45 protein-coding genes are annotated in these 50,104 nt (G+C 50.0%); 1 reads left to right on the forward strand and 44 read right to left on the reverse strand.

The features are described 5' to 3' along the window. Window positions 1-256 precede the first annotated feature (256 nt). Window positions 257-619, forward strand: a complete 363-nt coding sequence (locus PUQ60_RS06345) for a helix-turn-helix domain-containing protein (protein ID WP_273400926.1) — start codon at window positions 257-259, stop codon at window positions 617-619. Window positions 620-880: 261 nt separating this feature from the next. Here the strand turns inward: PUQ60_RS06345 and PUQ60_RS06350 are convergent, their stop codons facing one another. From PUQ60_RS06350 to alaS, 44 genes are all read right to left on the reverse strand, one after another. Beyond that, window positions 881-1,936, reverse strand: a complete 1,056-nt coding sequence (locus PUQ60_RS06350; protein WP_022358642.1) for a tyrosine-type recombinase/integrase — start codon at window positions 1,934-1,936, stop codon at window positions 881-883. 1 nt (window position 1,937) lies between these two features. Next, window positions 1,938-2,777: a tRNA 2-thiocytidine biosynthesis TtcA family protein gene (locus tag PUQ60_RS06355; RefSeq protein ID WP_022358643.1), complete on the reverse strand. Its 840-nt coding sequence runs from the start codon at window positions 2,775-2,777 to the stop codon at window positions 1,938-1,940. Between the two features lie 333 nt (window positions 2,778-3,110). Then, the gene (locus PUQ60_RS06360; protein ID WP_273381319.1) at window positions 3,111-4,967 is read right to left on the reverse strand and encodes an NlpC/P60 family protein; all 1,857 of its coding nucleotides are present in this window, start codon (window positions 4,965-4,967) and stop codon (window positions 3,111-3,113) included. A 144-nt stretch (window positions 4,968-5,111) separates the two neighbouring features. Beyond that, window positions 5,112-5,759 (reverse strand): cytidylate kinase-like family protein, encoded by a 648-nt coding sequence (locus PUQ60_RS06365; RefSeq protein ID WP_118672833.1) that lies wholly within the window; start codon window positions 5,757-5,759, stop codon window positions 5,112-5,114. A gap of 161 nt (window positions 5,760-5,920) precedes the next feature. Continuing rightward, a complete protein-coding gene (locus tag PUQ60_RS06370) occupies window positions 5,921-6,844 on the reverse strand; it encodes an RluA family pseudouridine synthase (RefSeq protein ID WP_273381323.1) in 924 nt (307 codons plus the stop codon). Further along, on the reverse strand, window positions 6,841-7,365 hold the full coding sequence (gene lspA / locus PUQ60_RS06375; protein ID WP_273381325.1) for a signal peptidase II: 525 nt from the start codon (window positions 7,363-7,365) through the stop codon (window positions 6,841-6,843). The genes PUQ60_RS06370 and lspA overlap by 4 nt, the downstream gene beginning before the upstream one ends. Window positions 7,366-7,387: 22 nt before the next feature. Further along, entirely contained in the window at window positions 7,388-8,497 is a 1,110-nt protein-coding gene (gene aroB, locus PUQ60_RS06380) for a 3-dehydroquinate synthase (RefSeq protein WP_273381327.1), read from the reverse strand. 21 nt (window positions 8,498-8,518) lie between these two features. After that, on the reverse strand, window positions 8,519-9,277 hold the full coding sequence (locus PUQ60_RS06385; protein ID WP_273381329.1) for a YlmH/Sll1252 family protein: 759 nt from the start codon (window positions 9,275-9,277) through the stop codon (window positions 8,519-8,521). Between the two features lie 148 nt (window positions 9,278-9,425). Beyond that, window positions 9,426-9,935 (reverse strand): cell division protein SepF, encoded by a 510-nt coding sequence (locus PUQ60_RS06390; protein ID WP_022358650.1) that lies wholly within the window; start codon window positions 9,933-9,935, stop codon window positions 9,426-9,428. 4 nt (window positions 9,936-9,939) lie between these two features. After that, window positions 9,940-10,638, reverse strand: a complete 699-nt coding sequence (locus PUQ60_RS06395; RefSeq protein WP_273380016.1) for a YggS family pyridoxal phosphate-dependent enzyme — start codon at window positions 10,636-10,638, stop codon at window positions 9,940-9,942. A 41-nt stretch (window positions 10,639-10,679) separates the two neighbouring features. Continuing rightward, complete coding sequence (locus PUQ60_RS06400) at window positions 10,680-12,083, reverse strand: HlyD family efflux transporter periplasmic adaptor subunit (RefSeq protein WP_273380014.1); 1,404 nt, start codon at window positions 12,081-12,083, stop codon at window positions 10,680-10,682. A gap of 417 nt (window positions 12,084-12,500) precedes the next feature. Beyond that, the gene (locus PUQ60_RS06410; RefSeq protein ID WP_118684360.1) at window positions 12,501-13,682 is read right to left on the reverse strand and encodes a MalY/PatB family protein; all 1,182 of its coding nucleotides are present in this window, start codon (window positions 13,680-13,682) and stop codon (window positions 12,501-12,503) included. A 426-nt stretch (window positions 13,683-14,108) separates the two neighbouring features. Then, window positions 14,109-14,528, reverse strand: a complete 420-nt coding sequence (locus PUQ60_RS06415; protein ID WP_022359521.1) for a hypothetical protein — start codon at window positions 14,526-14,528, stop codon at window positions 14,109-14,111. An 87-nt stretch (window positions 14,529-14,615) separates the two neighbouring features. Next, window positions 14,616-15,593 (reverse strand): serine hydrolase, encoded by a 978-nt coding sequence (locus tag PUQ60_RS06420; RefSeq protein ID WP_181986192.1) that lies wholly within the window; start codon window positions 15,591-15,593, stop codon window positions 14,616-14,618. Then, the gene (locus PUQ60_RS06425) at window positions 15,590-15,985 is read right to left on the reverse strand and encodes a methylglyoxal synthase (RefSeq protein ID WP_022359519.1); all 396 of its coding nucleotides are present in this window, start codon (window positions 15,983-15,985) and stop codon (window positions 15,590-15,592) included. Before PUQ60_RS06425 ends, PUQ60_RS06420 begins: the two co-directional genes overlap by 4 nt. 82 nt (window positions 15,986-16,067) lie before the next feature. Next, a complete protein-coding gene (locus PUQ60_RS06430) occupies window positions 16,068-17,144 on the reverse strand; it encodes an FtsW/RodA/SpoVE family cell cycle protein (protein ID WP_337803801.1) in 1,077 nt (358 codons plus the stop codon). 28 nt (window positions 17,145-17,172) lie between these two features. Further along, complete coding sequence (locus PUQ60_RS06435) at window positions 17,173-17,472, reverse strand: cell division topological specificity factor MinE (RefSeq protein WP_022359516.1); 300 nt, start codon at window positions 17,470-17,472, stop codon at window positions 17,173-17,175. Between the two features lie 11 nt (window positions 17,473-17,483). Next, entirely contained in the window at window positions 17,484-18,275 is a 792-nt protein-coding gene (gene minD, locus PUQ60_RS06440; RefSeq protein ID WP_022359515.1) for a septum site-determining protein MinD, read from the reverse strand. A gap of 84 nt (window positions 18,276-18,359) precedes the next feature. Next, entirely contained in the window at window positions 18,360-19,025 is a 666-nt protein-coding gene (locus PUQ60_RS06445; RefSeq protein ID WP_117795354.1) for a septum site-determining protein MinC, read from the reverse strand. Window positions 19,026-19,039: 14 nt separating this feature from the next. Then, window positions 19,040-21,940, reverse strand: a complete 2,901-nt coding sequence (locus PUQ60_RS06450; RefSeq protein ID WP_273417067.1) for a penicillin-binding transpeptidase domain-containing protein — start codon at window positions 21,938-21,940, stop codon at window positions 19,040-19,042. After that, window positions 21,933-22,451: a rod shape-determining protein MreD gene (gene mreD / locus PUQ60_RS06455; RefSeq protein ID WP_022359512.1), complete on the reverse strand. Its 519-nt coding sequence runs from the start codon at window positions 22,449-22,451 to the stop codon at window positions 21,933-21,935. The genes PUQ60_RS06450 and mreD overlap by 8 nt, the downstream gene beginning before the upstream one ends. Beyond that, window positions 22,432-23,286 (reverse strand): rod shape-determining protein MreC, encoded by an 855-nt coding sequence (gene mreC, locus PUQ60_RS06460; RefSeq protein ID WP_273380005.1) that lies wholly within the window; start codon window positions 23,284-23,286, stop codon window positions 22,432-22,434. The genes mreD and mreC overlap by 20 nt, the downstream gene beginning before the upstream one ends. Continuing rightward, window positions 23,283-24,029, reverse strand: coding sequence for a DNA repair protein RadC (gene radC / locus PUQ60_RS06465; RefSeq protein ID WP_118522582.1), 747 nt, complete (start codon window positions 24,027-24,029; stop codon window positions 23,283-23,285). The genes mreC and radC overlap by 4 nt, the downstream gene beginning before the upstream one ends. Before the next feature lie 67 nt (window positions 24,030-24,096). Continuing rightward, the gene (locus PUQ60_RS06470; protein ID WP_106999848.1) at window positions 24,097-24,351 is read right to left on the reverse strand and encodes a DUF4321 domain-containing protein; all 255 of its coding nucleotides are present in this window, start codon (window positions 24,349-24,351) and stop codon (window positions 24,097-24,099) included. 129 nt (window positions 24,352-24,480) lie between these two features. Then, window positions 24,481-25,785 (reverse strand): methionine gamma-lyase family protein, encoded by a 1,305-nt coding sequence (locus tag PUQ60_RS06475; protein WP_273380002.1) that lies wholly within the window; start codon window positions 25,783-25,785, stop codon window positions 24,481-24,483. Window positions 25,786-25,875: 90 nt separating this feature from the next. Then, on the reverse strand, window positions 25,876-26,859 hold the full coding sequence (gene miaA / locus PUQ60_RS06480) for a tRNA (adenosine(37)-N6)-dimethylallyltransferase MiaA (protein ID WP_118472322.1): 984 nt from the start codon (window positions 26,857-26,859) through the stop codon (window positions 25,876-25,878). Window positions 26,860-26,883: 24 nt separating this feature from the next. Beyond that, entirely contained in the window at window positions 26,884-28,980 is a 2,097-nt protein-coding gene (gene mutL / locus PUQ60_RS06485) for a DNA mismatch repair endonuclease MutL (protein WP_273379999.1), read from the reverse strand. A 31-nt stretch (window positions 28,981-29,011) separates the two neighbouring features. Then, complete coding sequence (gene mutS / locus PUQ60_RS06490; protein ID WP_106999844.1) at window positions 29,012-31,654, reverse strand: DNA mismatch repair protein MutS; 2,643 nt, start codon at window positions 31,652-31,654, stop codon at window positions 29,012-29,014. A 102-nt stretch (window positions 31,655-31,756) separates the two neighbouring features. Continuing rightward, window positions 31,757-33,034, reverse strand: coding sequence for a L,D-transpeptidase family protein (locus tag PUQ60_RS06495; protein ID WP_273379997.1), 1,278 nt, complete (start codon window positions 33,032-33,034; stop codon window positions 31,757-31,759). Between the two features lie 13 nt (window positions 33,035-33,047). Then, a complete protein-coding gene (gene miaB / locus PUQ60_RS06500) occupies window positions 33,048-34,415 on the reverse strand; it encodes a tRNA (N6-isopentenyl adenosine(37)-C2)-methylthiotransferase MiaB (RefSeq protein WP_294337058.1) in 1,368 nt (455 codons plus the stop codon). A gap of 412 nt (window positions 34,416-34,827) precedes the next feature. Then, window positions 34,828-35,406: a 5-formyltetrahydrofolate cyclo-ligase gene (locus PUQ60_RS06505; RefSeq protein ID WP_273379994.1), complete on the reverse strand. Its 579-nt coding sequence runs from the start codon at window positions 35,404-35,406 to the stop codon at window positions 34,828-34,830. Between the two features lie 16 nt (window positions 35,407-35,422). After that, window positions 35,423-35,650, reverse strand: coding sequence for a DUF896 domain-containing protein (locus PUQ60_RS06510; protein ID WP_022359502.1), 228 nt, complete (start codon window positions 35,648-35,650; stop codon window positions 35,423-35,425). Further along, complete coding sequence (locus tag PUQ60_RS06515; protein WP_273379992.1) at window positions 35,631-37,313, reverse strand: FAD-dependent protein; 1,683 nt, start codon at window positions 37,311-37,313, stop codon at window positions 35,631-35,633. Before PUQ60_RS06515 ends, PUQ60_RS06510 begins: the two co-directional genes overlap by 20 nt. After that, entirely contained in the window at window positions 37,310-38,554 is a 1,245-nt protein-coding gene (locus PUQ60_RS06520; RefSeq protein ID WP_273379990.1) for an NAD(P)/FAD-dependent oxidoreductase, read from the reverse strand. The genes PUQ60_RS06515 and PUQ60_RS06520 overlap by 4 nt, the downstream gene beginning before the upstream one ends. Before the next feature lie 84 nt (window positions 38,555-38,638). Further along, entirely contained in the window at window positions 38,639-39,016 is a 378-nt protein-coding gene (locus tag PUQ60_RS06525; RefSeq protein ID WP_106999838.1) for a hypothetical protein, read from the reverse strand. Window positions 39,017-39,091: 75 nt separating this feature from the next. Then, on the reverse strand, window positions 39,092-40,903 hold the full coding sequence (locus tag PUQ60_RS06530) for a polysaccharide biosynthesis protein (RefSeq protein WP_273400990.1): 1,812 nt from the start codon (window positions 40,901-40,903) through the stop codon (window positions 39,092-39,094). After that, window positions 40,884-42,008 (reverse strand): DUF3048 domain-containing protein, encoded by a 1,125-nt coding sequence (locus PUQ60_RS06535; RefSeq protein ID WP_273379985.1) that lies wholly within the window; start codon window positions 42,006-42,008, stop codon window positions 40,884-40,886. Before PUQ60_RS06535 ends, PUQ60_RS06530 begins: the two co-directional genes overlap by 20 nt. 82 nt (window positions 42,009-42,090) lie before the next feature. Further along, window positions 42,091-42,588: an rRNA maturation RNase YbeY gene (gene ybeY, locus PUQ60_RS06540; protein WP_022359625.1), complete on the reverse strand. Its 498-nt coding sequence runs from the start codon at window positions 42,586-42,588 to the stop codon at window positions 42,091-42,093. Further along, window positions 42,585-43,619: a PhoH family protein gene (locus PUQ60_RS06545; RefSeq protein ID WP_273393642.1), complete on the reverse strand. Its 1,035-nt coding sequence runs from the start codon at window positions 43,617-43,619 to the stop codon at window positions 42,585-42,587. The genes ybeY and PUQ60_RS06545 overlap by 4 nt, the downstream gene beginning before the upstream one ends. Beyond that, window positions 43,594-44,883: a sporulation protein YqfD gene (locus PUQ60_RS06550; protein WP_273380729.1), complete on the reverse strand. Its 1,290-nt coding sequence runs from the start codon at window positions 44,881-44,883 to the stop codon at window positions 43,594-43,596. Before PUQ60_RS06550 ends, PUQ60_RS06545 begins: the two co-directional genes overlap by 26 nt. A gap of 9 nt (window positions 44,884-44,892) precedes the next feature. Continuing rightward, window positions 44,893-45,165 carry a YabP/YqfC family sporulation protein gene (locus PUQ60_RS06555; RefSeq protein WP_118293687.1) on the reverse strand — a complete coding sequence of 91 codons (273 nt, stop codon included), beginning with the start codon at window positions 45,163-45,165 and terminating at the stop codon, window positions 44,893-44,895. Window positions 45,166-45,227: 62 nt separating this feature from the next. After that, entirely contained in the window at window positions 45,228-47,105 is a 1,878-nt protein-coding gene (locus PUQ60_RS06560; protein ID WP_273380731.1) for a DUF6020 family protein, read from the reverse strand. Between the two features lie 97 nt (window positions 47,106-47,202). After that, window positions 47,203-47,379 (reverse strand): 30S ribosomal protein S21, encoded by a 177-nt coding sequence (gene rpsU, locus PUQ60_RS06565; protein ID WP_003504099.1) that lies wholly within the window; start codon window positions 47,377-47,379, stop codon window positions 47,203-47,205. 137 nt (window positions 47,380-47,516) lie between these two features. Further along, window positions 47,517-50,104, reverse strand: a 2,588-nt coding sequence (alaS, locus tag PUQ60_RS06570) for an alanine--tRNA ligase (RefSeq protein WP_273482881.1), incomplete at its 5' end; no start/stop codon positions are given.

Below are 50,104 nucleotides of genomic sequence, written 5' to 3' on the forward strand. Positions count from 1 at the left end.
AAGATGGCGGTATGGAGATTACAGGTGAATACTGGAGGAGCGAACGTTGCGGATTATTGCTTGCAAAACCATGTTGCAGCACTTTGGGCTGGCAAGGTACTTGCTATGGAGCGTTTACGAAATGAGAGATAGAGCGTATGGAAATAATCTATACGTTGTCAACGCACCATAGCGTTTACTATACGTTCTATTTTTTGCCTTTTTAAGAAAAGTGATTAAAAAACTATTGACAATTTGTTACTGGGAGAGATAGAGAGTGCGTTTTGATGAACTTTTTGAAATGAGAAAACTGACAGGAATAAAATTAAAGGACTACATCAGTGGCAATGGATTCTCTAAGGTATCGTTCTGCAAAAAGGCAGAAATTTCTCGACCTACTTTAGATAAAATTTTAAATGGCGAGATAGATAGTAAAAGCTCATTCGATAAGCATTTGAATAAAATTTTTACCAGTTTGGGCATTGGCTCGGATACTTTAATGGAATTTTCAACGAAAACGCAAAGCGTAGATGCGATGTACTCGCAAAAGGCTCTGATAAATTATCAAATGAATGATAAGGCAAAGATGGAGTATGATCTGTTGCAGGATATTTTAAACCTTTGCAGTGTTTATTATTAGAGGCAGAAGGCTATGAGTGAACAAACTACAGCAGCCAACTTAGACGAAGTTATTGAGACACAGATGAAGCAGAGTGAGAGTGCTTGAACTAGGAAAACCGATGGCATAGACTATAAGCAGTCGAGGTCATCGGTTTTCTTGGCAAATATGAATTTTGAACTTTATTTTAGCAAAATACTATTTTCACTTTACACGGAAATAAAGTACGAAATTAGCCTTTTTTACCTAAAAATTTTTTTTACTTTTTGCCTTTTTTGCCCTTTACTCTTTTTCTCTCAGCTGCACCTTATTCCTTGCGCTTCGCCGCCGTTCATCCTCCAGCGCCGCATAATGCTTCTTCGTCGTATTGACATCACTGTGTCCCAAAACATCTGCGACGAGGTAAATATCGCCGGTTTCACGGTACAGATTCGTGCCGTAGGTGCTGCGGAGTTTATGTGGCGTGATCTTTTTAAGCGGTGTGACGAGCTGTGCGTATTTTTTGACCATTTTTTCCACGCTGCGTACGTTAATGCGCTTACGCTGCATGGAGAGGAAGAGTGCTTCTTCGCTGCCTTCCTCTGGGACAATATGTTCACGCTCGCTGAGATAGTCCTGAAGCGCATATTCTACCTCGGCACCAAAATATACGATGACTTCCTTTCCGCCTTTTCGATGAATCCTAAGACCACCGTTTCGGAAATCAACATCGTTGATATTCAGTCCGACACATTCTGATACACGAAGCCCCGTACCAAGCAGAAGCGTCATCATCGCCAGATCTCGCAGCTTGGTCTTTGCATGGTAGGCTTTCTGTTTTTCAGTCAGACATTCTCCATCCTCAACCTCATCCAGGAAACGCGCCACCTCGTCAACATCGAGGCGTATAATTTCTTTTTCATGAATCTTGGGAAGCTGCAGAAGAGAAGCGGGGTTATTCTGAATCCGCTCGGTCCGGTAAAAGTAGTTGTAAAAGCTCTTAACCGTCGAGACTTTCCGCATGATACCCCGCTCTGTATTCATCAGATCCTCTCGTTTTTCGGTCGAATAACATTTCAGATACTCCATATATTCTTCCAGATCCATCAATTTGATTTCATCCAGAAGAGAGAGCGGCAAATCGCGCAGCTTCTTTGATTTGAGCTCTGGATTTGCTTGTTTCAGAAAATCAAAAAATGTCTTTAAATCATAGGCATACGCAAGCCGGGTGCGCGCTGATGTACGAGGTTCAATGCCGCGGAAGAAATCGGTACAGAACGGTGGCAGTTCTTTCAGAATGCCTCGGATTCGTTTTGTGTTTTCGATGTCTTCCTGTTCGTGGTAGGAGAGTGCAGCCATATCACAATTCCTCCTTTGGTGATGATGAAAGGTCCGAATGTATCAAATTTTTCAGGTGTCGATCGGTCCGTTCCGGCCATCCGGGATTGTTTCCATCAATAATCGCATGGAAAAAGCGATCCTTTACCCCCGGTGAATCATGGTTGAGTTTCCTTGTTAATTGTTTCACATACTCGCGTTTTGTTTTTCCATCTACGGGACATGGATTTTTACAGACAGGAAGATGATATTTGTTTTTAAATCCGATCACATCGGCTTCCTGGACATACATCAGCGGACGGATCAGCGTCAATCCCGTTTTGTCCAAATGGGTTTTCGGCGAGAAGGAATAGAAACGCCCCTCATAAATCAAGGATAAAAGCATGGTTTCGATCAGATCGTCACGGTGATGTGCATAGGCGATTTTATTACAGCCAAGTTTCAGAGCCGCTTCATTTAAAGCGCCTTTTCGCATCTTGGCACAGAGCGCACATGGATTGGATTCCTGACGGGTTTCAAAGAGAATCTTGCCGATTTCCGTCGGAACGACCGTGTAGGGCACGTTTAATTCATCACAAAGCTCCTGAACCGGTTTTAAATCAAATGCAGCCGCATCCGATGAAAGCGTCGGCGACAACCGGTTCGAAACCTCCGGAGAAAGTGCCTGAAAGCCCAGATCAACTGTAATAGCACAAAGTTCAAATGGTTCCGGGTAAAACCGACGAAGCCCCTGTAAAGCATATAAAAGTGTCAGGCTGTCTTTACCGCCAGAAATACCGATAGCTATTTTATCGCCGGATTGAATCAGACGATAGTCATCAACCGCCTGGCGGGTTAAACTTAGAAGACGTTGAAGTTTCATGAGAACATCCTTTCAAATATAACGAATGAATAGTTTAGCAAATAGATTGAGTGCATACACATATTTACATTTCAAACTATTCGATAAAGTAGGCTTTCACGAATAGTTTTGTCCATTACCCTATCATACCATGTTTCCCTTTATTTGTAAATAAATCATTTTACGAATTATTCAATATCGCATTTCAGCATAAAAACAAACCTAAACACAAAATGGATGGATGCCGCCTTTGCCATTTACCAGCAAACACTCCAGCAAAAAACAAAGGCAACATCCATCCAGCTCAAAATCCCTTATGACTAATTCATATTCATTTTATTCTTTATTCACTTCTTAATCCAAAAACGCCCGGTAATACGGCCAGACCGTATGGACCTTTCCGACCGTTACATTGCTTGCACTGCCGGATTCATGTACGCCCAGTATGGTTCCGTCTGCGTTCCAGCCTAAAAACATTACAACGTGCGAATTACCGCCAAGCTGGACAAGCAAGTCGCCCGGCTGAAGCTCTGCGCTGTTGAGCGCCCGTCCTGTCCGCACAATCTCGTAGGTGCTGGCGGCACCCATTCTATTGCCAAGCGCGGTCCAGTATACCCAGTTGACCCATCCAGAACAGTCAAGCCCTGACAAAATCCGTCCCTTGTAATCCGGGCTTGTCACGCTGGCAAAATGATTGCCGGAAAGTCCTGCTGTACTCGGTTTTCCTCCATAATAATATGGAATCTTGCCAACGGAATTGAGCGCGCATGTGATGACGGCACGCCGCTCCGGTGATAAATCCTCTGGAAGTAAATCCAGGTAAGACGCAATTTCTGCCGGTGTCAGCGGATTCCCGAGTGCAAACTCTGAACTGACAAGCCCGTACATTTCCTGCCAATCCTGAGCAGCGAGTGTCTGGGCGGCTGTCTGTTTTTCTTCCGTCCAACCCTGCCAGTTCCCGACAGCCTGATTTCCCGTTCCATCGAGTGCAAACAGATTATGCTTCTCTTTCAGACCAGTTGTCTTAACGGTAACGGTCAGATCAACATGTCCCGGGCAATATTTTCCGTTTTCATTTAATGTAACTGCCGCAGCGCTCTCCGCACTGAGTGTCGCCTCTGACGGGGACGCAGCCGCTTTTGATTCGGCTGCCTGCTCCTGTGTGGAAGCCCCCGGTCCCTGTGCCGGTTTGACATAATTATTTGCTGTGGATGCCGCCTCGCTCTCCGTTAACGGCTCTTCTGCCGCTGTCTGACTGTCTCCTGCGCCCTGGGCATCTAAAGCCTCCGAGGATGCCTCTCCTGCTGCACTGCCGCTCTCCACATCGTCATCTGCTGTTCCCTCTGTCGCCGGCTCGTCCGGCAGTTCTGTACAGCCCTCACAGTAATACACATTGCTAATGCTCACGTGGTACTGGTGGGAACTGGTCCAGAGCTGATTGATATAGGTATTGAACAGGTCTGTATTTTTCCAGTCCAGGCTGTATGTATATACATTTGCCATGGACAAAATATCGGTCGCATTGGATGCCAGGGACGTCGGCTTTCCGTCTCCGTCGCATATCTGGAAACGGATATTTTTCCAAGTTGGAACTACCCAGCTCGCCGGGTCCTGCGCGTTATGCTCTGGATTGGAGGGATCATAGCTGCCGAGTACCTGCGCAGCTGGCAGCCCCATTTTCTGGGAAGCTGTAAGCGGTGTCGTCTGGATCCACCCGTAGATCTCCGATATCCACTGTGCATCCCGCGTTCCAAGCGCTTCGTACATTTTCGCGCCCCAGGTATCTTCTGTCCCCATACTCCGGAATCGTTTTGCAAGTTTATACCATGGAAGAGACTCAAATGCCGCCAATGGATCAGACAGATCAACAGCGCTCTCTTCCGTCCGGAGCGCCATCAGGTTATACTCCGTTTCCGACGGAACATATTCTTCCGAGTCTGCCCCCAGACCATTTAAAAACCGGGATGCCATGTGAATTGGGTGTACCATTTTCTTCATCAGACGGTCGCAGAAGGATTCGTCTGTATCATTTTGTGTCTCCTGGTCTAAAATCCCATCTGCAATCACAACTTTATCAGCAGGCACACCGACTGATAAATCCACCTCCGGGCGCACTGCTTCGGCAATCCCGCACAACAAAATACCCGATGCCGCCATGAGCGCCGTTCGGATTATATAAGAATGTCTTTCTTTCATCATCATTTTCTTCATATATCTACATTCAAAATCTCAAGTAACTATTTTGTTTTTATACCCCAACGCAATCTTATCTTCAAAGCATCCAGGCGCAAAAAACCGGTGCGTCCTTTCTGATTCTTCACCAGAAATTCAAACACACCGGTTTTAATTATACTTTTATGCGTTCTCGTTTACCTTAAGAAATTCTTGTTTCTTTTTGGCGAATTCCTTAATAATTTCTACGGCACCGTCGATGCCTACGACACTGCTGTTGATGCAGAGGTTATAGCTCTTGGAACTGCCCCAGCGTTTGCTGGAATAATAGTTATAATAACCAGAACGCTGCTTATCGGTCTTGATCATCACATCTTTTGCCTTATCGCGGGTAATATTGTGACGTTTCATCAATTCCTGAATCTTCACTTCCTCATCTGCACAGATGAAAACAGACACTACGTTCGGATAATCTGCCAGCGCATAGTCCGCACACCGTCCTACAATGACACAGGATTCTTCATCTGCCAGTTTCTTGATCGTGTCAAACTGTGCCAGGAAAATCTTGTGGTTGATCGGCATATCCATATAAGCCGATGTATTATAACCCATCGAATAGGTGTCCATTACCAGTGAATATAAGAAGCTGTTGGTTGGTTTCTCATCATGCGTCTTAAAAAGCTCTTCACAGAGACCGCTGTTCTTCGCTGCCAGTGCAAGAAGCTCTTTATCATAGCACTTGATTCCCAATGATTCCGCCAGTTTTCGTCCAATCGCTCTTCCGGAGCTGCCGCATTCGCGACCGATTGTAATTACTAAATTTTTTTTCATGTCTCCCTCAACTCCTTTCAAGTTCTGCCTTTATTATAACACAAGCTATCTGAAAAGTCATCATTTATTCGGAATAAAAGGTATTTCTTAGCGATACAGAAATAAACTATCTGAAAAGAATGTGTATACGAATCAGAACGATCTTACTATTCACGTTACTTTTACTTTCCAGCTTTTTTTCGCAGCTTCTCCAGCAGTTCTTCAAAATACGCTGGCAGCGGCGCAGAAAACTCCACATACTCCCCGGTCCGCGGATGGATAAAGCCTAAGACTCCCGCATGCAGGGTCTGCCCTTCCAGTGAAAATGGCTGCCGCGCCGGACCGTACACCTCATCGCCCAGAAGCGGATGACCGATGCTTGCCATATGGACGCGGATCTGGTGTGTGCGTCCCGTCTCCAGGCGGCACTCGATAAATGTATACGCCCCGAAGCGTTCCAGTACGCAGTAATGCGTGATCGCATCGCGCCCCTGTTTGGAGTGGATGCTCATTTTCTTGCGATCCGTCGGATGACGCCCGATCGGTGCATGAACAGTGCCCTCATCCTCGCGCAGATTGCCAAATACAATGGCATAATACACGCGGGTGATCGAATGCACCTTGAGCTGTTCTGCAAGTGAATTGTGGGCGAAATCATTCTTGCACACCACCAGCACACCGGTCGTGTTCATATCGATCCGGTGGACGATCCCAGGGCGCATGACTCCGTTGATGCCGGAGAGCTGATCCTTGCAATGGTACATCAGCGCATTGACCAGAGTCCCCGTATAATGCCCTGCCGCCGGATGGACAACCATCCCCTTCGGCTTATTGACTAAAATTATATCCGAATCTTCATACAAAATGTCCAACGGGATATTTTCCGCCTCGATCGCCGCCTCCTGCGGTTTTGGAACTTCAAAGGCGATAGTTTCCCCACCATTTACCTTGAAACTGCTTTTAACCGCTTTTCCGTCTGCTGTCACGCTGCTCTCTTTCAGAAGTTTCTGCAAAAAGGAACGGGACAGATCCGGGCAGGCGTCCGCCAGAAATTTATCGATGCGGGTTCCAGCCGCCTCTTCTGGAACCAGATATTCCTGCATCATCGCCCCGACTCCTTTTTCGCACCTTTAAAAGAAAGAAATTCCAGTTCCTCATCCGAATAGAAGAAGAAAAACAGAAGGATCAGCGAGAAAGTCGCGATCACCACATAGCAGTCTGCCACATTAAAAATCGGGAAATCAATCAGCTTAAAATACAGGAAATCCACCACATATTTCTGTGTCAGACGGTCGATCATATTGCCAACTGCGCCTGATACGAGCAGAAACAAGCTGCACATCAGCGGCAGATACCGTTTCCCTGCCGGCATCCGGTAAACCGCCCACAACACTGCCAGAATGACTGCCGCTGCAATCAGGAAGAAGAATCCCTGCCGTCCCTGCAGCATTCCAAAAGCAGCGCCGCGGTTTTCAGAATAATAAAATTCAAACACACCCTTAATGATCACAAATGGCTTCTGCCCTTTCAGATGGACAACTGCCAGATGTTTTGTAAACTGATCCAGTCCGATGCTGACTCCCAGCCCGATAAAAAAGATAAAGAACTGTCGTAATTTCGTGTTCATGCACCTGATTCCTTTCCTGCTATTATACCAGCACCTGATCGAGTGCCTGTTTCATCTCGTCCTCGGTTACCGTGCGATCCACGTAGGCGTCGCCAATGGAATGAATAAGAATAAATTTGATGATGCCGGAATCCATCTTCTTGTCGTTCTTGGACGCTGCCACAATCGCATCTTTCTCAAGCCCGGATACCTGCGTACCGATATGGAATTCTCCCAGTGCTTCTTTGAAGCGGTTTGTTTCCTCCGGTTTGATCATGCCGCGGTTTTCCGACAGCTTCATCGCTGCCAGCGCGCCGAGTGCCACGCATTCACCGTGCAGAAGTTCAAAGTTTTTCAGCTTCTCGATCGCGTGTCCCAGCGTATGACCAAAGTTTAAGAGCATACGGTCGCCTTTTTCGGTCGGATCCTTCTCTACCACAGCACGCTTGATCTCATTGCTCCAGGTCACTGTTTTGCGGAGTGCATCCGGCTTTCGCGCCCAGATATCTGCCGCATTTTCAAGCAGCCACTCATAATATGCCGCATCCTTGATCAGACCATGTTTGATAACCTCGCCCATACCGGCGGAAAACTGGTTGTCCGGAAGCGTCTGAAGCGTATTGATATTGGTAAATACCAGCTTCGGCATATGAAACGCTCCAACCATATTTTTGTACGCGTCAAAATCAACGCCCGTCTTGCCGCCAATGCTGCTGTCCACCTGGGAAAGAAGCGTCGTCGGAATCTGCATGAAGGCAACGCCGCGCAGATAGGTCGCCGCCGCGAATCCGCAGAGATCGCCCACAACTCCGCCGCCGAGTGCTGCCAGCATATCGTTGCGGTCAAAATGGTTCAAAATCAGCGTCTCATATAAATCCCGGACGGTGTCGAGGTTTTTGTGCTCCTCGCCCGCCGGAAATACGAACGAAATTACCGTCTTGCAGCACGGCGCCAGAAGTTCTTTTACCTCATTCAGATATAATTTTTCTACGTTCGAATCCGTCACGATGCAGAGACGGCGGTTTGAAATGGAGAGTTTTTCGATTTCACCCGGAAGTGCCGAAAAATCTTCGGTCATCACAATATCATAGATCGGCTTCTCGTCCAGGTGAACGGTTACGCGATTCATTTTCTCATTCTTTACTTCTGTCATTTGTTTTCAGTCCTTTCTTTTTTACACATATTTATCCGCATAAACATACAGACGTCCCTTTTTCGACAATCCCCCGCTCCCGGCAAAGCGGAATTTTCCCATGCCGCGCACAGATACAATCTCGCCCTCTTTAAGCTGCACCGCCGGGGAAGTCACCTGTTTCCCGTCAATAAACACCTTTTCGCCCTCAATGAGCGGCAGTATCTTCGTGCGGGAGGATGAAAATACCATCGCGATCACACTGTCAAGACGCGGTGATGCAACGCTTCCACTCACGCGCTCCATCTTCGGTGTGATCGGCTCCGTCGCATCCGCCCTGCGGCAGATCACGGAGGTGTGGCGCACCATTGTGAGTTCCTGGCAAAGATAATCCGCCATCTTTTCCTGGCAGAAGACGCAGCAGCCATTTTCCTTCATCAGAATATCCCCGATGCAGCTGCGCTCAATCCCCAGGTTCATGAGCGCCCCGAGATAATCCCGGTGCGTCAGCGCCTCACTGTAACGCAGGTTTGCCGGAATGACCTCCAACACGGCAATCGGAAGTCCAAACTCCTCCTCATCATACGAAGCCAGAAAACAAAGAAGTTTGCGCTCTGCGCCCTCAAAGCCACCCGTCAGGCAAGTCCGCACCGGCGGCAGCGTCTTCTCGATCGAGTGAAAGATCGTCTGTTCATTTAACGACAAAAAGCCGGTACTTGTCTGTATATCGCGCTGATAACAGAGTCCGGCCAGTTCTATCATTCTCTTTTTTAAAAGCTGTTCTTCTTTTTCCTGCAGCATCGCGTGTTTCTACTCCTGTTCGAAAGTGCTTATATAAAGTGTGCTCCTACCGGAGAGCCTGTATACAATCAGAAATCACACAAATTTCCGATTGTATAATAAATACTCCCAGGTTCAGATATATAGCGAACCTGGGAGTATATCAGTATCAGAAGTGGAGATTCATCCCGGAAACATTCATGGAACCGTCTGCTAAGAGTTCGGGAAAGTCGCCGGACAGCTCAACCGATGACGGTGTCGCAATAAAGATGTAATTGGAAATCTTCTGGAGATTTCCATCCATCGAATAGGTTGCGCCACAGGTAAAATCAATGATACGCTGTGCAACCTCCATGTGGATTCCTTCCATATTTAAAACAACAGCTTTTCCAGCCAGCAGGTAATCGCAAATCTCTCTCGTATCCTCCATGGAAGTAGGTTTGATCAGAGATACTTCCATGCTGCGGCGCATCTGCACTACCTTGTTGTTAGAGGAACGTGGCAGAAAACGCGGCTTAGATTCCTCCTCGTGGCGGTAATCATCCATCTCTTCGTCCCTCTTGCCGAAAGAACGCTTCTTAATCACCGGTTTTTCTTCTTCGTAATCTTCCTCATCGAAGTAATCGTCATCATTCTCTGTGAGACGCATTGTATCCATTAATTTGTTCAGAATACTCATAACCCTATTTCTCTCCTATCTTTGCCCTGGTTCCAAAAATGCCCGTACCGACTCTTACCATAGTTGCACCTTCTTCAATCGCTGTCTGATAGTCTCCGGTCATTCCCATCGAAAGGACATTCATAGTAACATTATCAATGTTTTTCCGTTTCATGTCAACATATAATTCATATAATTTTTTAAAAACACCACGATTTTCTTCCGAATTCTCCACAAATGGTGCAATCGTCATAAGTCCCTGTATGTGGACATGCGGGTACTTTGCAATTTCGCGTGCCGCTTCCTCGACTTCTTCCGGGGCAAAACCAAATTTGGACTCTTCTCCGGCGACATTGACCTCCAGAAGAATAGAAACGTCCAGATCACGTTTGACCGCTTCTTTTTCGATCTGCTCTGCCAGCCCCACCGTATCGACGGAGTGAATCAGAACTGCCTTGTCAATTACCTGACGGACTTTATTTTTCTGTAAATGTCCAATCATATGCCAACGGATATCAGACGGCAGCTGCGGTTCCTTCTCCAGCATCTCCTGCACCTTGTTTTCGCCGAAATCTCTGGCGCCGGCATCATATGCCTCTTGAAGCATCGGCACCGGTTTTGTCTTACTGACCGCGATCAGCGTAACATCCTCCACCTTCCGTCCGCTCCGCTCGCAGGCGTTCCGTATATTCTGACGTACTTCTTCTAACTGTTCCTGAACCATATGTGATACACCTTCCTTATCTCTATATTTTGGAAATATCATTACTGATATACGATCTGACCATCCGATACGGTACTGGCATCCAACACGATATGGTCATAAACCGATAATCCATATTTGGTTCCTTTTTCTACAATGTAATATTCACCGCTATTTGCAAGTTCTTTCACCTGCTTGAACACCGCGTATCCCTTATTAATATTGTAAGCACCTGTCAGCTTTGCCGTCGGTCCTACCTGGAAGCGCTCGTTTGAATCCGGCTTCACCAGATAATCGCCGCTCTTTAACAGCCCATCGTCGCTCTTCTCGACATAATAATACTCATCGGTCGAGCTGTAAATCTCCGGCGTGACAAATTCAATCGACGCCTTTCCGCCTTCGCCGTAAACTTCTTTATTGAAGCCAGCCTCATCTTCAGTAGCGTTGCCGCCCGTTGTCATATAATCAACTGGAATGGTATAAAATTCCTTCTCCATCACCGATGATACCGGAATTTTAAGTCCCTGCGTTTCCTCGCTGGAGATCTCAAAGGTCATAAAACGCTCGGATTCAAACTGGATCATGTAACGGTCCAGATCCAGGCGTCCATACAGATTGCCATCGGAACCGGTAAACATCGAATAATTTCCCCGGAATTTCATATCACTTCCCAACGGCTCGATCGTCAGTGTATCTTGATCGGCAAACTGCTCTTTATCCTTGTCATCCATCTGAAACACGATACTCCAGTTCTCCGATGTGATGATCTTGTACACCGGCGTGCCCGCCTCGATCAGCTCCCCGGCTCGTCCCACCTGCCGCGTATATTGACTCCGGTCAAACGAATCCGCCGTCACCTCCTCCGGCGCGACTCCCTCAAAAGAATCGGTCACATAGGAAATAATACCCGGCTGGGGCGTCGATATCTGTTTGTAATTGATACCCTGTGCCTGAAGCTGTGCATCCATATCGCCCAGCGCATTGAAATTCATATACTCTGCAACCGAAGCCTGCAAAGAATATTTGGCGTCGTAGACGCTTTCAAAGCGTTGATCGTTGTAGGATAAACAGAACGAACTGAGTTGTTTCTTCAAATCAGCCAGATTTTCTGCTGACAGGGACACCCCAGAGGACTGATTTTCTTCCAAAAATTTCCCCAGCTCGCCGGTCTCATCTAGCGAATAGACGCGCGATCCAGCGCCTGCCCGCTTTCCCTCGCGCACATAATAGTTGACGTACCCGGTCTGCGGTGCATTTTCCACTGTCTCATCCCGAAACAGGATTCCGTTGTATTCTTTATTATTTACAATACTTCCCTCGACGACCTCATAAAACTGGACGTGATCCCGCCTGAGATATGTATAGACACTGAAAGAAAGATAGACGAAAATCATGGCAAAAATGATCATGCCTACATTGATATTCAATGGCTTTCTGTAGCGTACAATTTTCTTGTTTTTGGCCATGCAGCTCTATCCTCCCTTTTCCCGATGTACTTCTCTGGCAGCTGTTTCTGCAGTTTCACAGTTACCAGACAAAAATCCACGCAAATTTGTCTCCGGCCATGGACTTTTGCAATATTCTGTATAGCCCAACGTACAGCCTTTATTATACGAGTGAATTGTCCAAATTTCAAGATCAATTCATCCCGTCAATTATACAGAATCATCCATAATCTGCAGATTGCTCAGCGTCGGGCTTGCCTGGTTCCGCTCCAGATTGCTCAGATATCCCACTGACAGATCGGTAAACTGGGACAGCTTCTGGATCGTGATAGATTAACTCTTGCGAATCTCCTTGATCCGCTGTCCAATATTCTCCACTTCTTCAAATTCCATGCAATCCCTCCGAACGTTTTATTTTTACGGTTCTGCTATTTTTCATTATGCGTTCCGTTTTTTCCATGCCGCCTCGATCTGATCGAGCGCCTGTGCAATCACACTGCGCGAACTGCCCAGATTAAAGCGCATAAATCCAGATCCCTGTTCACCCGAATGCGTGCCCGGATCCAGCCATACCTTCGCTTCATCCGAGAAGAATGCCATCAATTCATCATCCGTCATCCCCAGTTCACGGCAATCCAGCCATGCCAGATACGTTCCCTCCGGTTCTACCAGCTGAATCTGCGGCACACGGTTTTTACAGAAATCGCGCACAAGTGCCAGATTGCCAGCCAGATAGCCGATAAGCTGATCCAGCCATTCCCCGCCGCCTTCATACGCTGCACGACAGGCGAACAATCCCAGACGGTTCATATTTTCCTGACCAACATCCAGCAGCTCCGACCGGAATTTACGCCGCATCTCCGGATCCGGGATAAAGAGGTTTGATGTCGCCATGCCAGCCAGATTGAAGGTCTTGCTCGGCGCTGTACACATCATCGAATGAAGGCATGCTTCCTCTGAAATCGACGCATACGGAGTCTGCTCATGCCCCTGCCATACAAAATCGCCATGGATCTCGTCGCTGATCACGTATACATGGTGACGCAGGCAGATGTCAGCCAGTGCGGTCAGCTCTTCCCTCGTCCAGACACGGCCAACCGGATTGTGCGGATTGCATAAAATCATCAGTTTGACATGCTCATCCAGCACCTTCTGCTCCAGATCTTCCAGATCCATCTCATAATGTCCATCTTTTAAAACCAGCGGATTCTCCACCAGCGTCCGCTTATTGCGGAGGATCGCCCGGCTGAATGGATGGTAGACCGGCGGCTGGATCAACACCGCATCGCCCTCCTGGGTAAAAGCCCGCACTGCGATCGAGAGTGCAAACACGATACCTGGCGTGCAGGTCATCCACTCCGGCTGCAGAGTCAGGTGATGGCGTTTCTGATACCACGCTGCCACCGCATCAAAGTACGACTCATCTGCCCGGCTGTAACCGAAAATCCCGTGATCTACTGCCTTTTTCAGCGCCTCAACCACACTGTCCGGCGATCGGAAATCCATATCCGCCACCCAGAGCGGCAGAATATCATCCGCCTTCCCATTTTCTTTCTTAAAATCATGCTTGATCGACCAAGTATGGGTCCGATCGATCGGTGTGTCAAAATCGTACTGCATAGAAAATCCACCTTTCTGTTATATATCGTTAAAATTTTCCAAATTCAGCCATAATTTCAAAAAAATTCTAACTAATATTTTACACCAGTCGGCGATCAATGTCTACAATTACTCCCTCAATTAGCCCAAAAACTAAGAAGCTGACGGGGACATCTCAAATCCGGTTGTTCTGGCCGCCGGTTACGGCTCATTCATCCGCCAAGCAGCCACCGGATATGTACTACGCTTCAGAAATCCGGTTTCCGCCGGATTCTGAAGCGCAGGTACTTATCGTATTCATCACTGTGGTAATGAGCGTTTTTTGCCATAGGGCGAAGTTTCCTATGCGCAAAAAGAGACCATCCAATTCTCCTTTTTCAGATGAATCGGACAGTCTCCTGTCTCCGCCCTGCGCTGACAGCTGCGGTTTCGTTCATTTTGAATCTCTTATAAAGATACTACAACACTTTCTTTCGCGCACTCTGGAAGATCGGCTGCATTCATGGATATGCTTAAAACGAATTTTACATGATATTTCTCACTGATGGTCTCCAGCGTCTTGTAGGTCTCTTCAATATCCGCTCCCTCGAGGCAGGCAAGTTTCAGGAAGCTGTCAAGATACATCTGCTCCAGATCGTGATCCTGGCAGATAATACCACAAATAAATCCGATAAATCCATCGCTGGTATCAATCGGATATTCCTGTACATTGATAAGGCGAATCTGGTTATTCAACTCATACATATGTTTGGAACTCTTATCCAGATAGACAACGGAACCCTTGGCTTCTTTGACAGCCGTGTTCGCCATATCGAGTAAATATTTAGTTTTTCCTTTTCCCTTTGCTCCTGCGATGATCTGAACCATAACAATCTCCTCCTTGAGTTTATTTAAGTTGTATGTAAAATCTTTTATTGTATAAATAATTATAGTATAAATTCATAAATATTGCAATCACTTATTTGAAATTTTAGTCAAAATTTCCGTCATATTGTCATAAAGTGACGGACGATTTGCAGATTTTAGCACAACCGATATATATTCCTTGCCATCGTCCCCATCGCTCGCCATGATCAGGCAGTAGCCAGCCGCCTGTGTGGTGCCGGTTTTGCCGCCTAAGACAGTCACTCCCTCCGGTGCCTCGCGGTCTCCCTTCAGATACCAGTTGCCAACCTTCCAGACCTGCTGTTTTGCGGCTCCATTTGCATCGGTATAATCAGCTGTATAAGACTGCGCGTTAATGATCTCACAAAACAGCGGCAGTTTAAGCGCCTCGTTGAAAATCAGATAAAGATCATATGCCGTTGTATAGTGGTCGGTGCTGTGCAGACCATTTGCATTGACAAAATGCGTGTGGGTCGCACCGAGTTCCTTCGCTTTCGCATTCATCTTCTCCACAAACGCATCCGTGCTTCCGGCGATATGATCCGCAATCGCATTGGCTGCATCGTTGCCGGACGGAATCATCAGTCCATATAAGAGCTGCTCCAGCGTAAAGGTATCGCCCGGCTTGATGCCTGCCATCGAAGCGCCTGCCTCGTGGATCACGACATCGTCATTTGCCGTCACCGCATCGGAAAGATTGCCTTCCTCGATCGCGATGATCGCCGTCATTACCTTCGTGATGCTCGCCGGGTACATCTGGTCATAGATGTTCTTACCATATATAACGCTGGAGTCGGTCACATCAAACAATGCGCCCGCCTGTGCCGTCACCGCATCATCTGGAGCAATATCGCCGTCTGCAGATTCCGGTACGCAGAGAGAAGAGGCAAAAAAGGGCGCCAGCCCGGCACCTGCCGCTGGCGTCATCTGCGCTTCCCGTTCTTGAAATGAATATGCCTGTTCCAGACCGCGGGCACCACAGCCGGTCAGCATGCTGATACCGCAAAGCATCAGTGCGCCCGCAAGTCCGATTGTCTGTTTTCTCATTTGTACATCTCCCGCCATTCCATATCGCCGCGGTCAAGCGCCTTAACGAGAAGCTCTGCCGTCGCCAGGTTTGTCGCCATCGGGATATTGTGAATATCACAGAGGCGGACAACATCATTAACATCTGGCTCATGCGGCTTCGGCGCCAACGGATCGCGCAGGAAAATCAGCAGATCGATCTGATTGTGTTCGATCTGTGCGCCGAGCTGCTGGGAACCTCCCAGATGACCCGGCAGATATTTATGGAGGGTCAGATTCGTAACCTCCTCAATCAGGCGGCCTGTCGTTCCTGTCGCATAGAGTTCATGCTTGCTCAGGATGCCGCGATATGCGATACAGAAGTTCTGCATCAGTTTTTTCTTCGCATCATGTGCGATTAACCCGATATACATCTATACCTGCCTCCTTAATGATTCCTATTTTTCATAACCATAAAATTCAATTTCCATGCAGCTTCACAGTTCATGCATGTACTTACTGAACGGTTACGTTATTTCGTTGCAATCCAACATTGAGAACAACTCCCATTCCGATAAACATACTGAGCAGCGAACTAAGTCCGGAGCTTATGAAAGGAAGCGGAAGACCCGTGTTCGGGAAGATTCCCGTGGCTACCGCAATGTTGGCAAAACTCTGGAACGCCAGAAGCGCCGCCATGCCCGATGCAATCAGACGTCCAGCTGTGTCCTTCGCGCGCGCTGCAATCCAGAGGCACTCATACACCAGCAGCGCATAGAGGGCAATGACCGCCACGCCGCCGACAAACCCAAGCTCCTCTCCGATAACAGCGAAGATAAAGTCCGTCTGTTCCTCCGAGAGGAAATTTCCATTCTTGACGGAGCTTAATGTGTTGTTAAAAAGCCCCTTGCCGCGCAGCTGCCCGGAGCCGATCGCCATCATGGAGTTATCCTGCTGACGGTTCAGATCCGTAAATTCACTGCTGCTGTGGAAAATCTTTCCCATGATACGCTGTGCCTGGTATTTCTGGAGAAACGGGATGAATCCCTGCAGCGACAGATAGATAAGCGCCGCAAATCCAGGTACCCCGACCGCCACCGCACCGGCAATCCATTTGTAACTGATACCGGCTACATAAACCATGCACAGAATCATGAAGCAGATGACGATGGTGGTGGAAAGGTTCGGCTGTAAATATACCATGCCGACCGGAAGGACACAGATAAGCGCCGTCATCCCCAATGTCTTTGGCTCATTGATTTTCTCCCGGTTTCTGGAAAGGAAATTCGCCAGGATGAGGATCAGACCGATCTTTACAAACTCGGACGGCTGGATCTGAATCCCGCCGATCCGCAGCCAGCGGGTCGCGCCCTTGGTGGTACGTCCAAACAAAAGAACTGCCGCCAGCATTCCGGCACAGACCACATAGATAAGCGTGGTAAATCGGAAATACTGATGGTAATCAATCAAAGACAGAACCAGACAGATAATCAGGGATACAACCACTCCGATAATCTGTTTTATCACAGAGGAACGGTCCTGATTGCTGGCGCTCCCGACAACCAAAATGCCGAGAACACTCAGCAGAATCATATAAATGAGGGCTCGAAAGTTGTAATTTCTAAATTGGTAATCGAATATCATGCTGTAAATGGCTCCTTAAAGTAAGAACCGGCACCGACGCACAGACCGCCGGGAATACCTCCGCCGGCTGTTCTGAGGATGTCCTCAGAATCCGGAGTGTCACATCCCCCGGATCAATCTCCAGATAACGTGACACGCTCCTCAGGAAATCTGCGCGAATCAGATCCAGAAGTTCCGGCGAACAGCCCGCCCGATCGGCAGTCAGAAGGTGTTTTAAACGCTTTCTGGCTATCTCGCCGGAATTCTTTTTCGTAAACAGTTCTGCAATCAGAATCATAGCGTCCCCTCCTATGCACGTTTGAGGAAGCCGGATATCCGGGACCAGAAGCCCGGAGACGCATCAAGCTGTATAAATGGTACCGATTCTCCAAGTATTCGTTTGCATATGTTTAAATATGCCTGCCCGGCATATCCATTCATGCCGACCAGCGGTTCGCCCTGATTCGTGGATATAACGATATCCTCATCGTCCGGGACTGTGCCAATCACAGGGACAGACAGAATATCCATCACATCATCCACCGACATCATATCGCCCCGGCGCACCATATCGCTCCGGATCCGGTTGATGATCAGGTCCATACGCCCGACTCCGGATGCTTCTAAAAGTCCGATGATCCGGTCAGCATCCCTTATCGCGGATACCTCCGGTGTCGTGACAATCAGCGCCCGGTCCGCCCCGGCGATCGCATTACGAAAGCCCTGCTCAATCCCGGCGGGACAGTCAAGCAGTATGTAATCAAACTCTTCTCTTAAGTCTTCTACTAATTTTATCATCTGCCCCGGACTCACGGACGACTTGTCCCGCGTCTGGGCGGAAGGTAATAAGAACAGGTCAGGATATCTTTTGTCTCGAATCAGCGCCTGCTTCATCCGACAGTTTCCCTCGATCACATCGACCAGATTGTAGATAATCCGGTTTTCCAGTCCCATGACGACATCCAGGTTTCTCAGACCGATATCGGTGTCGATGAGAACCACCCGTTTGCCAAGCATGGCAAGCCCGGTGCCGACGTTCGCTGAGGTTGTCGTTTTGCCGACGCCTCCTTTTCCGGAAGTAATAACGATAACTTCGCTCATAGGAACATCCTCCTGTATTCTGTTTTACCATTTTATTCTACTCTAAAAAGTAGAATAATTCCAGTCTTAAATCCATTAAATACGCTAAATAAAATGAAAATAATCTAAAAAACTTTTTTTGACCGATTCTACGTCAATGTTTCCACCGGATACCGATGCAATCATCGGTCCGCGCCCCATCTTTTTACCCTGGCTGCGCGTTTTGGCTGTCAGATCAGCAATCCGAAGGTGCATCGGCGACATCTCCAGCGCGGTAATCACCGCGTCCTCACTTCCCGCCGCCCCAGCATGGGCGGAACCCGCCAGCGTGCCAAGAACGACGATATTGCCCCGTGCGCTGACACGCGCGCCGCGCTCCACATCCCCGATGATCACGATGCTCGCATCGGATTCCAGCAGATCGCCCCGGGATAAATTACCCTTATAGAATTGTCCCGTCCGGGCAGTCAGCTCCATCAGCCGCTCGGTCAGCGCCTTTTCACAGCGGGCGATGCGGTTAGCGTCAGTATCCAGCAGACAGAGAATCTCTATCTGGGAATTGGCGGTAATCGCATCCGTCACCTGCAGTTCCTCGATTGGGGTCAGTTCTCTCCCCTCCAGGGTCAGCGTCATCTGGGCGGATCCCCAGAATTTTTCACTTTCTTTAAACTTTTTCCCTACATCCTCCAGTAACTGTTCAAAGGGGGTGTCCGGATTCAGAATTACCGTCATACCGGACTTACATCCCTTTATTACTACGGAACTTTTCATAGTTCCATCACCTCTTAATCTCCATTGATTCGTTCATTGGACGCATCCAATGCTCCTGAATTCAGGATATCATCCAGACTCGCATATCCATAGAAGTAACGATATACGTGTTTTGCCACCATCGCCGCATTCGAAGAAGAATATCCATTCGGGATACTGACCGTCACCGAAATTTCCGGATTCTCATACGGTGCAAACGAAATAAAGAACGCGTGGTTGCCCCGTTTCTGGGACTCCTGCGCCGTACCGGTCTTACCGGCCACGTGTACGTCCAGACCATCAAACACGCGCTTGGTCGAACTGTTGGTAACTACCTGGCGCATACCTTGTTGGACTGCATCCCAGGTGCTTGTCTGGAAATCAAGGGTTGACGCCACAGCCGGCGAATAATCCTTGACCAGATTACCCTGGGAATCCGTCTCCTTATCAATCAAGCTCAGATCATAGACCGTGCCGCGGTTGGCAAGCGCCGTCACATAGCGGGCAAGCTGCACGCTCGCAAACTGGTGCGTACCCTGTCCCATACTGGAACGCTCCGGATCGGTATCACTGATAGACGGCGTCGCCTCCGAGATTTCAATGCCCGAAGTCCGGTCCAAACCGAACATGGTCGCGTATTTTTTCAGCGTCTCCAGACCTTTCTCCGGTTTGTAGCTTCCATCTGTCTCTGTGGACAGGCGGTGCGCCACCTCCGAGAAGAAATAGTTACAGGAATTTTCGATACCTCCCACGACATTTAACGGTCCGTGGAAGCCCGGATATTTCCAGCATCGGATCGGATTGCTGACTTCCTCATAAATACCGGTACAGTTAATCATATCAGAAAGCGTGATTGCCCCCTCTTCCAGACCTGCAATCGCCGTGATCGGCTTAAAGGTGGAGCCTGGTGCTTTCAGCGTCTGCGTCGCATTGTTTCGCAGCGGCAGCGACTGATCGGCATTTAGCTGGGCAAAATAGGTGCTGTCCGAAATCCGGTTGTTGTCATAGCTTGGATAAGATACCAGTGCCAGCACCTCGCCAGTCTTCGCGCTCGTCACGACACAGCTCGCCGTACACGGGTCAAGTGCCAGCTGCGCCGGTGTGATCTCAATATTGCGGATCTTATTCATCAGGAACTGGTACGCATATTCTTCCCCGCTGACACGCAGCAGGTTGACTTCATTCTCATCGTATGCAAGCACATTCTGGGAATAGAGCGCCATGCAGAGCTCGCGCCCGGTCACAACATTGTTATTGATTAAATACTGATAAATCAGTTTCTCGAATGCCGGATCCTTTTCCAGATCGCGGAAACAGTCGTCCAGCAGTGCCGTGAAGACATCGTCCGCATTCGAATAGCGGCTCTGGATGTCCAGCTTCGTCGTATCGATCCAGTTGTTGGCAATTCCATAATATAAGTATTCCCGCAGACTGATCGTACCGTTCTTCCACGCCTGATACATGTCACTGGACGTATCGATCGCATCACGCTGGACAATCGCCTTGTTGCTGGAAGAAAGATACGAATAGATATACTGCATATATGCCTGCATTTCCTCTGAAAGCGCGTTCATCGGCGTTGCATTTTCAGACTGCAGTTCGCCCCGCAGTTCCTGTTCAATCCGCACGCGTGAGCTCTCGTACTTCTGATAAATCTGCTGTTCCACATCGGATGCCTCTTCGGAAGCAAAATTGTCAATCGAGAGGACGTTGTTGTTGATCAGCTGGAAGTATGCCTTCTTGATCGGTATCTTAATACTGGAAGAATCGATATAAGCGATATCTTTCTCATCCTGGTTGACAATCGTCTTTAACAAGACGCCCGCCAGCTGCTTCTCCAGAATGTGGTAAATACCCTTCTGAAGGTTCAGATCGAGGGTCAGCCAGATATCGTTGCCTGCCACCGGTGCGACTTCCCCGGTCACGCTTAGGATTCTTCCGACGTTATCTACATATGCCGTCTGGGAACCTTTCTTACCCTTTAATTCCAGCTCCATCGAGGATTCGATGCCAGTACGGCCTACGACATCATTTAACTCATAGTCATCGTTGACCGCCTTTAACTCCTCCAGACGTTCGCTCGTTACTTTTCCCGTATATCCAATGATCGGCGCAAAGTAGATGCTTTCATTGTACACACGGATCGTCGATTCCTGTATATTGACGCCCACCAGATCGGCTGCGTGCTCTAAAATGTCTGCAACGGTCTCATCGCTGATATCCGTCGCGATCGTTGTCGATTCGTACTTCTGGAACGCGGTAAAACGCATCGTGTAGCGGATACCGACGATCTGCAGCGCCACCTCATCCGAAACATCGATCGGATTGCCGTCTTTGTCAAGCGGGCGCCCGTCCCGGTTCTTATCGTCACCGAGTGTCAGGTGGTACTCCTTTTTCATCCGCTCCAGCAGATCTGGCGCTGAAATGTCGGACGGGTATTTTCCATCTGAATCGTCCATCTCATCCACATTTTTAAGACCATAATAATCGCGCAGGAATCGCTTGCGTCCGGACTGTGTCTCGGAGGTATACACGACATTTCCATCGTGATCGAGCGTAAGCTCTAAACTGGTCTGTGCGCTCTCACCGTGTTTATTCAAGATCGATACCAGATCGTAGAGCATCGTGTTCCACTGTGCATCCGTCTTGTACGCACCGGTATCCTGTATGGTAACGTCGTATGCCAGTTCGTTGTACGCCAGCACATTGCCGTTCCGATCGTAGATATTACCCCGCGTGCTGGCAGTCTTTATGACTTTTTCCGTCATCGCTGTATATGCATCCTGATACTCTTCGCCCTTGATGATCTGCAGGTTGAACAACCGCATCACCAATGCGGACGACATCAGGCAGAACACAACCGCCAGGACAAAAAGCCGGGAGGTAATCACTTTTTTGAACCATTCTCGCAGATATTCTTTCAGGTCATCAAACAATGTTCGAATCTCTCCTTTGTTCCCATTCTTTCAGTTTCCGGTTGATAAAAAGGAAAAACCGGTATACGACAAGCGTCGTAACCGTGGTAAATATGATCTCCGGGATAATGATGGAGACCAGATAATGCCCAAAATTCAGACGATTCCGTATCAGGAACCGGAATACATAGATGTACAGGTTATAGATTAAATCACTTGCCAGGCTTAAAAGCAGCGGCAGCGTGATGTAGTCTTCATAATAATACTTGTTGCAGATTCCACTGACATACCCCAGATTGATGAAAAACAGTGTATAAAAGCCAAATGGTCCACTGTAAAACAGATCCATAAAAAGACCTGCCACCAGCCCGTAGAACATCCCCCGCTCGCGCCCCTCGATGAAGCTGCACACAAACACCACAATCAGCAGCAGGTTCGGAGCCGAAGATAAGAAGGCGATCTGTGGGAACACGCAGATCTGGATCGTGAATGCCAGAATCAGCATGACAAGGTTAATCAGCAGCTTCCGCATTATTGTCGCCTCCATCCCCATTTTTCAGCTGGGTGATTACCAGTACCTCCTGCAGGTTATCAAAATCTGCAACCGGAATGATTGTACCGGATTTGGTTACGTTGTTGGCATCGGTCGTCAGCCCGGAGGCATAACCGATAAGAATGCCCGGCAGGAAAATATCACTGATGTTGGAGGTCACGATCTTGTCGCCCTCCTGGATATCTGCCTCTTTCTTGATATGGTCAAGTCCCAGCCGTCCATCCTGGTAAAGCGTCAGGTTGCCGGATACATTACAGGTATCGCCGGTCCGCAGGGACATGCCGCTGACGTTGCTGTCGTCATCGATGATCGCGCGGACAGTTGCATAGTTTGCCCCGACATCGGTTACAATACCGACCAGTCCGCCGCCTGCCATGACGTTCATATCTTCCTGAATGCCATCGTCCGCTCCCTTGTCGATCCGGAATACCTGAAACCAGTTTCCAGAGTCCTTTGCAATGACACGGGCGGCTATTTTTTTATACTGCATATATTCCTGATCAAGCTGATACAGCTCTCTGAGACGGTCTAACTCGTAAAGCTCCGACTGCAAGCGGTTGTTCTCTTCCACCATCTGGTCCAGACGCATCTGGAGATTTTTGTTCTCCTCCTGCGCCTCCCGCAGGGAGGAAAAATTTTCAAGCGTATTGTAGAGACCTGTGCCAATCGCGTTGACGCCTGACTGCAGCGGTACCAGAACAAAACCGACACCCGTCCGAAGCGGCATCAGAAAGCTTGATTTGATAGACGTTGCTGTAATCAGCACAAGACAGAAAGCTGACATACCTGCCAGAATATACTTGCTGTTTTTCATAATGATAGTATTCCCCGTTCTTTGAAACTAAAATAGGCTTGTTCGCCGATAATCACATGATCCAAAAGCCGGATTCCCAGCATAGCGCCCGCCTCCTGAATCCGGACGGTCGTCCGCCGATCCTCCGCACTGGGGGTAGGATCCCCGCTCGGATGATTATGTACTAAAACGATGCTGGCTGCATGATAGCGCAGCGCCTCGATAAATATCTCCCTCGGAGACGCCGGAGAGTGATTGAAGGTTCCCCGAAACAGCAGGATATCCCGAATCAGCCTCTGCTTCGTATTGAGGATCATCAGGTGCATCTCTTCCTGCTCTTTGTGACGCATTTCCTCCATATAAAAGGCGGCGATCGCCTCCGGCGCCGTAAACGCAGGCGCTTCTGAAAGCGTCAAGGTGCGCCAGATCCGCTGTGACAGTTCTCCCACACACAAAAGTTCGATTCCCTTGACCCTGCCGATTCCTTTCTGCTCCATCAGTTCTGGAAGAGTCAGATGCAAAAGCCCTAAAATTCCCGGCGGCTGCGCCTGCGCCAGAATCCGGGTTGCCAGGGAAAGTGCCGACTCCTGCCGGTTTCCGGTCCGGATAAGGATCGCTAAAAGCTCGGCGTCCGTCAGTGCCCCAACTCCCTCCCTCTCACATTTTTCGTAGGGGCGGTCTTTTTCAGGGATATCTTTCATGGTAAGACGCCATCCAGCGGTCGGTTCAGAACTTTTTACTGGTTTCTTTGTTTCTTTTTTCATTGATTGTCCTCCTGCGTGCCTCTCCTCTGCATACAGAAAGCCATTCCTGCCAGGCGGGATTCTTTGATTAAATCAGACGATATGCGATCAGTGCAATGACAACGCCGATGATGCTCGCCATCGTCACCCGGATTGACAGACCAAACGTGATAACCAGGATTCCTAAATCAAGAACAACCGGGTCCATCAGACCGAAGGATTGTCCGTAATTCAGCCACGACAGTCCCCTGACGCCGGATGCCATATTTCCGATAAATCCACCTAACACAATCCCTGTCATCAGAAGCAGCAGCAGAATCCAGAAATTTTTTGCTCGATTCATGATACCGAATACCGCCCCTTTCTATAATCTTTATTATCTTAGCACAAACTGCCGGAATGTGTATAGACAGTCCGGCAGATTTTTTTTTAAAGTTTTCTTAAAATTAATTACAAAATCATTCAAAAAACGTCATTTATAGTCGATTTTGAGCTGCTCAGGTTTTACTATGCCTGCATCCAGAAGCTTCTGCAGGGACATTAAAATGCCTAACTTCGCATGGTACCAGGTCAGTCCGCCCTGGAAGAATACACTGTACGGCGGTTTGATCGGACCATCCGCGGAAAGCTCTATCGAGGAGCCCTGGATAAAGGCACCTGCTGCCATAATAACCTGGGAATCATACCCCGGCATATCCCACGGTTCCGGCGATACATAGCTGTCAACCGGCGCCGCCGCCTGAATGCCCTGGCAGAACGCAATAACACCCTCCGGTTTTCCAAACGTGATCGCCTGAATGATATCATAGCGCGGCTCCGTGCTGTTCGGAACCACATCAAAGCCCAGGCGCTCATAGACGTTTGCCGCAAAGATAGCTCCCTTTAATGCGCCGGATACAACGGTCGGTGCCAGGAAGAGTCCCTGGAAGAAGGACTGGTTGACGCCAAGACTCGCGCCGACCTCCCGTCCGAGTCCCGGAGAACCAAGGCGGTACGCTGCATTTTCGATGCACTGTCTGGTTCCGGCGATATAGCCGCCGATCGGCGCCAGTCCGCCGCCCGGGTTTTTAATCAGGGAACCGACTACCATGTCCGCACCGAGATCGCTCGGTTCGATCCGCTCAACGAATTCGCCATAGCAGTTGTCTACCATACAGATCACTTCCGGTTTGATGGATTTGACAAATGCAATCAGTTCACCGATCTGCTCTGCCGAGAGGGTTGGACGGGATGCGTATCCCTTGGAACGCTGGATGGTTACCAGTTTTGTTTTCTCGTTGATCGCCCCGCGGATGCCGTCGTAATCGAAGGTTCCGTCCGGCAGCAGGTCAACCTGACGATATGAAATGCCGTACTCCCGCAGGGAACCGTTGGACTCGCGGATGCCGATCACTTCCTCCAGAGTATCATACGGTTTTCCCACCGGCGAAAGCAGCTCGTCGCCCGGGCGCAGATTTCCGGCTAATGCCGTGTAGAGCGCGTGCGTTCCGCACACGATCTGCGGGCGCACCAACGCGTCCTCAGTGTGGAATACATCCGCATATACCTGTTCCAGCGTCTCACGTCCGAGGTCGTTGTAACCATATCCGGTTGTACCGGAAAAATGAATATCGCTGACGCGGTTTTTCTGCATCGCAGCGATTACCTTTAACTGATTGTACTCTGCATTGCCATCGATCTCTGTGAAACGGTCTTCCAGAGCCGCTTCGATTCTGGCTCCATATTCAAGCACTTCTTTCGAAATGCCGAGGTCGCCATACATTTTCTCTAACTCCATGGTGATTCCTTTCCTGTTATCGGTTATTCTATAATTCTTTTTTTGTTTCTTTAACTTTTCTTAATTATAATTTGGAGTGTTCCATCCATCTTATGAATCACACTCCATAATCCCCGCTTCCGCCGCTAATTCCTGCAGAATATGTTCCAGCACGCGTTCCCGGTCATTATCAAATTCCGGCAAATATAAGAAACGCACGTCGCGTTCCCGCCGGAACCAGGTAAGCTGACGTTTCGCAAAATGGCGCGTATCGCGTTTCAGGATATTGACCGCTGTCTCCAACGACATTTCGCCATTTAAATAGGCCAGAATTTCTTTATATCCAAGTCCCTGCATCGCCACTGAATCACGGCGACAGCCCATCGCCTGCAGCTGCCTCACTTCCTCGACCAGTCCCTCTTCCATCATCTCATCGATCCGCTTCTCGATCCGCTCATAGAGAACCGTCCGATCGGTATTTAATACATAATAGAAGAAATGGTACGGTGAAGTCTTTGCCCGCTCCGCCTCATTGTGGGCAGAAATCTTCTCGCCCGTCTGCTCATAATATTCCAGCGCACGGATCACACGTTTTACATTGTTTGCGTGGATCGCCTCCGCCGATTCTGGATCGACCGCCCGCAGGCGCTCATGCAGAACTTCCGCCCCCTGTTCGGCTGCCAGGCGTTCCATCTCCTCCCGAAACTGCGTATTTTCATCGATCTGGGTGAAATCAATATCATTGAGCAGTGCCTGAATATAAAAGCCGGTTCCACCTGCCACGATCGGAATTTTTCCGCGGCTGTAAATATCTTCCGCCGCCGCGCGGGCAAGCGCCTGAAACCGCACGACATTGAAATCCTCAGTCGGCTCTAAAATATCGATCAGATGGTGCGGCACACCGTCCATCTCCTCCAGGCGTATCTTTGCCGTACCGATATCCATGTGGCGGTACACCTGCATCGAATCCGCGCTGATGATCTCACCGCCGATCCGCCTGGCAAGCTGAATGGACAGCGCCGTTTTTCCGACTGCCGTCGGTCCGGTCAGGACAATCAGGGGCTTTTTTTCAGCCGCTTGTTCCAGATTTCCCATAAGACTTTCTCTCCTTTTAATGGGTTATACAATCCGTTTGAATTTCTTCTCCAACTCATATTTGCTCATCGATATGATCGTTGGGCGTCCATGTGGGCACGCATACGGATTTTTGAGTTCCAGAAGCTCATCGATCAGCTTGTCCGCTTCGGCAAATGATAATGTGTGATTGCCCTTGACCGCCGCCTTACACGACATCGTCGCCACACGCTCATTGATGAGATCCGGGGTTCCGCTTCCATTGCCCTCCGCCAGATCGTCGATCATCTCCATCAGAAGCTCGCGTTTTGCGACGGAAAAGAGGTTCGCCGGAACGGCACGCACCGCGTACTCCTTGCCGCCAAACGGCTCAATCTCAAATCCGATCGAGGTAAAATGTTCCATATACTGCTCTAATTTGAGCTGCTCACTACTGTTGAGACTCAAAATGATCGGCGGATCGATCATCTGGGAGGTGTACTCCCTCTTTTGAAGGGATGCCATCGTCCGCTCATAGAGGATTTTCTCATGCGCCGCATGCTGATCAATGATGTACAGATTATCATGATACTCCACCAGCCAGTATGTGTCAAACAGCTGTCCAATCAGGCGGTGGTTCGCACGCGCCGGTTTGGTCAGGAGTTTATCTTCAAACAGATCCATCTGACGGGGCTTTTCAGATGGGGCGGACTGGGTCGATCCCGTTGAAACAGATGCAGGAGATGCAGTTTGCCCCGCTGAAGCTGAGATGGATTCGCTGGAAGGCGCTGACGTGGCCGGCTCTGGCAGATCTGACTCTGTATTAATTGAAACATTTTCAACTCTGCCGGTTGTGTCGGTTCTTCCAAACCCTTCATCGAACCGCCCCGTTTCTGACACAGCCGCATTTGATCCGCTGCCGTTTTCAACCCCATATCCCGGCATATCTTCCGAGACCGACATCATTTCTGCCTGCGACGCCCCCAGACGTTTCGTCTCAAACGGTTCCGGATGTTCCTCACGGATACGGACTGGTTTTAAGGACGGACGGCTGCCCTGGCTGCTTTCCATCTTTCTGGTTGGAAGCTCCGGCAGCACTCCCTTTTCCAGCCCCGGAATCTTCAGCTCTTTCTCTGCATTCTTCTCATTCTCCAGCGAAACCGCCGGAATCAGTTCCCGGTTAGCGAGTGCCATCGCGATCGTATGGTAGACCGTCCGGTAGATCTGTTCGCCGTCCCTGAAACGGATCTCCATCTTCGCCGGATGGACGTTGACGTCAATATACGACGGATCGATCGTAAATTGCAGCATCGTAAATGGATACTTGTGTTGCATCATGAATGGTTTATATGCGTCCTCGATCGCCTTTCCGATGATACTGCTCTTGATATAGCGTCCGTTGATGAAATAATTTTCATACGTGCGGTTGCCGCGCGCGATCAGCGGCTTACCGATAAAGCCGCCTACCCGGATCGGATCAGCTCCGGCATCCACCTCAATCAGGTTTGCCGTGATCTCACGTCCAAAGACCGCATAAATTATATCTTTTAAGTTATGATTTCCAGAGGTATGGAGACGGCTCTGGTTGTTATTGATGAAACGGATGGAGATTTCCGGATGCGACAGGGCAATCTTTTCGACTAAATCTGCCACATGGGATCCTTCTGTCGCCGGCGTCTTTAAAAACTTCCGGCGTACCGGTGTATTGTAGAACAGATCTCTGGCGATAAAGGTCGTACCTTCCGGCGCACCGACCTCCTCCAGTCCCAGTTCCTCGCCGCCCTCGATGCGGTAACGGGAACCGCTGATCGAATCGTTTGTTTTCGTGATCAGTTCCACCTTCGCCACCGACGCGATCGACGCCAGCGCCTCGCCGCGGAACCCTAACGATGCCACCTGAAACAAATCCGACGCCGTCCGGATCTTGCTGGTCGCATGGCGCTTAAATGCCAGTGGGATCTCCTCGCGCACAATGCCGCTTCCGTTATCCGTCACCCGGATCGTCTGCAGACCGCCGCCCTGAATCTCCACCGTGATCGCCGTCGCCTTCGAATCGATCGCATTCTCCAAAAGCTCCTTGACAACCGACGCCGGCCGTTCAATGACCTCGCCGGCTGCAATCTGATTGATTGTATTGGAATCCAAGACCTGAATCGCAGCCATCTATCTCCTCCACATCCTTCCTAAACTCTTTTTACTGGTGCATCCACCGGTTTTTCAGCTTCGCCTGCAGCTTATCTAATGTATTGAGCGCATCCAGCGGAGACATACGGTTTACTTCCAGTTCCATGATCTCCTTGATGATATCGTCCTCATTGACCGTGTCAAAGATCGACATCTGCTGCAGATCTACCTCGTCCGGTTTTGCCACCTTTTTGCGCGTCTGGGTTCCCGGACCATTTTCTGCAATCTCCTTCGCACGCGCTGTAATGTCGGCATCGCTCAACTCTTCCACCAGTTCTTTTGCCCGATCGATGACCGGAGCCGGAACGCCTGCAAGCTTCGCCACCTGGATGCCGTAGCTCTTATCGGCGCCACCCTTCACGATTTTACGCAGGAAGACGATATCGTCGCCCTGTTCCTTGACCGCGATACAGTAGTTGTTGACGCCGCTTAAGGTTCCTTCCAGCTCTGTCAGTTCATGGTAATGTGTCGCAAACAGCGTCTTAGCACCCAGAATCTTCGTATTACTAATATACTCCACAACCGCCCAGGCGATCGAAAGGCCGTCGAAGGTACTCGTACCGCGCCCGATCTCATCGAGAATCAGAAGGCTGTTTTTCGTCGCATTCCGCAGGATATTCGCAACCTCGGTCATCTCCACCATGAAGGTACTCTGACCGGATGCCAGATCATCCGAGGCGCCCACACGGGTAAAAATACGGTCGCAGAGACCGATATCCGCCTCATCCGCCGGGACGAAGCTTCCGATCTGCGCCATCAGCGTGATCAGCGCCGTCTGACGCATATAAGTCGATTTACCAGCCATGTTCGGACCGGTAATGATCGAAATCCGGTTCTTTCCGTTGTCTAAATATGTGTCATTGGCGACAAACATCTCGCCGCCCATCATGCGCTCTACGACCGGATGACGTCCGTTTTTGATGCGGATGATGCCCTTTTCGTTGATATGAGGTTTCACGTAATTGTAACGCGTCGCCACCACCGACAGAGACGCCAGCACATCCGTCATCGCGATCGCACGGGCGGTACTCTGAATCCGGTTTACCTCGCCCGCGATCTGGTCGCGCACCTGGCAGAACAGATCATATTCCAGAGAAACCAGCTTGTCCTCGGCGCCGAGAATGATATCTTCCAGCTCTTTCAGCCGGTCGGTCGTATAGCGCTCTGCGTTTGTCAGGGTCTGTTTACGGATGAAATAATCCGGCACCAGATCCTTAAAGGAATTCGTCACCTCAAAATAGTAGCCAAATACCTTATTGAACTTGACTTTCAGATTTTTGATGCCTGTCTTTTCGCGCTCGCTCTGCTCTAACTGTGCCAGCCAGTCTTTTCCTTCTGTCTTTGCATGACGCAGACGGTCTGCCTCCTCATGGTAGCCTTCCTTGATGATGCCGCCCTCGCGCACCGTGATCGGCGGCTCTTCCACGATCGCCTTGTCAATCAGTTCCTTCAAATCTGCCAGCGGATCCAGAGCGGCTTCCAGGTTTTTAAGCAGCTCGCCTGAAAACTCCTTCAAAATCTGTTTGATATACGGAAGCATCGCCAGTGAATTGCCAAACGCGATGAGATCGCGCGGATTTGCCGTCCGGTAACTGATGCGTCCGATCAGACGTTCGAGATCGTAGATCGGATTCAGATATTCGCACAGCTCCTCGCGGCTGATATAGTTCATGTTCAGCTCTTCGATCGCATTCTGGCGGCGCAGGATCTCCTCCCGGCTGATGAGCGGCTGCTCCACAAGTGTCCGCAGCATACGGGCGCCCATCGCCGTTTTCGTCTTATCAAGCACCCAGAGAAGTGTGCCTCGCTTCTGCTTTTCCCGGAGCGTCTCAGTAAGCTCCAGGTTCCGGCGCGTGGACGTATCCAGCATCATAAACTGTCCGGTCGTATAGACAGTCAGGCGCGTCAGGTGTTCCAGCGTATTTTTCTGCGTCTCATACAGATACTGCAGGACAGCGCCCGCCGCGATCGCGCCCGTCTCATAGTCCGCCAGTCCCAACGCTTCCAGGTGCTCTACATGAAAATGTTCCCGCAGGATTCTCCGGCAGGAATCATCAGAAAAGAACCGATTTTCAAGTGCTGAGATCACGGCATTTAACCGTACTTTCAAGTCCTCTAAATCGATTCCTGACATGTAAAAAGCCTCGTTGCAGATAAGCTCCGACGGCGAAAATTTATAAATTTCATCTAACAGACTGCGCTCGTTGCGAACCTCCGTCACAAGATAGTCGCCCGTGCTGACATCAACCGTCGAAACGCCGAATACACCGTCTATGTATACAATTCCCATCAGGTAATTGTTTTTTGATTCCTCCAGAACCTGTGAATTTGTCAGGGTTCCCGGCGTCACCACCCGGATTACCTCCCGCTTCACAAGTCCCTTTGCCTGTTTCGGATCCTCCATCTGCTCTGCGATGGCGACCTTATAGCCCTTCTGGACGAGACGGCTCAAATAACCCTCTACGGCATGATAAGGAACGCCGCACATAGGCGCGCGTTCCTCCAGTCCGCAGTCTTTTCCAGTCAGGGTAAGTTCCAGTTCTTTCGAAACAGTCTGGGCATCCTCAAAAAACATCTCATAGAAATCGCCAAGACGATAAAACAGAATACAGTCCGGATACTGTTTTTTCGTCTCCAGATAATGAGTCATCATTGGTGAAAGTGCCACAATTTACCTCTCTTCATCGCGATCCGCCCGTTTTCCGGCACTTCACTCATCTGAATGCCAGACCGGACAGACCGCTGTCGTTTTATTTTAGTTGAATTTCGGATCCGTCGGATCCCAGGTCTGCTGATCGGAGATCGGTACCAGCTCCGGCTTATCAAATGGAGATGCTACATTGGCATCCTCGTATACCTGTACAGTCGTTCCCAAATGGCAGTTATCATATACCCACTTGGAGTTTCTACAGTTCAGGCGTACACAGCCTAAAGAACGGGAAACACCCAGACCATTATAGCCGACGGTCAGAAGGTTATTCTCATTCGGGGTTGCGTATGTAATCGAATGGAACAGGAATCCCTGTGTGATACGGGTTGCATACTGGGTGTAAGTATCATTTACCATCAGTCTCCAGCGATATTTCTCCGGTGTCTTGAAAGTTCCAATCGGCGTATCATCACCGACGGAGGTCAGCATCGCTTTCACCGGAATAATATATCCGTTATTGCCGTCTTTTGCATAAACCGTCAGGCAGTTCAGTGTCTTATTTACCTTCAGGAGATAATCGGACTGCTTGCCAATCAGGCTGTCTACGTCCTGAACCAGACGACCGCAGGAGTCAAAGTAGAACTTGTAACCATCGATATACTGCCAGCCGGTCTTTGCGTAGCCATTTTCAAAATAATAACGTACAAAGTCATCGGAAAGCCAGCCGTTATATACGCTTCCGTCCTCATTGAACATAACCGTTGCATTTTCTGCTACGCTCAGTCTGCTGGAAGCAGCTGATTTGTAGCGCGGTGCTGCACTCTGCGGACCTGCGCTTCCCTTCGGAACTAATACGACTTCAATAGAAAGGATCTTCTCGCCGATATCCACGGTACCAGCCACCTCGCCATTCTTCGCATATCCCATCTTGCCCTGACCGCTGGATGTAACGCTATAGTAAACATCGTACATCTTCTCAGCCTGACCGGAAAGCTGAATCTGGATCGCCTCTACCCAGCTTCCAGAACCAACCACACCGGTCTGGATGCCGTCATGGTACCACCACAGATAACCGCCTGTGTTGGTATATGCACGGTAGGACACGCCGCCGATCCCCTCAAAGTTTTTCAAATCCATCGCAAATGCAGAAATATCGCCTTCCGCATTATACAGATAATTAACGCCGACATGAAGTGCCGTGTTCTCATCTTGCTGCCCGGTTCCCTGGTTGAACTGCTCTGCCGATGTTGACGAACCGGCGTTTGGCATACCGACTGTACCGTTTGCAATGTCATCTGCCGGTCCTGCATATGCGACAGAAGCACTTCCTGCCAGCATGCAGGCTGACAGCAGAACCGTCAATCCTTTATAATGCTTTTTCATAAATTTATCCTCCTTAATCTACTAGGGATCCCATATAGTAAAATCCCTTGGATTCCTCCAGATATACTTTAACAATTTTACCAATCAGCTCTTTTCCACCTGGGAAATGAACGATTGTGTTATTGGACATACGGCCGGTTACCAGTCCCTCCACGTGACTGTCCGGTTCCTCCACCAGAACCTCCTGAACCGTATGGACATCTCGTCCACAGACCTGTGCGGAAATCGCCTGTACCTCTGCGAGCAGACGGTCGAAACGTTCTTTGACAACTTCTTCTGGAACCTGATTTTCCATCGCTGCCGCCGGAGTTCCGGTGCGCTTCGAATAAATAAAGGTAAATGCGCTGTCGTAGCGGACTTTCCGCACAACCTCCAGTGTCTCCTCGAAATCTTCCTCCGTCTCTCCCGGAAATCCAACGATGATATCCGTCGTCAGGGAAATATCCGGTACCGCCTTGCGGATGCGCTCTGCCAGTTCCAGATACTGCTCCTTCGTGTAATGGCGGTTCATCTTCTTTAGGATCTCGCTGCTGCCCGACTGAAGCGGCAGATGCAGATGGCGGCAGATCTTCTTGGAAGATGCCATCACTTCGATCAGCTCATCCGACAGATCCTTCGGATGGGAGGTCATGAAACGGATCCGTTTAAGCCCCTCAATCCGCTCTACCCGGCGCAGAAGTTCTGCAAAGGTAATTGGAGATTCCAGGTTCTTTCCGTAGGAATTGACATTCTGCCCTAACAGCATGATCTCCACGACGCCGTTCTTAACCAGCTCTTCAATCTCACGGATGATGTCCTCCGGCGCACGGCTGCGCTCGCGTCCGCGCACATACGGGACGATGCAATAGCTGCAGAAATTGTTGCAGCCAAACATGATATTAACGCCAGACTTAAATGTATATTTGCGCTCCGACGGCAGATCCTCGACGATCTTATCAGTTCCTTTCCAGATATCGATGACCATCTTCCCCGTCTCAAAGCGCTGTTCCAGCAGCTCTGCCAGCTTATATACATTGTGCGTGCCGAAAATCAAGTCCACAAAGCGGTAGCTCTTCTTTAATTTCTCTACAACCTCCGGCTCCTGCATCATGCAGCCGCAAAGTGCGATCATCATGTGCGGATTCTTTTTCTTGAGGCTGTGAAGATACCCTAAACGTCCATACACGCGTAGGTTCGCATTTTCACGGACTGTACATGTATTGTAGAGGACGAAATCCGATTCCTCACTGGTTCCTTCCACAAATCCTGCTTCCAGCAGAATACCGAGAAGCTTTTCTGAATCGTGTGCATTCATCTGACATCCAAACGTCGAGATAAAGCAGGTCAGCGGACGCCCCAGTTTGTCCGAAATCTCCTGTACCTTCTGGCGGCAGAGTGCCATATAATACTGCTGGCGATCCGGTTCCTGCTGCGGTATACCGCCCACCGGAATCTGACATTTGTCAGACACAAACACGCCTGCTGCGGATTCGGACGAATCGTTTGTATGTAAATCCATAAATTGTATTGCTCCTTACTATTCTTTCATTATCCTAATAATCCTAATATTTCATACATTAGATAATATTACTATATGGCGCTCATTTTCGCAAGTCCCATTCCTGCCAGAATCCTTTCCAGTTTCTTACAAAATATTCCGGTTCATGTATCTGGAAGCAAAAACAGAGTTTACCACACGGCCGCTCTGTTCCCGCATGCATTTTCGGTTTTAAAAAAGAATGTGCCTTGGCATATCCTCGCGCCGAGCGTGGTCGCTTGCGACATGTTTCTGCTTCGCGCGAGTGCGCCAGACATTACAAAACTTTAATTGTCTGCTCCGGTGTCACAATATATGCCATTTTTTTATCGTGCTTTTCGGTTTCAAATGCCGGAAACAACTGGAATCCATAGCAGAGTCCCACCGCCATATGGTCCGGTTCTGCCGCAAAAAAGCGGTCATAATACCCCGCCCCATAACCGATACGGTTTCCGTCCTTGGAAAACCCCACGCCAGGCGTGATCACCAGCGCTTTCGGCGAATCTGCCTCCTGACATCCGTCCGCCGGTTCCGGGATGCCATATGCCCCCGTCACAAGCTGGCACCGATCTGTGACATAGAAAAAACGCATCTCACGCCCAAACACCCGCGGCAGTGCTACCCGGCAGCCGCGCTTTAACAGCTCGTCAATCAAATATTCCGTACTTGCCTCACCGCGCACACTCGTATAGGCATACACTGCCGTCCCGGCTGATGGAAAGAGGGGGTGGAGACGTTCTAACAACGCCTCATCCCATCGTTGTTTTTCTTCTGGCAGCAGAGTCCGGCGTTTTTGAAGGACATATGCGCGAATCTCCTGTTTTGATATCTGCGATCCAGATGAATGAATAACCATCTCTTCTACCCTTCAATTAATTCTTCGTATCCGTAACGCCGCCGTATTTCTTACCCAGATCCGTAATAGAACCGTCTTTCTCTTTAATCAGTATCGAATTTAACTGTCCTCGCATATTTCCACGGATTGACTCAATATACTCCTTCCGAAGCGCTGCCTGCTCTTTTTTCTCTTCTTCGGTCAATCCAACTGCCTGGCTCTTATGATATAACGTATTAATACGGTCAATTCTTTCCTGTTTCATCTATCATTTCTCCTCTTATAATGCTTGTTTTAATTTTGGGGATAGCATACTTCGCGATAATTGCCTCTGCCGTCTTCATCCCATCCATCGCTGCCGAGGTAATGCCGCCCGCATATCCAGCGCCTTCGCCGCATGGGTAGATGCCCGCGATCGTGCTGCTCTCCATCGTCGCGTGGTCACGCGGAATCCGCAGCGGCGAGGAGGTCCGACTCTCTACTCCGGCAAAAACCGCATCCTCGCGGTCAAAGCCATGAATCACATGTCCAAAATGTTCCATTCCCTCTAACATCGCTGCCGAAAGCACTTCCGGCAGCACCTCCCGCAGATTTCCAAATGCAAACTGTCCTTCAAACTGTGGTGTCACTGATCCAAATCCCGTTGAAATCCGGTTTTCCCGGAAATCTCCATAAAGCTGTACCGGGATTTTTCCGCCGCCGCAGCGGTATGCCGCTTCCTCCAGCTGACGCTGGAACATCACGCCGCCAAGTGTGCCCGGCTGTGGAAAATCCTCCGGTGTAACGGTCACAATCAGAGCGCTGTTTGCGTTTGCACCGGCACGATCATGGTTGCTCATGCCGTTGATTGCCAGCCGTCCCGGCTCTGAGGATGCATCCACAACAAAGCCGCCCGGACACATACAGAAAGAATACACGCCCCTGCCTCCGGAGGTCTGTGCCGTCAGCTTATAGCTGGCAGCCCCCAGATTCCCGGCTTCTTCCCGTCCGTACTGGCTTAAGTTGATCTGCGTCTGTGGGTGCTGGATCCGCAGTCCCACCGCAAATGCCTTTGCCTGCATGTCGAGCGGTTTCTCTGCCAGCATCGCAAAGGTATCGCGGGCGCTATGCCCGATCGCCAGCACCAGTGCCGATGCCGGAATCTCCTCCACCGTCCGTCCTGCCTCCGACGTGCCTTTACGGGCACTGACGCGGATGGAACACAAATGACCATTCTGTGTCTCAAAGTCCTCCAGACGGCAGCCAAACCGTACCTCACCGCCCAGACTCTCTATCTCACTTCGAATATTCTTTACCACCGTCCGCAGAACATCCGTTCCGACGTGCGGCTTGTTCACATAGGTAATCGTCGGATCCGCGCCCGCCTGCGCCAAGATTTTCAGCACTTCCTTATTCCGCCCAGATGGATCCTTGACCAGCGTATTCAGCTTTCCATCTGAAAACGTACCGGCACCGCCCTCGCCGAACTGCACATTGCACTCCGGATCCAGCGTTCCATCTGTCCAATAGCGTGCAACCGCCTTTGCACGGCTGTCCGCATCCAGCCCCCGTTCCAGAATAAGCGGGCGATATCCGGCACGCGCCAACATCAGACCACAAAACATACCTGCCGGACCAAAGCCCACGATTACCGGTCGTTCCCGAAGCGGCTCTATTCCCGGATCGGGCAGGCGGTACGCCTCTTCCTTTCGGATCTGCACATTTACACTGCGCGCACGTTTGACAATCGCCGCCTCTTTCCCTGCCACTGCAACATCTAATGCATATAAATAGTACAGATCTGGCTTTTTGCGCGCATCCAGAGACTGGCGCACCAGCTCCACCGACTGTATCTGATCTGCCGATACTCCCATCATTTTGGCAGTTTTCTTGCGAAGATCCGCCTCACTGTGGCTGACCGGCAGTTTTACCTGATTTACTCGTATCATTTATCTGACTCCCTTCCAGCACATTTTCCAGCTGCTGCGCCGCTGCTCCACGCCCACTGGAGATTATAACCGCCGCAGATGCCATCGACATCCAGAATCTCCCCGGCAAAATATAACCCTTTTACCTTCTTCGATTCCATCGTCTGTGCGTCAACCTCCCGCACATCGACGCCGCCGCAGCAGATCTGTGCCTGTTCAAAGGAATTTGTACCGTTCACGCTGACCTCAAACCGGCAGAGCAGATCCCCCAGCGTCTGAATCTGTGTCTCTGTCAGGCTGCCAACCGTCCGATCTGGCCGGATTCCTGCCTGTTTTAAAAACAGAGCTGCCAGTTTTTTATGTATCCAGCCGGAAAAAAAGTCCTCCACCTGCCGTTCTTTCAGGCGCTCACTCCGCTCTTTTAATATCCGGCGTGTCTCCGTTTCCGGGCATTCCGGATAAAAATTGAGTACCGCCCGTACATCCCGTCCCTCATCGAGCGCGCGCGCCGCAAAGCGGCTGACCTGGAAAACCGGAATCCCCGAAATACCATAATCCGTAAGCTGCACCTCGCCCTTGTCCTCCGCCAGCTTTCTGCCATCGCTGTAGAGTATCACAGAGGCATCCGCGCGTACTCCAGCGAGCTGTTTAAAGAACTTTTCCGGGCAACGAAGCTGAACCAGTGCCGGAAGCGGCTTGATGATATGGTGTCCCAGCCGTTTCGCCAGTTTGTATCCGCTTCCATCCGAACCTGTCCCCGGTGCCGCCTTGCTGCCGCACGCCAGAATCAGCGTCTCGCCCGAAAAGTTCCCCTGGGACGTCTTCACTTCAAACCGGTGTTTCGCATCTTCGCGCGGCGTGATCGAGAAAACTTCACATTCCGTCACCACCTGAACCGACTCCCGCGCAAGTCCCAGACGGAGTGCATCTAAAACAGCGCTTGCCTGCCCGGAATATGGATACAGATATCCGTCCCGTTCCCGTGTCAAAACGCCGAGATCCTCAAAATATTCCAGTGTCATCGGAAGCGTAAACGCCCCAAGCGCCTTCCATGGAAAATCCGGCTGACCACTGCGGTAGCAGAACGGCTCCTGCAAACGGTTTGAAAGGTTACAGCGTCCATTGCCGGTAGACAGGATCTTCTTGCCGACCCGGTCTTTATGTTCCAGCAGAACCACCTGCGCGCCCTCCCTGGCAGCAAAAATGGCAGCCGTCATTCCGGCTGCTCCCGCTCCCACTATGATTACTTTATTCTGACTCATCCCTATTTCCCTTCCTGACCGTTTGCTTCGTACCGTCCATACGCGGACTTTATTCTTTGTTTTTTGACTGTATTATAATCACATCTAACTGCTGAAAGACTCCAGATAGTGAAACACATCCGTCATTGTGTCGAACCAGACTCCTTCCAGCAGTTTTTCCTGTTCTTCCACGGAAAATTCTGAGAGCGGCATATGGGTCTGGAAACAGACTTCGCCGCTTGTTCCGTCAAAGATAAGCAGCATCCCATCCTCCGCCGTCAGACAATAGCCGGATTGTTTCTCCGCCACTTCCGGTTCCGGGTTCAGAACCGCATTATTCTCCGGCATCCGCTCTGACTCATACACGCGCCCCGGTACCGGTTCGGCCCGTCGTGGACGGTACCACCAGAGCCCTGCCGCCAGAAGCAGAAGCATTGCAAAACAAAAAAGCGCCGCAAACAGTATTCCCTGATATTTTCTCATAATAAGGATACCTCCTGTTGTGTATCCTTATTATTCACTTTTTTCTAAATTTTAATCATAGCTAAATTTCTAACCCTACATCAGATGCAGCTTCCGGCAGATGCGTGTGAGTTTCCGTCCCATCGGCATCGAATACATCTCATCTTCCTCGATACAGTGCAGCTTGATAAGAAGCACGCCATATACCGCGACCGCTACAAGCACCGCCAACAGCGTTCCCAGCACATTGCTGTGGATCACCAGCGTAACCCCACGGTACACGCCATATGCCGCCGCGCCCATAAATGCTGCACTGATCGCCGGCAGCAGGAAAGTCTTGACCATCTCCTGGCGGTAACCGAGTGTGTTGCGGATCGCGATCGCATTTAAAATGCACATAAAGAGCGCAAATAAAATACTTGCAAATACCATACTGTAGATACCCATATTGAAGATCATCAGCATAATATACAGCGCAATCACGTGTAATGCCAACGAAATCAGGGCGTTCCGCACCGGAACATTCATCCGGTTAAGTCCCTGTAAGATTGCATTGGTAACCGTCGAAAGCGACAGGAAGATAACGGCTGAAGCGCCAATCATCATCATACGGATCGCTTCCGCATTGTTGCCGCCCCGGAATAACAGGTTATTGACCGGCGCTGAAAGTACCGTCAGCCCCACCGCCGACGGAATCGCAATCAGCATAGCAAACCGGATCGCAAGGGCTGTCTTCTCAATCGCCGCCTTTCGGTCCTTACGCGCTATTGCACCGGACAGCGAAGGAATCAGCGACGAGGACAGTGAGTTCGCCATCGCAAGCGGGACATGTACCAGCAGCATATATTTGTTGTTGTAGATACCCCAGAGGGCTAAAAACTCTTTGCCGCGTCCCAGCGACTCCATGCCGTGCGCCATGATACCGTTGTCAATAACCGAGTTAATATTGTAAACACCCGAGCTTACGATAACCGGAATAACGGTAAAGAAGAAGATTCTCGAAATCTGACGGTAGGAATCCACACTACCGCTCCGATCCTTGGCAATCCGCCGTTTTGCCGTCGGACGGTAGAGTAAAAACAATACCAGCACAAATAACAGGGCTGCAAACGCGCCGCTTCCTGTGCCGATCGTACCGCCTGCCGCGCCAAATGCCTGTGCATATCCATCTTTTCCATATACTTTCGCTGTATCCAGTCCCACCTTGAAAAGGACGCTGGCGGCCACCACACTGATAATCGCGTTGATCACCTGCTCCAGGATCTGGGAGATCGCCGTCGGAATCATCGTTCCATGTCCCTGGAAATAACCGCGCAGCACGCCCAGATACGCCATGATCCAGATCGTTGGCGCAAGTGTGCGGAGTGCATACACGCAGAACGGCGTATTAAACAAGGTCGTTGCAAAAAAGCCTGCAAAATTCCAGGTAATAAAGCATGCCAGACCACCTACGACCGTCGCATAGACAAGCGCCGCCCGCAGAACACGGTTCATATTGCGGTACTGCCCTTTCGCAAGGCGGGCCGCTACCATCTTCGACACCGCCAGAGGCAGACTGTACGATGAAAGGATCAGCATGATATTATATACGTTGAATGCCGTCGAATAATATCCCATGCCCTCATCGCCGATGATATTCGTCATCGGGACGCGGTACAGAATACCGATCAGACGCACAATGATACCGGCAGCTGCCAGGATCGTACCCTGAATGACAAAATTTTCTTTTCTCACCGGAACCGCTTCCGGCTTCCGGCTGCTTCCTGACCGGTTACGGCTTCTGCCCGCACTTTCCCGGCTGCCTCCGGCCGCTTCTTCTCTACGTCCTGCCGTGCGCTGCCGGCTGATTATCTCTCTTTCTGTCTCTTCCCGCATTCCGGGTTTTCTTCTACTCCGTCTGTTCTCCATAGAATTCCGCCTTATCCATACGGTCATTCGGAAGGATGCAGACCCAGGTCTTGCCCGGATTCAGCTTGATTTCCTGACCGTCCATATCGTAATACTTTGTGACGCCGTAAGCGCCGTCTTTTTCCCAACGAATCAGAATGCCGTGTCCATTTGTAAAATAATACCCCGTCGCCGGTGTATGGACATCAATATCCAGATATTCCGTCGGTTTATAATATTTCCACAAACAGTATTGGAAAATAATATTTTTAACCGCTATCTGTCCTTCATCTCCCATATGCGGACCGCCATACTGATACCGGTAGTACAGCCCGTCCTCCGGGTGATACTCAAACCAGGGATTGCTTAACTGATAACCTGGCACTACTTTGGCCGCTGCGATACCATCCTCAAAGCACACCGGCGCACTCTCCGGCGCAAAAGTATAATGCCCCTCATAGCTCTCCGGGTACACATCCGCATAACCGCTCGCCTCGATCGCCTGGCGCAGCTTTGGTCCCGACGCGTAGGCATTGTGCGGGGTCTTCCGATCCTTGGTCCGGAAATACGCAGATGCCCCATTGCCTTTGATTCCATCTAAATGTTCCATCTGCTCCAGATACGGAAGTGCAAACGTATTCTGCCCATAATGTGCATAGACCGCCTCAAATTCCCTTGCAAAAAAAGTATAGTATGGGCGGCAGCTCCGGACGGAACCGATCCGGTCCAGATCGTCATAGTCCTCTATCAGTGCCATATAGCGGTTCATGCTGCCTTCTACCGGTGCCTCATAGACCACTCCGGCATGGTTGATGCCATACTGCGGAAGCGCCGCCTTGTCATTGCTCATCATGATTGCGAGCGGACGGCGGTTCGCCTTTGCGACATCCGTCCATTCCCCGGTCAGATAACTCTGTATCTTCCCGTCTTTTTCGCAGCGTTCCTCCGGCTCTGCTTCCGGCTGCGTTTCGGCCTCCGTCTCTGTATTTAAGGACAGCTCACGTGTCTCCTCCTGTGTCTCTGCTGCCGTTACCGATATTTTTTTGTGAGCCGAACAGCCTGACAGCCAGCAGACTGCCAGCAGAGTCAGTGCCAGTGCCCTTATTTTCCAACTGTTTTTTTTCATTCTGTACTTCCCCCATCACATCCCCATATGCCTTATTTCCCGAATGAGCTCTCCCCTTTCCCTCCGGTTCTTTTCCCTGCTTTTAGCGCGTATACCCTTTGCCAGCCAGGATTTCCTCCTGTTTTTTCTCCATCACAAGGCGTTCGTCATCTTCCATATGATCGTAACCGCACAGGTGCAGCATACTGTGTGCCACCAGGAACGCCAGTTCGCGCTCCTTAGAATGACCGTATTTCTCCGCCTGCTCGTCTACCTTATCGATCGAGATCACGATATCGCCCAGAAGAAGTTCGCCCGTTTCCGGGTTAAAATAGTCCTCTGACTGCTCTTCCAACCGTTCAAAATCGGACGGCACATCGTAATCACCCATCGGAAAAGAGAGGACGTCGGTTGCCCGATCGATTCCTCGGAATTCCTTATTAATACGATGAATCTCCTCATCATTTGTCAGGACTACATTGACCTCTGCCTCATACGGGCATTTTTCATAATCGAGTGCCGCAACCACGATCTCCTCGATGATCGGACGGTAATCTATCTCCCACTCCCGCTCTGCTTCATATTCGATCTGGATTGTCATCTGTTCTTTCTTCCTCCATCTTTCCGGTCACGCGTCCCGGAACTATTTCTCCGGAAACCGCGGGACGCATCCGCATCTTTTTTCTCATACGCATCGTATGCCTCTACGATCTTCTGTACCAGCGGATGGCGGACTACATCGCTGCTGGTCAGATAGCAGAAACCAATATCGTCAATTTTCTTGAGTACATGAATCGCCGTATCCAGTCCGGACGCAGCTCCGGCAGGCAGATCCTTTTGCGACTGGTCGCCCGTCACGATCACCTTGGAACCAAAGCCGATACGTGTCAGGAACATCTTCATCTGTGCCGGGGTCGTATTCTGCGCCTCATCGAGAATGATGAACGCATTATCCAGGGTACGACCACGCATGTACGCAAGCGGCGCCACCTCAATCAAGCCCTTCTCAGAATTGTGCAGGTAACTTTCTGCCCCCATAATCTGATACAGCGCATCGTAAAGCGGACGCAGGTACGGATCGATCTTGCTCTGCAGATCGCCCGGCAGAAAACCCAGTTTTTCCCCCGCCTCGATCGCCGGACGCGTCAGGATGATCCGGCTTACCTCGCCACTCTTAAATGCCTGTATCGCCATCGACATCGCCAGATACGTTTTTCCGGTACCCGCCGGACCGATGCCAAATACAATCATCTTCTTGCGGATCAGATCCACGTACTGTTTCTGTCCCATCGTTTTCGGTTTGACCGGCTTGCCCGTGATCGTCCGGCAGATGATATCCTTATCGATCTCGAGAATCTGTTCGTCCTTCTCCGTGAAGGACAGCGACAGGGCGTAATCAACATTCTGCTCGGTAATGGTATTGCCGCGCTTGGAAAGCTCTAACAGATTGTTGAACACACTCTTCGCCTGCCGGATCGTCTGCTCCGGACCGATGATTTTCAGCGCGCCGTCGCGTGTGATCATCGTCACGTGCAGCGTCCGCTCAATCTTTTTCAGATACGCGTCAAACTGTCCGCATACATTCCGCTCATGTTCCATCGGAATATCAATCATTGTCTCTATTATGCTCATTCCTTTGCTGTTCTCCTTGTGTCACAACTTGAATCGGCTCCTCCGTCTGAAGCCGTACCTCAAAATGGCAGACTCCGCCATTTATTAGTATTCTACCATCACTTGCCATAATATGTACACCTTTTTCGATCAATTTTTCTTCCGTCTCCTTTTGAAATGCCGCTGACAGCGCCGCAAGCTCTGGTTCTGTATACCTTTTTTCACAGACAGACGTCTCCCGGTACTCACTCCACCCGACAGAAAGCGGCAGATAAAAATCAAGCGGGAGCCGCAATTTCCGGTACTCCGTCCGGATCGTCCAGGCAGGTTTCATCCGCCTGCTTCGTCTGAAAAAGCCCCACTGCTCCGCCATATCGAATGTATGTTCTATCATATCATAAAATTCTGGAATTTTCCAGTAAAATGTGTGTGTTCCTGCTTCCAAAGCAATTCCGTATCGTTTCTTTCCCGTTTCCGTCCGCATTTCCCTCCAGAGCGGAAGCTCCTTTCTCCCGACCCGCTCCCGGATCCCATATATATCCGCATCCGCCCGCACCCGGTAAGAGGAAATTTCTTCGCCTCCATCATCTGTGATCGGCACCGTTCCCGACACCAGAAGCTGCCCCTTTTCCACCGTATCTCCCGCCTGCACAAGTGGGATTCCGCTCCGGACGACTACCGACGTGATCCGCGCGTCTGATACCGCCGCCAGATCGCACGTCTCGCCGGACTCCACTTCCTGACGGACCGGAACCTCGCTCTCCCGCAGGCGGATGAAAAGGCGCGTCCCATGCAGGCGCACCGACACCCAGGTGATATCTTCAAATGACTCCCGCAGTTCTTCCTCCAGCCTCGCACAGGAAATCCGCTTCTTGGGAATTCCCTCTTCAATCTGCAGTGTCTGGAGGTAATGATTCAGCTCACTTTCGGTATAACGCCGGTTTCCGCTCCAGTCGATCTCCCAGACAAATTGTGCCAGAAACAATAATAACAGAAAAAAAAGGACGAAGCTGACCGCCCACCCTTTCCGTTTCCGGTTCCGCCAGAGAAACACCGGCAGCCCACACTTTTCAACGATATGCAGACGGACTCCCGCTTTTCTTGCCAGTGGCGCACACCGCTTAAAATCGCGGATTTCCATATAAAACAGCAGATTTTCCTGCTCTTTTTTTACCTGCCAGACATTTAAACCTGCCAGTGTACAGAGATTCAGGAATCTCTCCGGGGAGGTGCCGCGCATGTTAAGCCGCACTATCCCATGTAGAAGGTGTCTTACCTTCGCCATACTCATTCCTCACAGCACCCCAAATTCGACAGACACAATCTGCCCCGTGACCCGCAGATTATCGCGGTCATAATACTCAATCGAAAGCCCCTTCCCCTTGATAGTAAGCCGGGTGTTCTTTCCCGTCAGCCGCAGCATTTCGTCGGAAAAAAAGAGAATGCTCCTGTAATTTTCCACCACAGCCGCCCGACTGCCGGTAAAATACAGAAGCATCTCTCCGAGAACGACGTCCTCCGGCAGATGGAGCGCCGAAACGATCGCTTTTTTCTGTCTGCCAAACAAGCGCCTACCGCCTATTTCATTGTTATTATCTAATATATGTAGGAAAGCAGAAACTATGCCGTTTACCGTTTTCCCGTCAAACCCACTATCATTTCCAGCAGCCGCGGCACACAGTAAATCAACGGCAATGCATACCGCAGGGAAACCACCGGTCCCAGCAGAAGCGTTCCCCAGCAGCCGAGCAGAAGCATCATCGGAAGGATCTCATACGCCCGGCACTTCCAGACTGCAAATCCTGCCGCAAACAGCATCAGCCAGAACGGAAATGCCTGGTTTAGAAGCACCGACAGCATCGGAACCGACTGGAATGCCGGTGTCAGCGTTGCCTCCCTCAGCCAGTCCGAAAGCGCCTGAAAATGGCTGTTCCGCGTGATATGCAGGATATTTAAATCCTCTTCCAGGTACGCCCCGTCGTATAAAATATAGCTGATCCAGTACTGATTGTCTCCTATATACCAGTACCCCCAGTTTCCCATCAGAAATGAATCCAGATAGATATCCGGATGGCGCTTCCCGATTTCCGCCCAGGTCCGCACGAAACGTCCCATATCTGCCTGCATCACTTCCGTATGGAACCCACTTTTCACCGGATCCGCATTGACACGAACATACTCACTGAGCGCCTGCGGATCAATCAGCGTCTCGATATATTTCTTTTCCTCCGGTGCCAATTTCTCCGGGACTTCATGATATATGCGCGCCAGCTGCTGCATTGGCACGCACAGCATCTCCCTCGCATCGCCCTTTCCCACGCCGAACGCCGTTGGAATCGGACCGGATAAAACATACCATAAGGCTGCCACCAGCAGAGATGCCCCGATAAACCAGTTTCTGCGATACACTTTTTTTCGTAAAAACAGGCAGACTGCCAAAACAAAAAACAGGAACACATAGATTCCCTGATTCCGGAACAGGCACATGAAAAACACACTCACAAAAAAGAGCAGCCAATCACCCGTCTTTCCCACTTCTTTCCGAGAACCTGTTCCGTTCGGATTTTTCTCTTTATCCAGCTCTCTTTCTTTATCCAGATCCTCTTTCTTCTGGCACATCCCCCGCCAAAAATGCTCCGGATCCTCCGCCAGACAACATGCCGTATCAAATGCCAGCAGGAAAAATGCACCAAAGAGCACATCCTTCGTCGTGACAAAGGAAAAGACCGTCAGATACGGATTCAGGATCCAGAACGCCCACGAAGCAACGCAGAGCCATCGCGGTGCCCGCCGCGCTTTCATCCGGCACAGACACAGGGAAAATACCGCACTCATAAAAAACGACTGCGACAGCGCATACAGCGCCATCCCTGCCTGATAGGTATGGAACAGACGCCCCGCAATCTTCATGCAGAGTCCCAGATATAGCGTGTGAATTAATGGATGGTGGGTTGTCAGCGGCAGTTTTCCATAAAACTGAAGGAGCTGCGCGGACGCATCGTAAGAATAAATGCCCGGATAAACCGCCAGAAAAACCGGAAGATAGACGCACCAGGAGAGAAACATCCATTTCAGCCATGTCCCCAAATCCAAATTTTTCGCTGCGCGCTGTTTCGATTCCCATCCCTGGCTTTCCACATCGCGGCTGCTTCCCTGGTCTTCACATTCTTTCTTCCTCCGTGCTTGCGTCCGTTTCTGGTAACTGTTCACAGGCAGGAATTCTCTGAACTGAAAATCCCGTATCTCAGACCAGCCACGCCCCAAAGCATCCAGTCCCACACAAATCGCCCAGACCATCACCGTCATACACACCACCCAGCCCGCCAACTGTCCCAAAAACTGACCCGCCGTCCGGTAAATCAGCTCATTGCGGCTGTAACGGATTCCCAGAAGAATCATCAGCCCCATCAAAACACCCAGCACAAGGCTGACTGCTGCCAGGCGCCGATCCGCAATATATTGTTTCAATCCCTTTCCCCGTCTCTCATTTTCCTGCTTCTCTCTCATGCCCCTCACTCCATCATCCGCCACATCGCATTTCTTCTTTTTCTCCTATTGCACAAAAAAGTCCTGGTTCATATGAAAACCAGGACTTTTGCGTTACTTAATTGTATTTGCGTTTTCTAGCAGCTTCGGATTTCTTTTTACGACGAACGCTCGGTTTCTCGTAATGCTCTCTTTTCCGAATCTCCTGCTGGATACCAGCCTTAGCACAGTTTCTTTTGAATCTGCGTAAAGCGCTGTCCAGACTCTCGTTATCTTTAACGATTACATTTGACATAGCTCACACCTAACCTCCCTCCAGTTGTGTAATAAGTGCATATTAATACAACTGTATGGGTATTTTTTTAGCACTAAAAAGATTATATCATAAAAAAATGATACGTCAACAACATTTTACATTTTTTTATGATTTTTTTATTTTACTTGCTCTGCTACTACTTCTGCCGCTTTTTCAAGGGCTGCTGCAATACCAGACGGATTCTTTCCGCCAGCCTGTGCCATGTTCGGACGGCCACCACCGCCGCCGCCGACAAGACCTGCGATTGCTTTGATTAAGTTTCCAGCATGTGCACCCTTCTTCATCGCACCGTCAGTTACAGAAGCCATCAGGCTTACCTTGCCATCCAGAGTAGATGCAATCAGGACAACGCCGTCGCCCAGCTTCTCTTTCAGCTGATCGCCCAGATTACGCAGACCGTTCATGTCTACATCCTTAACCTCAACTGCCAGCAGCTTCACGCCGTTTACATCCTGTACCTGGTTCATAACATCGCCCAGAGAGTCGTTCGCCAGCTTACTTTTTAACTTCTCATTCTCTGCGTGCAGAGTCTTGATCTCCTCTAACATGGACTCAATCTTGCTGCTCAGTGCCGCCGGAGTGGTCTTTGCCAGTTTCGCCGCCTCATGCAGCTCATTCTCTACCTCTTTGTAGTGGTTCATCAAACCGGTGGAGGTCAGCGCCTCGATACGGCGGACGCCTGCTGCAATACCAGCCTCAGAGAGAATCTTGAAGGATGCAATTGTGCCTGTGTTGGATACGTGCGTACCGCCGCAAAGCTCGGTGGAGAAATCCCCCATCTTGACAACACGGACTTTCTCGCCGTACTTCTCGCCAAACAGTGCCATCGCGCCCGTCTTCTTTGCCTCATCCAAGGACATAACATCGGTTACAACCGGCAGGGATGCTGCAATCTCATCATTTACAATCTTTTCAACCTTCTCTATCTCCTCTGGAGTCATCGCAGAGAAATGAGTAAAGTCGAAACGCAGACGGTCACGGGTTACCAGGGAACCAGCCTGCTCTACATGGCTACCAAGTACGGTACGCAGCGCTTTATGAAGCAGATGGGTTGCGGAATGGTTGCGGGAAGTCAGTTCACGGTTTTCCTTGTCAACCGACATGGTTACTTTTTCTCCCACCTCGAACATACCCTTTACTACAACACCGACATGACCGATCTTGCCACCCTGTAAATGAATGGTATCCTTTACTTCAAACACAGAGCCGTCCGGAGCGGTAATCTGACCGAAGTCACCCTCCTGACCACCCATGGTTCCGTAGAACGGGGTTTCCTTGGTGATAATTGTACCAGTCTGACCGTCAGTCAGTGCCTCTACAATCTCATCCTCAGTCGTCAGAACGGAAATCTCGGATTCCGCTGTCAGACGATCATAGCCGATAAACTCAGTTGTAATAGCCGGATCGATGGACTGGTATACCGTAACATCCGCGCCCATATAGTTAGTCGTCTTTCTCGCCGCTCTCGCCTGCTCTTTCTGGCGTTTCATCGCTGCGTTGAAGCCGTCCTCATCGATACCGAGGTTCTTCTCCTCGAGAATCTCACGGGTTAAGTCGATCGGGAATCCATACGTATCGTAAAGCTTGAATGCGTTGTCGCCGGACAGCACTTTCTCGCCCTTCTTGTTCATATCTTCTTCCATATCAGCAAGGATCGCAAGACCCTGATCAATGGTCCTGTTGAACTTATCCTCTTCCTCAGAAAGAACCTTGAAAATCATCGCGCTCTTCTCTTCCAGTTCCGGATAACCATCCTTGGAAAGGTCGATAACGGTGCGGGACAGAGCTGCTAAGAACTCACCCTCGATGCCAAGTTTTTTGCCATGGCGTGCTGCACGGCGCAGAAGGCGGCGCAGAACATATCCGCGTCCCTCGTTGGATGGCATAATACCATCGGAAATCATGAAGGTGCAGGACTTGATATGATCCGCTACAATACGCAGAGAAATATCGGTCTCATGATCTTTCTGATATTCGGTATGTGCCAGCTCGCAGACACGGTCTAACAGAGCTTTGTTGGTATCAACCGTAAACAGGGAATCTACATCCTGTACGATCACTGCCAGACGCTCCAGACCCATTCCGGTATCAATGTTCTTGTGCTCCAGCTCGGTGTAGTTGCCGTGACCGTCGTTGTTAAACTGGGAGAATACATTGTTCCATACCTCCATGTAACGGTCACACTCGCAGCCTACCGTACATCCCGGTTTGCCGCAGCCGTATTTCTCACCGCGGTCATAGTAAATCTCAGAACACGGACCGCACGGACCAGCGCCATGCTCCCAGAAGTTATCCTCTCTGCCAAAGCGGAAAATACGCTCTGCCGGAATACCCATCTCTTTGTTCCAGATATCAAATGCCTCGTCATCGCTCTCGAACACAGACGGATAGAGGCGATCCGGATCAAGTCCGACAACCTCGGTTAAAAATTCCCAGGACCAGTGAATCGCTTCCTCTTTGAAATAATCACCGAAGGAGAAGTTGCCAAGCATCTCAAAAAAGGTACCATGACGGGCAGTCTTACCGATATTCTCGATATCGCCGGTACGAATACATTTCTGACAGGTACATACTCTTGTTCTCGGCGGAATCTCCTGACCCGTAAAATATGGCTTTAACGGAGCCATACCAGAGTTGATAAGCAGAAGGCTGTTATCATTATGCGGAACCAGAGAGAAACTCTTCATTGCCAGATGTCCCTTGC

The sequence above is a fragment of the Clostridium sp. AF02-29 genome, from assembly GCF_934835585.1.
Classification (GTDB): domain Bacteria; phylum Bacillota; class Clostridia; order Lachnospirales; family Lachnospiraceae; genus Otoolea; species Otoolea fessa.

What these genes read in the sequence shown, in the direction of transcription:
- PUQ60_RS06515 (WP_273379992.1), bottom strand. Translation starts at nt 37,313, where the DNA reads ATGATACGAGTAAATCAGGTAAAACTGCCGGTCAGCCACAGTGAGGCG.
- PUQ60_RS06400 (WP_273380014.1), bottom strand. Translation starts at nt 12,083, where the DNA reads ATGGCCAAAAACAAGAAAATTGTACGCTACAGAAAGCCATTGAATATC.
- PUQ60_RS06385 (WP_273381329.1), bottom strand. Translation starts at nt 9,277, where the DNA reads ATGCTGCAGGAAAAAGAAGAACAGCTTTTAAAAAAGAGAATGATAGAA.
- PUQ60_RS06510 (WP_022359502.1), bottom strand. Translation starts at nt 35,650, where the DNA reads ATGAAACAGGAAAGAATTGACCGTATTAATACGTTATATCATAAGAGC.
- PUQ60_RS06550 (WP_273380729.1), bottom strand. Translation starts at nt 44,883, where the DNA reads ATGGCGAAGGTAAGACACCTTCTACATGGGATAGTGCGGCTTAACATG.
- PUQ60_RS06545 (WP_273393642.1), bottom strand. Translation starts at nt 43,619, where the DNA reads ATGAGCATAATAGAGACAATGATTGATATTCCGATGGAACATGAGCGG.
- PUQ60_RS06495 (WP_273379997.1), bottom strand. Translation starts at nt 33,034, where the DNA reads ATGAAAAAGCATTATAAAGGATTGACGGTTCTGCTGTCAGCCTGCATG.
- miaA (WP_118472322.1), bottom strand. Translation starts at nt 26,859, where the DNA reads ATGGGAAATCTGGAACAAGCGGCTGAAAAAAAGCCCCTGATTGTCCTG.
- mreC (WP_273380005.1), bottom strand. Translation starts at nt 23,286, where the DNA reads ATGAAAAACAGCAAGTATATTCTGGCAGGTATGTCAGCTTTCTGTCTT.
- mreD (WP_022359512.1), bottom strand. Translation starts at nt 22,451, where the DNA reads ATGCGGAAGCTGCTGATTAACCTTGTCATGCTGATTCTGGCATTCACG.
- mutL (WP_273379999.1), bottom strand. Translation starts at nt 28,980, where the DNA reads ATGGCTGCGATTCAGGTCTTGGATTCCAATACAATCAATCAGATTGCA.
- PUQ60_RS06475 (WP_273380002.1), bottom strand. Translation starts at nt 25,785, where the DNA reads ATGGAGTTAGAGAAAATGTATGGCGACCTCGGCATTTCGAAAGAAGTG.
- lspA (WP_273381325.1), bottom strand. Translation starts at nt 7,365, where the DNA reads ATGAACACGAAATTACGACAGTTCTTTATCTTTTTTATCGGGCTGGGA.
- PUQ60_RS06390 (WP_022358650.1), bottom strand. Translation starts at nt 9,935, where the DNA reads ATGAGTATTCTGAACAAATTAATGGATACAATGCGTCTCACAGAGAAT.
- PUQ60_RS06530 (WP_273400990.1), bottom strand. Translation starts at nt 40,903, where the DNA reads ATGGAGAACAGACGGAGTAGAAGAAAACCCGGAATGCGGGAAGAGACA.
- PUQ60_RS06415 (WP_022359521.1), bottom strand. Translation starts at nt 14,528, where the DNA reads ATGGTTCAGATCATCGCAGGAGCAAAGGGAAAAGGAAAAACTAAATAT.
- PUQ60_RS06505 (WP_273379994.1), bottom strand. Translation starts at nt 35,406, where the DNA reads ATGGTTATTCATTCATCTGGATCGCAGATATCAAAACAGGAGATTCGC.
- PUQ60_RS06350 (WP_022358642.1), bottom strand. Translation starts at nt 1,936, where the DNA reads ATGGCTGCACTCTCCTACCACGAACAGGAAGACATCGAAAACACAAAA.
- PUQ60_RS06435 (WP_022359516.1), bottom strand. Translation starts at nt 17,472, where the DNA reads ATGATTCTGATTGCAGAACTGTTTACGAAAAAGAATTCCGGCGAGATA.
- PUQ60_RS06430 (WP_337803801.1), bottom strand. Translation starts at nt 17,144, where the DNA reads ATGATTCTGCTGAGTGTTCTCGGCATTTTGGTTGTCGGGAGCGCCAGC.
- radC (WP_118522582.1), bottom strand. Translation starts at nt 24,029, where the DNA reads ATGAAAAAAGAAACAAAGAAACCAGTAAAAAGTTCTGAACCGACCGCT.
- ybeY (WP_022359625.1), bottom strand. Translation starts at nt 42,588, where the DNA reads ATGACAATCCAGATCGAATATGAAGCAGAGCGGGAGTGGGAGATAGAT.
- PUQ60_RS06360 (WP_273381319.1), bottom strand. Translation starts at nt 4,967, where the DNA reads ATGAAGAAAATGATGATGAAAGAAAGACATTCTTATATAATCCGAACG.
- PUQ60_RS06445 (WP_117795354.1), bottom strand. Translation starts at nt 19,025, where the DNA reads ATGAAAAGTTCCGTAGTAATAAAGGGATGTAAGTCCGGTATGACGGTA.
- minD (WP_022359515.1), bottom strand. Translation starts at nt 18,275, where the DNA reads ATGAGCGAAGTTATCGTTATTACTTCCGGAAAAGGAGGCGTCGGCAAA.
- PUQ60_RS06370 (WP_273381323.1), bottom strand. Translation starts at nt 6,844, where the DNA reads ATGATGCAGGAATATCTGGTTCCAGAAGAGGCGGCTGGAACCCGCATC.
- PUQ60_RS06560 (WP_273380731.1), bottom strand. Translation starts at nt 47,105, where the DNA reads ATGAGAGAGAAGCAGGAAAATGAGAGACGGGGAAAGGGATTGAAACAA.
- PUQ60_RS06520 (WP_273379990.1), bottom strand. Translation starts at nt 38,554, where the DNA reads ATGAGTCAGAATAAAGTAATCATAGTGGGAGCGGGAGCAGCCGGAATG.
- mutS (WP_106999844.1), bottom strand. Translation starts at nt 31,654, where the DNA reads ATGATGACTCATTATCTGGAGACGAAAAAACAGTATCCGGACTGTATT.
- PUQ60_RS06525 (WP_106999838.1), bottom strand. Translation starts at nt 39,016, where the DNA reads ATGAGAAAATATCAGGGAATACTGTTTGCGGCGCTTTTTTGTTTTGCA.
- aroB (WP_273381327.1), bottom strand. Translation starts at nt 8,497, where the DNA reads ATGACAGAAGTAAAGAATGAGAAAATGAATCGCGTAACCGTTCACCTG.
- PUQ60_RS06470 (WP_106999848.1), bottom strand. Translation starts at nt 24,351, where the DNA reads ATGAATCGAGCAAAAAATTTCTGGATTCTGCTGCTGCTTCTGATGACA.
- PUQ60_RS06355 (WP_022358643.1), bottom strand. Translation starts at nt 2,777, where the DNA reads ATGAAACTTCAACGTCTTCTAAGTTTAACCCGCCAGGCGGTTGATGAC.
- PUQ60_RS06395 (WP_273380016.1), bottom strand. Translation starts at nt 10,638, where the DNA reads ATGGTTCAGGAACAGTTAGAAGAAGTACGTCAGAATATACGGAACGCC.
- miaB (WP_294337058.1), bottom strand. Translation starts at nt 34,415, where the DNA reads ATGGCACTCTGCCGCCAGAAGGTACAGGAGATTTCGGACAAACTGGGG.
- rpsU (WP_003504099.1), bottom strand. Translation starts at nt 47,379, where the DNA reads ATGTCAAATGTAATCGTTAAAGATAACGAGAGTCTGGACAGCGCTTTA.
- PUQ60_RS06420 (WP_181986192.1), bottom strand. Translation starts at nt 15,593, where the DNA reads ATGAGAAAACAGACAATCGGACTTGCGGGCGCACTGATGCTTTGCGGT.
- PUQ60_RS06365 (WP_118672833.1), bottom strand. Translation starts at nt 5,759, where the DNA reads ATGAAAAAAAATTTAGTAATTACAATCGGTCGCGAATGCGGCAGCTCC.
- PUQ60_RS06425 (WP_022359519.1), bottom strand. Translation starts at nt 15,985, where the DNA reads ATGTATATCGGGTTAATCGCACATGATGCGAAGAAAAAACTGATGCAG.
- PUQ60_RS06535 (WP_273379985.1), bottom strand. Translation starts at nt 42,008, where the DNA reads ATGAAAAAAAACAGTTGGAAAATAAGGGCACTGGCACTGACTCTGCTG.
- PUQ60_RS06410 (WP_118684360.1), bottom strand. Translation starts at nt 13,682, where the DNA reads ATGCAGTACGATTTTGACACACCGATCGATCGGACCCATACTTGGTCG.